Source organism: Ensifer adhaerens, from assembly GCF_002940685.1.
GTDB lineage: Bacteria > Pseudomonadota > Alphaproteobacteria > Rhizobiales > Rhizobiaceae > Ensifer > Ensifer adhaerens_E.
On the sequence record NZ_PNFP01000011.1, the window covers coordinates 1 to 57,671 of the forward strand.

General features: G+C 61.6%; 44 protein-coding genes. 18 read left to right on the forward strand and 26 right to left on the reverse strand.

Annotated features, from left to right (window positions below):
• Positions 1-528 precede the first annotated feature (528 nt).
• Positions 529-1,794, reverse strand: coding sequence for an MFS transporter (locus C1A35_RS20945; protein WP_104666195.1), 1,266 nt, complete (start codon positions 1,792-1,794; stop codon positions 529-531).
• Positions 1,795-1,898: 104 nt separating this feature from the next.
• Here C1A35_RS20945 and C1A35_RS20950 point away from each other — a divergent pair, with 104 nt between their 5' ends.
• A complete protein-coding gene (locus C1A35_RS20950; RefSeq protein ID WP_104666196.1) occupies positions 1,899-2,348 on the forward strand; it encodes a winged helix-turn-helix transcriptional regulator in 450 nt (149 codons plus the stop codon).
• Between the two features lie 116 nt (positions 2,349-2,464).
• Positions 2,465-3,649, forward strand: a complete 1,185-nt coding sequence (locus C1A35_RS20955) for a GGDEF domain-containing protein (protein WP_104666197.1) — start codon at positions 2,465-2,467, stop codon at positions 3,647-3,649.
• A 72-nt stretch (positions 3,650-3,721) separates the two neighbouring features.
• Here C1A35_RS20955 and C1A35_RS20960 read toward each other — a convergent pair whose 3' ends face one another.
• The 6 genes from C1A35_RS20960 to C1A35_RS20985 all read right to left on the reverse strand — a co-directional run bounded on the left by C1A35_RS20960 (position 3,722) and on the right by C1A35_RS20985 (position 11,545).
• Positions 3,722-4,507 carry an ATP-binding cassette domain-containing protein gene (locus C1A35_RS20960; protein ID WP_104666198.1) on the reverse strand — a complete coding sequence of 262 codons (786 nt, stop codon included), beginning with the start codon at positions 4,505-4,507 and terminating at the stop codon, positions 3,722-3,724.
• Between the two features lie 82 nt (positions 4,508-4,589).
• The gene (gene fhuB, locus C1A35_RS20965; RefSeq protein WP_104666199.1) at positions 4,590-6,596 is read right to left on the reverse strand and encodes a Fe(3+)-hydroxamate ABC transporter permease FhuB; all 2,007 of its coding nucleotides are present in this window, start codon (positions 6,594-6,596) and stop codon (positions 4,590-4,592) included.
• Complete coding sequence (locus C1A35_RS20970; protein ID WP_104666200.1) at positions 6,593-7,480, reverse strand: ABC transporter substrate-binding protein; 888 nt, start codon at positions 7,478-7,480, stop codon at positions 6,593-6,595. The genes fhuB and C1A35_RS20970 overlap by 4 nt, the downstream gene beginning before the upstream one ends.
• An 11-nt stretch (positions 7,481-7,491) precedes the next feature.
• Entirely contained in the window at positions 7,492-9,882 is a 2,391-nt protein-coding gene (locus tag C1A35_RS20975; RefSeq protein WP_104666201.1) for a TonB-dependent siderophore receptor, read from the reverse strand.
• A 121-nt stretch (positions 9,883-10,003) separates the two neighbouring features.
• Positions 10,004-10,948, reverse strand: a complete 945-nt coding sequence (locus tag C1A35_RS20980; protein WP_104666202.1) for a FecR family protein — start codon at positions 10,946-10,948, stop codon at positions 10,004-10,006.
• Between the two features lie 66 nt (positions 10,949-11,014).
• Complete coding sequence (locus C1A35_RS20985; protein WP_104666434.1) at positions 11,015-11,545, reverse strand: RNA polymerase sigma factor; 531 nt, start codon at positions 11,543-11,545, stop codon at positions 11,015-11,017.
• 396 nt (positions 11,546-11,941) lie between these two features.
• Between C1A35_RS20985 and C1A35_RS20990 the strand changes: the two genes are divergently transcribed.
• On the forward strand, positions 11,942-13,126 hold the full coding sequence (locus tag C1A35_RS20990; protein ID WP_104666435.1) for a TCR/Tet family MFS transporter: 1,185 nt from the start codon (positions 11,942-11,944) through the stop codon (positions 13,124-13,126).
• A 7-nt stretch (positions 13,127-13,133) separates the two neighbouring features.
• Here C1A35_RS20990 and C1A35_RS20995 read toward each other — a convergent pair whose 3' ends face one another.
• The gene (locus tag C1A35_RS20995) at positions 13,134-13,979 is read right to left on the reverse strand and encodes a sulfotransferase family protein (protein ID WP_234822933.1); all 846 of its coding nucleotides are present in this window, start codon (positions 13,977-13,979) and stop codon (positions 13,134-13,136) included.
• A gap of 19 nt (positions 13,980-13,998) precedes the next feature.
• Entirely contained in the window at positions 13,999-15,201 is a 1,203-nt protein-coding gene (locus tag C1A35_RS21000; protein WP_158665113.1) for a glycosyltransferase family 4 protein, read from the reverse strand.
• Between the two features lie 259 nt (positions 15,202-15,460).
• Here C1A35_RS21000 and C1A35_RS21005 point away from each other — a divergent pair, with 259 nt between their 5' ends.
• Positions 15,461-16,921, forward strand: coding sequence for a pectate lyase family protein (locus tag C1A35_RS21005; RefSeq protein ID WP_158665114.1), 1,461 nt, complete (start codon positions 15,461-15,463; stop codon positions 16,919-16,921).
• Between the two features lie 294 nt (positions 16,922-17,215).
• Positions 17,216-19,396 carry a GumC family protein gene (locus tag C1A35_RS21010; protein WP_104666206.1) on the forward strand — a complete coding sequence of 727 codons (2,181 nt, stop codon included), beginning with the start codon at positions 17,216-17,218 and terminating at the stop codon, positions 19,394-19,396.
• 660 nt (positions 19,397-20,056) lie between these two features.
• On the opposite strand, the gene C1A35_RS21020 is transcribed toward C1A35_RS21010, so the two are convergent.
• Entirely contained in the window at positions 20,057-21,001 is a 945-nt protein-coding gene (locus tag C1A35_RS21020) for a class I SAM-dependent methyltransferase (RefSeq protein WP_104666207.1), read from the reverse strand.
• Positions 21,002-21,280: 279 nt separating this feature from the next.
• Positions 21,281-22,630, reverse strand: coding sequence for a lipopolysaccharide biosynthesis protein (locus C1A35_RS21025; RefSeq protein WP_234822935.1), 1,350 nt, complete (start codon positions 22,628-22,630; stop codon positions 21,281-21,283).
• Positions 22,631-22,931: 301 nt separating this feature from the next.
• On the opposite strand from C1A35_RS21025, the gene C1A35_RS21030 reads away from it, so the two are divergent.
• From C1A35_RS21030 to C1A35_RS21045, 4 genes are all read left to right on the forward strand, one after another.
• Positions 22,932-24,251, forward strand: coding sequence for a polysaccharide biosynthesis/export family protein (locus tag C1A35_RS21030; protein ID WP_104666208.1), 1,320 nt, complete (start codon positions 22,932-22,934; stop codon positions 24,249-24,251).
• Positions 24,252-24,406: 155 nt separating this feature from the next.
• Entirely contained in the window at positions 24,407-25,090 is a 684-nt protein-coding gene (locus C1A35_RS21035) for a PIG-L deacetylase family protein (RefSeq protein ID WP_234822936.1), read from the forward strand.
• A gap of 37 nt (positions 25,091-25,127) precedes the next feature.
• Entirely contained in the window at positions 25,128-26,336 is a 1,209-nt protein-coding gene (locus C1A35_RS21040) for a DegT/DnrJ/EryC1/StrS family aminotransferase (RefSeq protein WP_104666210.1), read from the forward strand.
• Positions 26,337-26,375: 39 nt separating this feature from the next.
• The gene (locus tag C1A35_RS21045; RefSeq protein WP_199772990.1) at positions 26,376-27,005 is read left to right on the forward strand and encodes a sugar transferase; all 630 of its coding nucleotides are present in this window, start codon (positions 26,376-26,378) and stop codon (positions 27,003-27,005) included.
• 3 nt (positions 27,006-27,008) lie between these two features.
• Here C1A35_RS21045 and C1A35_RS21050 read toward each other — a convergent pair whose 3' ends face one another.
• The 11 genes from C1A35_RS21050 to rfbF all read right to left on the reverse strand — a co-directional run bounded on the left by C1A35_RS21050 (position 27,009) and on the right by rfbF (position 39,279).
• Positions 27,009-28,343 (reverse strand): O-antigen ligase family protein, encoded by a 1,335-nt coding sequence (locus C1A35_RS21050; protein ID WP_104666211.1) that lies wholly within the window; start codon positions 28,341-28,343, stop codon positions 27,009-27,011.
• 198 nt (positions 28,344-28,541) lie between these two features.
• Positions 28,542-29,366, reverse strand: a complete 825-nt coding sequence (gene cysQ / locus C1A35_RS21055) for a 3'(2'),5'-bisphosphate nucleotidase CysQ (protein WP_104666212.1) — start codon at positions 29,364-29,366, stop codon at positions 28,542-28,544.
• Positions 29,367-29,420: 54 nt separating this feature from the next.
• Positions 29,421-31,310: a sulfate adenylyltransferase subunit CysN gene (gene cysN / locus C1A35_RS21060; protein WP_104666213.1), complete on the reverse strand. Its 1,890-nt coding sequence runs from the start codon at positions 31,308-31,310 to the stop codon at positions 29,421-29,423.
• Entirely contained in the window at positions 31,310-32,209 is a 900-nt protein-coding gene (gene cysD, locus C1A35_RS21065; protein WP_104666214.1) for a sulfate adenylyltransferase subunit CysD, read from the reverse strand. The genes cysN and cysD overlap by 1 nt, the downstream gene beginning before the upstream one ends.
• A gap of 102 nt (positions 32,210-32,311) precedes the next feature.
• Positions 32,312-32,749, reverse strand: a complete 438-nt coding sequence (locus C1A35_RS21070; protein ID WP_158665115.1) for a GtrA family protein — start codon at positions 32,747-32,749, stop codon at positions 32,312-32,314.
• A complete protein-coding gene (locus C1A35_RS21075) occupies positions 32,721-33,734 on the reverse strand; it encodes a glycosyltransferase family 2 protein (protein ID WP_104666216.1) in 1,014 nt (337 codons plus the stop codon). The genes C1A35_RS21070 and C1A35_RS21075 overlap by 29 nt, the downstream gene beginning before the upstream one ends.
• 19 nt (positions 33,735-33,753) lie before the next feature.
• Positions 33,754-34,734 carry an NAD-dependent epimerase/dehydratase family protein gene (locus C1A35_RS21080; RefSeq protein WP_104666217.1) on the reverse strand — a complete coding sequence of 327 codons (981 nt, stop codon included), beginning with the start codon at positions 34,732-34,734 and terminating at the stop codon, positions 33,754-33,756.
• 93 nt (positions 34,735-34,827) lie between these two features.
• Positions 34,828-36,051, reverse strand: coding sequence for a class I SAM-dependent methyltransferase (locus C1A35_RS21085; protein WP_104666218.1), 1,224 nt, complete (start codon positions 36,049-36,051; stop codon positions 34,828-34,830).
• A 2-nt stretch (positions 36,052-36,053) separates the two neighbouring features.
• Positions 36,054-37,304, reverse strand: coding sequence for a DegT/DnrJ/EryC1/StrS family aminotransferase (locus C1A35_RS21090; protein WP_104666219.1), 1,251 nt, complete (start codon positions 37,302-37,304; stop codon positions 36,054-36,056).
• Complete coding sequence (gene rfbG / locus C1A35_RS21095) at positions 37,294-38,451, reverse strand: CDP-glucose 4,6-dehydratase (RefSeq protein ID WP_104666220.1); 1,158 nt, start codon at positions 38,449-38,451, stop codon at positions 37,294-37,296. The genes C1A35_RS21090 and rfbG overlap by 11 nt, the downstream gene beginning before the upstream one ends.
• Positions 38,452-38,454: 3 nt before the next feature.
• Positions 38,455-39,279 carry a glucose-1-phosphate cytidylyltransferase gene (gene rfbF, locus C1A35_RS21100; protein WP_104666221.1) on the reverse strand — a complete coding sequence of 275 codons (825 nt, stop codon included), beginning with the start codon at positions 39,277-39,279 and terminating at the stop codon, positions 38,455-38,457.
• Positions 39,280-39,824: 545 nt separating this feature from the next.
• Between rfbF and C1A35_RS21105 the strand changes: the two genes are divergently transcribed.
• Positions 39,825-41,321, forward strand: coding sequence for a glycosyltransferase family 39 protein (locus C1A35_RS21105; protein ID WP_158665116.1), 1,497 nt, complete (start codon positions 39,825-39,827; stop codon positions 41,319-41,321).
• Between the two features lie 137 nt (positions 41,322-41,458).
• On the opposite strand, the gene C1A35_RS21110 is transcribed toward C1A35_RS21105, so the two are convergent.
• From C1A35_RS21110 to C1A35_RS21120, 3 genes are all read right to left on the reverse strand, one after another.
• A complete protein-coding gene (locus C1A35_RS21110) occupies positions 41,459-42,562 on the reverse strand; it encodes a glycosyltransferase family 4 protein (protein WP_234822946.1) in 1,104 nt (367 codons plus the stop codon).
• A 72-nt stretch (positions 42,563-42,634) separates the two neighbouring features.
• On the reverse strand, positions 42,635-43,294 hold the full coding sequence (locus C1A35_RS21115) for a response regulator transcription factor (protein ID WP_104666224.1): 660 nt from the start codon (positions 43,292-43,294) through the stop codon (positions 42,635-42,637).
• Positions 43,295-43,418: 124 nt separating this feature from the next.
• Positions 43,419-44,504 (reverse strand): glycosyltransferase, encoded by a 1,086-nt coding sequence (locus tag C1A35_RS21120; RefSeq protein ID WP_104666225.1) that lies wholly within the window; start codon positions 44,502-44,504, stop codon positions 43,419-43,421.
• Between the two features lie 427 nt (positions 44,505-44,931).
• Here C1A35_RS21120 and C1A35_RS21125 point away from each other — a divergent pair, with 427 nt between their 5' ends.
• The 3 genes from C1A35_RS21125 (at position 44,932) to C1A35_RS21135 (ending at position 47,599) form a co-directional block, all read left to right on the forward strand.
• Positions 44,932-45,837, forward strand: coding sequence for a methionyl-tRNA formyltransferase (locus C1A35_RS21125; RefSeq protein ID WP_104666226.1), 906 nt, complete (start codon positions 44,932-44,934; stop codon positions 45,835-45,837).
• 87 nt (positions 45,838-45,924) lie between these two features.
• Positions 45,925-46,896: an ATP-grasp domain-containing protein gene (locus tag C1A35_RS21130; RefSeq protein ID WP_104666227.1), complete on the forward strand. Its 972-nt coding sequence runs from the start codon at positions 45,925-45,927 to the stop codon at positions 46,894-46,896.
• A gap of 4 nt (positions 46,897-46,900) precedes the next feature.
• On the forward strand, positions 46,901-47,599 hold the full coding sequence (locus C1A35_RS21135; RefSeq protein WP_158665118.1) for an HAD family hydrolase: 699 nt from the start codon (positions 46,901-46,903) through the stop codon (positions 47,597-47,599).
• Positions 47,600-47,680: 81 nt separating this feature from the next.
• Here the strand turns inward: C1A35_RS21135 and C1A35_RS21140 are convergent, their stop codons facing one another.
• Positions 47,681-48,874, reverse strand: a complete 1,194-nt coding sequence (locus C1A35_RS21140; protein ID WP_104666229.1) for a calcium-binding protein — start codon at positions 48,872-48,874, stop codon at positions 47,681-47,683.
• A gap of 250 nt (positions 48,875-49,124) precedes the next feature.
• Between C1A35_RS21140 and C1A35_RS21145 the strand changes: the two genes are divergently transcribed.
• The 5 genes from C1A35_RS21145 (at position 49,125) to C1A35_RS21165 (ending at position 57,647) form a co-directional block, all read left to right on the forward strand.
• On the forward strand, positions 49,125-50,906 hold the full coding sequence (locus C1A35_RS21145) for a type I secretion system permease/ATPase (protein WP_104666230.1): 1,782 nt from the start codon (positions 49,125-49,127) through the stop codon (positions 50,904-50,906).
• Complete coding sequence (locus C1A35_RS21150; protein ID WP_104666231.1) at positions 50,903-52,225, forward strand: HlyD family type I secretion periplasmic adaptor subunit; 1,323 nt, start codon at positions 50,903-50,905, stop codon at positions 52,223-52,225. The genes C1A35_RS21145 and C1A35_RS21150 overlap by 4 nt, the downstream gene beginning before the upstream one ends.
• A 662-nt stretch (positions 52,226-52,887) precedes the next feature.
• Positions 52,888-55,041, forward strand: a complete 2,154-nt coding sequence (locus C1A35_RS21155; protein ID WP_104666438.1) for a nucleoside-diphosphate sugar epimerase/dehydratase — start codon at positions 52,888-52,890, stop codon at positions 55,039-55,041.
• Between the two features lie 39 nt (positions 55,042-55,080).
• Entirely contained in the window at positions 55,081-56,304 is a 1,224-nt protein-coding gene (locus C1A35_RS21160) for a glycosyltransferase family 4 protein (RefSeq protein WP_104666232.1), read from the forward strand.
• A gap of 431 nt (positions 56,305-56,735) precedes the next feature.
• Entirely contained in the window at positions 56,736-57,647 is a 912-nt protein-coding gene (locus C1A35_RS21165) for an NAD-dependent epimerase/dehydratase family protein (protein WP_158665119.1), read from the forward strand.
• Positions 57,648-57,671 lie beyond the last annotated feature (24 nt).

Consider the following 57,671-nt stretch of genomic DNA (forward strand, 5'->3'; position numbering starts at 1 on the left):
GGGGTGGAGCAGCCCGGTAGCTCGTCAGGCTCATAACCTGAAGGCCGCAGGTTCAAATCCTGCCCCCGCAACCAAATCAAAAAAAAGCCCGCCGAGAGAAATCCGGCGGGCTTTTGACGTTCCAGGGCAACAAGGCAAAGGCCTAAAGCTGTCTCTATTACCGAAATTCCCGGGATGAACGCCGCGTTAGTGGCGCGCGACGCGGCCTAGCGCACAGGCCCCGGGCCCGATGTTCCCACTGGGGACGGCGCCGATCCAGCGGCAGGATCGCAGTTACCGAAGACACGACAATCGCCGCCATTTGTGGAGCGGCACGTTCCGCCGCTACATTGTTGTCTGACATGTTTTCGGCGTCTGACGTGGCCTCGATCCACGATAGATGACGCTCAGGCACCGTAACGCCCGGTTTCGGGGATGCTTCCGCAGAGCGGAGGCCTATGATGCCCGGCGGTTGGGGGCCGGCGCGCTGGCTGCCTGAAGCGCGGCCGCCCTTTGGGAGGGCGGCCAGCGCAAAGCAGGCCCCATCAGCTAGCCGTTCAACATTGTGCCGTCTTGCGAACCCGAGGGCCTTGTCGCCAGCCAGAAGAGCAGGGTTGCAAGGCTAAGTGAGGCGCCCATCAGGCAGACGCCTTGCCATCCCGCATAGGCGTAGGCGACGGTGGAAAACGACGATCCGATCGCGCTGCCGAGCGAATAAAAGAGCATGTAGGCGGCGGTGAGCCGGTTCTGCGCTTCCGGGCGAATACGATAGATCAGGGCCTGGTTGGTCACGTGCACGGCCTGGAGCCCAAAGTCGAGGACGAGCACGCCGGCGACAAGCCACAGCAGCGAGTGGTCCAGCAGGGAGATTGGGAGCCAGGCGGCGAGCATCAGCGCCAGCGATATCCCCGTCGTCCTCTGGCCAAAGCCAAGATCGGCCCAGCGCCCGGCGCGCGACGCGGCGAGTGCACCGGCGATGCCCGCCAGCCCAAAGAGGCCGACCTCCGTATGCGACAGGAAAAAGGGCGGCGCGCTCAGCGGCAGGACGAGCGGGGTCAATAGCGTCGTCACGTTGGCGAAGATCAGCATGGCGATCACACCGCGGATACGCAGGACCGGCTCTTGGCCGATCAGCGTGAAGGTGGAGGCGACGAGGCGGGAATAGCTGAGCCTGCTCGTTTCGCGCCGCTGATGCGGCAGCAGCCTGTAAAGCAACAGCGCGATCAGCAGTGTAAGACCAGCCGACACGAGATAGACGGACCGCCAGCCGGCCAAATCTGTCAGAAGACCGGCAACGGCGCGCGCGGAGAGTATGCCGATGACGATGCCGCTGGTGACGAATCCCACCACCCTTCCCCTTTCCGCCTGATGAGAGAGGCTGGCCGCATAGGCCACCAGCGCCTGCGTGAGGACTGCCAGCAGGCCGACGGCGGCGATTGAAACCATCAGCATCTCGACATTGGCCGAAAGTGCGACGAGGCCGAGGGCCCCGACCGACAGCAGCGACTGGACGATGATGATCTGGCGGCGATCGAAAAGGTCGCCGAGGGGAACAAGCAGGATCAGGCCGAGCGCATAGCCGAACTGGGTCGCGCCGACGATCAGGCCGGCGCTGGTCTCCGACAGATCGAGATCGGCGGCCATGACGTCGAGCAGGGGGTGGGCGAAGTAGGCATTGGCGACCGCAAGGCCGGCGGCGAAGGCAAAGAGCGTCATCATCGGGCGCGTCAGCGGCGAAGTCGGGTCAGCGCCTTCAATCGGGCACGCGGCGTCGTTTGCGGCACCCGCCGGGGCCGCAGCAATTCTACCATCCATTGGACTTGCTCCTTATTTCGGTTTAATAATGAAACCAAACAATGCGTATCATTTTGGTTTCATAATGCAACCAAAATTCCGTTGGACGCGAGAGGAGAGCATGCATGGTGGCCCGCAGACGGCTGAAGGGAGACTATTGCCCGAGTGCCCGGTCACTGGATGCCATCGGGGACTGGTGGTCGCTATTGATCGTGCGCGATGCCTTCGATGACATCCGGCGCTTCAGCGATTTTCAGAAGAGCCTCGGCATTGCCAAGAATATCCTGACGGATCGCCTGAGAACGCTCGTCGATCGCGGCATTCTCGAAACGGTTCCGGTCGGCGAGGCGAAGGCGCGGGTCGAGTATCAGTTGACGCCGATGGGCCGCGACCTGTTTCCGGTCATGGTCGCCCTGCGACAGTTCGGCGAAAGGCACCTGTTTGAGCCCGGAGAGGAGCATTCGCTGCTGGTGGAGAAGGAAACGGGGCTGCCCGTGAGGCTCGATATCCGCACGCAGGATGGCAGGCCGATCGATGCCGCCGAGACTGTGCTGATCAAGGTTCCCGAGGATTGATGTCCCCTGCGGTCGCGCCCGTGCAAGGCAGCGCCGCAAACCGATCTAACTTTAGACGAATATTCAGTTTTCTCTGCCAGCCTGCTTCAGTCTTTCCGCAGCTCGGGAAATTGGCGATGGGCGTTGTGACGCTAGACCAGGTAGAAAGCCAGATCGCGCGCGGCTTCCGCTACCTGCATTTTTCGCCTGAAATCGAAGAACTCTTCTGCAAGGATTATGCGGCGGAGCGGGTTCGGCTTGCCGCAATCTGGGGCGTGATCGGCATCTTCATCTACGATCTCGTCTATTTCGGCGATCACACGATGCTGCCGGATGTCTTCTCAGCGCTGTTTACCGTGCGTTTCCTGGTGTTCACGCCCTTCGTCATCGTGTGCATCCTGGCGGTACGCCGCTGGCCGAATGCCCGCCTCTACGACGGTCTGGCGGTGGCGATTGCCGTGCTCGGCGTGACCCTGCCGATGGCGGTCGCCACGCAGAGCACCAGCCCCTATCTCTTCGTCTACCAGAACGGCAATTCTGCCGCCTTTCTGTTCTTCGTCATAGCGTTGCGCCCCCGTTTCGTTGCCGTCGTTTCCGGGCTTGCGCTGATGTGCGCGTCGCATTTCACCACGACGCATCTGACCGGCGCCTTTGACGACGTCACCTATTCCGGCATCATCACCTTCTATCTGACGCTGTCGATCTTCCTGGCGGTGAGCGCCTATTTTCTGGAGCAGAAGGACCGGCAGAATTTTCTCAATCAGCTGAGAGGCAGCCTCCTTTGCCAGCAGCTCGAACGCAACGCCGAACGGGATGAACTGACGGGTCTATTGAACCGCCGCTCGCTGGTGCGGATCGGCGGCATGCTTTGGAACGATGCGCCCGGGCAGACCGCGATTTCAGCGATCCTGCTCGATATCGATCACTTCAAGCGGTTCAACGACGTTCACGGCCATATCGAAGGCGACGCCTGCATCCGCGCGGTCTCGCAGTGTATCCGTGCAACGGTCGACGAGGCCGCCTTCGTCTTCCGTTTCGGCGGAGAGGAACTCCTGGTGCTGGCCGTCGGCCGTGAACCGCTGCAGGCTTTGGCGATGGCAGAGCGGATCCGGACGGCGATCGAGGGGCTGCGGATCACGCATCGGGGTCTGGGCGACGGCTGCGTGACCGCCAGCCTCGGGGCCGCGTCGGCAATCGCTGCCGAGACGACGCTCGAGCGACTGCTGCAGAAGGCGGACGACGCGTTGTATGAAGCCAAGCGCCTGGGCAGAAATACGGTTGTTCTGGCCAAGGACCCGGGGCCAGACGCCCAGGTCGCTTGAAGGGCAGCCGAGCCAAGCCAGGAAAGCGCTACGTTCAGGCCCCTAAAATCGGAACCGAGCGCCTGCCTTCCATCAACATGGCACGGCAATGACACGATCGGCCGAGGGGTGAGGAATGATGTCCATCTGCACCCCGTAGATATGTTCGAGCGTCGTCTTTTCCATGATCCGGCTTGGCCGGCCGTTGGCGATAAGGCGGCCGGAATGAAGCGCAACGATCTGGTCTGAGAAGCGGCTGGCCATGTTGATGTCGTGCAGCACGAGAATGACCGTCAGTCCGTTCGCGCGTGACAGCGTTCGCACCAGCGAAAGCACCTCGATCTGGTGTGCGATGTCGAGGGCGGCCGTGGGTTCGTCGAGCAGGAGGCATGCCGCATTCTGCGCGAGCAGCATGGCGAGCCAGGCGCGCTGGCGTTCGCCGCCGGACAGCGTGTCCACCAGCCGGTCGGCAAGCGGCAGCATGTTCGTGCGATCCAGGGCGCGTTCAACGCTCTCCCGGTCGTCGCGCCCGAACCGGCCTAGCGCGCCGTGCCAGGGGTAGCGCCCCATGGCCGCCAATTCCCGCACCGTCATGGCCGGAGCCGCCGGGATCTGCTGCGGCAGATAGGCAAGACGACGGGCAAAGTCGCGGCTGGACCAGGCGTCGAGCGGTTTGCCGTCGAACGCGATCGTGCCGGATGACGGCGCCTGCTGCCGGGCCAGCATCTTCAGCAGCGTCGACTTGCCCGAGCCGTTGTGTCCGACGAGCGCCAGCATTTCGCCCCTGGCGATCTCCAGGTTCGTCGGTTGCACGAGCAGCCGGTCGCCGACGGCAAAACTGGCGTCACGCAGCGAAAAGAGAGGTCTGGCGTCCGTCATCGGGGCTCCTGCAATGTCTGCTGACGGGCCACGATCGGGCCGTACTCGTTCGATTGATCGGATAAAGTGTTCGAGCCGGGCTTCATAGGGCGCGACCTCGCCAGATCAGCCAGAGGAAGATCGGTCCGCCGAGCAGCGCGGAGATCAGTCCCGGCGCCATCGGCCACGGCCACGCGAGGTTGCGCCCGATCCAGTCCGCTCCGACGAGGAAGGAAGCCCCAACCAAAGCGCAGGCGAGCACGAGATCGCGTTCTCGACGGAACCCGACCTGGGCGACGAGGTGGGGAACCATGAGGCCGACGAAGCTGACCGGACCGACGATCATCGTTGCCGCGGCGACGGCGATGGCGGCGACGAAGAACAAGGTGGTTCGTGCAGCACGGACCGGTATCCCGATCGCCGAGACCGTTGTATCGCCAAGCGGTAGTGCGGCGAGCCAGCGGCCCAGAACGAAAGCAGCCGCCGTCGCGAAAAGAGCGACGATGCAGACCATGGCCGCGTCGCCAAGACGGACTGCGCCGATCGATCCGGAGAACCAGCTGAGGAGGGCTGCGCCGTTCGGGCCGCCGCTTGCGAGAAACAGGACCAGCAGCGCGTGGACCATGCTGCCGAGCCCGACGCCGACGAGCAACGTTCTTTCCGGCTGGAACGATGCGCGCCGCGCGAGCACTGCGACAAGCGCAAGCACCACGGCGGCGCCGATCGCCGAAACCGCAAGCTTGGACCAGACCGCGCCCGCCGGCACGATCATGAAGGCTATGATCAATCCAAGACCGGCGCCGTGGCCGATCCCGAGTAGATCGGGGCTGGCGAGAGGATTGCGCAAGGCACGCTGCAGAAGCAGGCCGGCGACGGCAAGGCATGTGCCTGCGCCCGCCGCGCCGAGCAGTCGCGGAAGCCGCCAATGCCACGGTACGGCAGGGTCCGCAGGCGAAAGCACCTGCCATCCGTGGTCGCTGACGCCGGTCAGGACCGAAAGCGCCGCGGCGAGCAGCAGGAGGACGAGAAGCAAGGCCAGGCCGAGCTTTGGCCGGTTCAGCCGGCGCGCGGGCAGCGGTGTGCGGTCCGTTCGCGGACGTTCCGCCTGACGCCCGGTCACGGCGAGCAGCGCAAGCAGCGGACCGGTAAAGAGACCGGCGGCGGCGCCGGCCGGAATGTCACCGGCATAGGGTGCGAGACGAGCGAGCGTCTGGTCGATGAAGAGCAGCAGGATCGCGCCGACGAAGGCGGCCGGAAGTGGATTGTGGGACCGCCGCGGCCACAGACGGCGTGCCAGCGCTGGTGCTGCAAGGCCGATGAAGCCGACGATCCCGATTTCGGCCGTCACGATCGCGGCGAGCGCGGACGCGAGCCCGAGCAGCGACACCTTGACGAAGGCCGGGGAGAGCCCAAGGCTGCGGGCCGGCCCGTCGCCGAGCGACAGGAGGCGCAGGGGCCGCAGCAGCAGGAGCATGAGCAACCCGACAGTGCCGACTTGAGCCGTCAGCCTGGCTATCGATTGCCAGCCGCTCTGTTGCAGCGATCCCGCCTGCCAGCTCAACAGATCGCTCAGGAAGTCATGATGGAAGAGGATGAGCAGGCCGTAGACGGCGTTGCAGTAGAGGCTGATCACGACGCCGGTCAGGACGAAGGCGGGCGCGGACGCGCCACGACCGGCCGCGGCGAGCGCGACGATGGCGAAGACGGCGATGCCGCCGCCAAGAGCCATCAGCTCGTAGCCGTTGATCCAAAGCGCCGGTGCATAGAGCAGCGATGCGGCGAGCGCGAGTTGCGCGCCCGAGGTCACTCCAAGCAAGCCGGGTTCGGCAAGCGGATTGCGCAGCACCGTCTGGAAGACCGAGCCGGCGAAGCCAAGCGCCAGGCCGGCGACGAGGGCAAGGAGGACCCGTGGCAGCACGCTGAGATAGGCGACCGCCTGGCGGGGATCGGCAAGATCGGGCGCCAGGAGAATTTGAAGCCAACCGGGCGGCCCGGCAGCCGCCTGCAGATTGGCAAGGGCGAGCCCGAACGCAGCGATTGCCAGCGCGGCAACGCAGATGCTGGCGCCGGAAAAGGCGGCGCGCGTCGGGATCGTGGATGCATGCGTCATGCCGGCAACCCCTCAAGGGCAGGAACGAGCGTTTCGGCGAAATGGATGACCGAGGGCAATCCGCCAAAGGGATGGAACTGCGGTATGGTCACGCTTCGCGCGGCGCGGATTGGTTCCAGCCTCTGCCAGAGGGCGCTTCGTGCCAGCGATCGGGCCGTTCGTACCTTAAGCGTCGGGATCTCGACCTGAACGAAGGTCGCGCCGTCAAGCGGCATCAGCGCGTCGAGGCCGACCTGCGCAAGACCATTGGCGTTGACCGGGCCGGTCCATGCGTTGGCGAGCCCCAGTTTCTTCAGGACCGCGTCGGGCAGGCTGCCGTCGCCATAGACCATGGTGCGACGTCCATTCTGGTCCGGCAACAGGACGAGGATCGGCCGGCGCGTGTCGCCAAGCCGCTGGCGCTGCACGGCAAGCCGCGCCTCGACATCGGCAAGACAGGCGTCGACATCGGCTTGTGGCACGCCGGCAACCCCGGCTGCGTGCGTTATGATCGCAACGGCCAGCTCGAAGCGCCTGCCCTCCTCGGCCCGGTCGGGAACCTGCTCCACCGGCGCGATCTCGCCGATCGCAGGTGTCATGGTCAGGCTCGAGCTGTTTGCGAGGATCGCGTCGGGTGCGATCGCTGCGAGGCGTTCGAGGTTGATCTCCCAGAATGGACCGATATCGGCGACGCTCTCCGGCAAGGAAACCGGCATGCGTTGGCGAAAGTATTGCGTGTCCGATACGGCGACCGGTGTTGCGCCGAGCGCCACCAGCGCCTCCGCGGCCGCCCAGTCGATGGCCGCGATGCGTCTGGGATTGCCGCTCGCCGACGCCCGGAAGGGAGCGGCGAAGGCGGCAAGCGCCAACGGTGTTGCGGCGAGAAGGCGACGACGGGTGAGCATTTTCTCTCGTCCTAGAAGCCGATCTTCAACCGGCCGATGACGCTGCGTCGGTCACCCTCGTAGCAGGAGGTGGCGGGGTTGCAGGTCGTGTAGTACTTCTTGTCGAAGACGTTGGTGGCGTTGAGGGAGACGGTGGCGTTTTCGGTCACCTTGTAGCTCGCGCCGAGGTCGAAGACCGTACGGCCGTCGACGGCAAGCGTATTGGCGTTGTTGCCGAAGCTCGATCCGACGAAACGTGCGCCGCCGCCGAGCGAAAGCCCTTCGAGCGTGCCGCCGGTGACCGTGTAGTTGATCCAGGCAGAGGCCTGGTGTTCGGGCACAAGCGCCGGGCGGCGGCCGATGTTGCCGCTGTTGTCCTTCGTGATTTCCGCATCCGTCCAGGTGTAGGAACCGGTGAAATCCCAGCCGCTGGCGATGCTGAACTTGCCCTCGAGCTCTATGCCGCGCGACTGCACTTCGCCGGTTGCGACGAACGAGCCAGTGTGGCCCGGCTGCGTGTCGGGCGTGAGCACATTGGATTTGACGATATCGAAGTAGGCGAGCGTGAACAGGCCGTCAAACGCGGTCGGTTCATACTTGACGCCGATCTCCCATTGGCGCCCTTCGGACGGGTCGAAGGTGTTGCCCTCGAAAGAGACACCCGAGTTCGGCACGAAGGATTGGGAGAAGCTGACATAGGGTGCCACGCCCCACTCGGTCAGGTAGGTCAGGCCGGCACGACCGGAGAAATGCCCGACGTCGATCTCCGTCCTCTTCCCCGAGATCCGGTTCGAATTGTCGAGGTCCAGCCAGTCGTAGCGGCCGCCAAGGGTCGCGATCAGGCTGTCGGTCAGGCTGATCTGGTCCTGTGCATAGACGCCGATCTGCTGGTAGCGTTCCTTGTAGCTCTGGAGCGGAGTGCCGGGCGGCGTAACGGGAACGCCATAGACCGGATTTTGCGGGTCCAGCGCCGGAGCCGGTCCGGTGTAGTGCCGCACGTCGGACCTCGACCAGGCATAGTCGAGGCCGAGGAGCAGGTCATGGCCGATCGAACCGGTATCGAACTCGGCTTGCGCCTGGTTGTCGATCGCCAGGCCGTCGAAGCTCTCGTCGAAACGACGCGCCACGCGGGCGATCCCACCGCCCGGGGCCGGGCCGGAAATCAGCAGGTTATCGAGCAGGAAGTTGACGTGGCCGTAGCGCAGGTTCTGTCTGACCGTCCAGGTCTCGTTCAGCCGATGTTCGAATTCGTAGCCGATCGTCTTCTGGATCTGTTCGCTTCGGTTGAAGGTCGGCTCTCCGATCAGAACGCCCGTCGGCGTATAGCGGATGGCGCTGCCGCCGCTCTTGTCCTGAAGCAGATCGCCGCTGATGGTCAGGGACGTTTCGGCATCCGGCGCGAAGGTCAGCGATGGCGCAAGCAACAGCCGGTCGTCGCCGATATCGGTGCCGTTGCCGTAAGTGAATTGCGTGTCGCTGTTGCGGGCGACGCCGATCACCCGATAGAGCAGCGACGGATCCTCTCCGATCGGTCCGGACAGGTCGAAGGCGCCCTGCAGGCGGCTGAAGCTGCCATACTCGACCTCGACCTCGTTGCGTCGGTCCGCCGTCGGCTTCTTCGAGACGCGGTTGACGATGCCGCCCGCGTCGCTCTGCCCGTAGAGTGAGGAGGAGGGGCCGCGCAGCACCTCGACGGTTTCAAGCTGGTAGGGATCCGTGCGGAAGAAGGTATAGCCACTCGACAGCTGCCGCAGGCCATCCTTGTAGGAACTGGTCGATTGGGCGTTGAAGCCACGCATCATGATCCAGTCGTATCCCTTCGGATCAGGCCCATAGGTCTCGATCGTCACGCCGGGCACGTAGCGGAGAATTTCAGTGACCGATTGCGCATTCTGCGCTTCGATCTGCTTGCGGCCGATGACGGAGATCGACTGCGGGATCTCGATCAACGGCGCATCGGTCTTGGTTCCCGTGCTGCTGTCGGCAACGACATAGCTGTTTTCGCCGGCCTCGCCGGTTGCGACGATGGTCTGCAGCTTGGTGGCGCCATTGGCGTCGACTTCCGTGCCGGCAGGGGTAGCCGGATCGGAGATCGTCACCGATTTCGGACCGGTGAAGCGGTAGGTGAGCCCGGTGCCCGCGAGGATCCGGGCGAGGGCCGCATCCGGCGACAGGGCGCCGCTTGCGCCGCTTGATGTTCTGCCCTTGGTGATCGCCGCGCTGTAGAGCACCTGAACGCCGCTGGTCGCGCCAAAGCGCGAAAGGGCAGTATCGAGGGAGCCACTGCCGATGGAGTAAGAAGGGTTCGGTTGCTGCGCCGCTGCCGGGGCCGTCACGCTTGCCAGCGCGAGGAATGCTGTCGTTGCCAGCATTCTCTTGATTGCAGCCTTCGCCGAGCGCTGCTGCCCAATTCCGTTCATCATGTCCCCGAACCCTGTCTCAGATCGCCACGCCAATTGCGTGCCTTCGATGACAAGAACGACTCCGCTTCGCGGGACCGAAATGATTTTCCAGATTTTTTTAGTGCCGTTGCGGCGTGCGGGTTCAGTAGAGCAGCACGACGCCGCCGCCGACCGGGCGCGCGGAGAGCTGCAGCGTCGCTTCGAGATGGGCCAGGATTTCGTCGGGCCGATCGAGGTGAAACACGCCGGAAACGCGTCGGGCGCCGAGATGGTTGCGGGCGATGACGACACGCCCCTTGCGGTGGCGGTTGATGTCGAGCACGACGTCGTTGAGCGACCGATCGCGGAAGACCAGAAGCCCGCGCCTCCAGGCTGCCATTTCATCGGGGCTTCCGGGGGAGATCGCGCCGAGGCCTTGGCCCGAATAGAATACGCTGTCGCCGGCCGAGAGCCGGGCTTCGTTGACGCACGCTACCTTGATCTTGCCTTCAAGACATTCGACTTCGACGTCGCCAGCGCCATGGCGAACGGCGAAGGTGGTGCCGAGCGCCACCGTCCGCCCCTGCGCGGCTGCGACAGCAAACGGGCGCGACGGGTCATGCGCAACGGTGAAGAGAGCTGCCCCTTCGTGAAGGGTTGCCGACCGGGCATTGGCGGAAAAGGCGACGGAAAGGCTCGATCCCCCGTCGAGGTCGACCGTGGATCCGTCTTCGAGTTTGACCTGGCGTTGCTGGCCCCTTGCGGTCGCGTAGTCCGCGAGCACCGCGTTCATCGACGGAAGCAGGCCGAGATAGGAGGCAAACGAGGCGCCGGCGGCGACGGAAGCGCCGGCCGCGGTGGCACCGAGAAAGCGGCGGCGAGAGATTGCCGAGTGTGACCGGGCCTGACCAGCGTGAAGCGCCGGGCCGCTGATCTTCCAGAGGCGGACCGCTTCGCGATAGGCGTCTTCATGGGCTGCGCATTCGGCACGCCAGAGCGCCAGGCGCGCGGCATCTTCCTCGGTGGCGGTGCCGGACGTGATGCGCACGACCCACGCGATCGCCTCGCGCTTCAGTCTTTCCGCTTCTTGCGAATCCTCAATGTGCATGGATCAGGCTTCCGGTGACGCCGACATATAGGACAATAAACGATTGAAGACGTCTAAGACCGAAATTCACCGTCTATTTTTGTCGGTAGCCGGTCCGATTTCGCTCAACCTGCGGGAGCAGTATTCGATTGCCGCGCGAATTTCCAGCTCCACCGTGCGCGTGGAAACGCCATGCGCGTCGGCGATTTCGCGATGCGGCTTCTCGTCCAGCCGGGCCGCGACCAGGATTGCCCGACGACGCTCCGGCAGCTCCGCAAGGATCTCGGCCAACCGCAGAAGTTCGCTTCTGGCGTTGTGCGCCTGCTCGGGACCGGGCTTCTCGTCCGGCAGCGCCAGCAGCTCCTCGATCTCCAGCGACGTCAGCCGCCGGCGTGCGGACGCGCGGCTGTGGTCGATCGCAAGATTGCGCACGATGCGGCGCAGATAGGGGACGGGTGCTTTCAATGCGGCGGCACCATTGCGCGAAAAGCGGATCCAGGCCTCCTGCGCCAGGTCCTCGCCATCTTCGGCCGAGCCGGCGCGCGACGACAGGTAGCGTGAAAGACCCGCACGCTCGCGCATGAAGATCAAAGCCAGCTTGTCATCACGGCTTTTCATCGGATTGAAGTCGCCCCTGCCATCCCCGCGCCGGTATCCGACGCCGGGCAAGGGATAGCGGGCCACAAAGCCAAGCGCAATAGTGGAGTTTAAATCTCATGTTATTGATTCACGCGGGAGCAGGGATTGCGGCGCGCGGCCATCTGACGTAAATATTGCGCGTCGCGAAAAGCGGCCGCTTCCCTTGATCCGCTCAGTGGCGGAGTAAACAGGTGGACGAATTGGCGTCCAGGCGGTCGAGCACATGCCATCTTCGCCTATTTGGGCGCGGATCGGCCAGCGTCTCCCAGAAACCAGATATCTGACACTTCGTCAGCCCCTGCTCGCGAGCCATTGGCGCCTGGCGGTGCCGCACGCTCGCGTCTACCGGAGCGTGCCATGACCACACCCTTCACCATGAACAGACCACTTATCGTCATTTTTGCCGCCATTATTCTCGATGCCGTCGGCATCGGGTTGATCTTTCCCATCCTGCCGTCGCTGCTGAAGGAGGTCACGCAGACGCAGGATGTCGCGCCGCTGATTGGCACGATGACCGCCCTCTATGCGGTGATGCAGTTCCTGTTTGCACCGGTGCTCGGCGCACTCAGCGACCGCCTCGGCCGACGGCCCGTCTTGCTGCTTTCTCTTGGCGGAGCCGCCGTCAACTACCTGTTTCTGGCCTTTGCCTCCAACCTCTGGATGCTTCTTGCGGGTCGCGCGGTCGCCGGCCTGACGAGCGCCAATCTGGCCGTCGCGACCGCCTACATCACCGACATCTCGCCCGAGGATAAGCGCGCGCGCCGCTTCGGCCTGTTCAACGCCATGTTCGGCATCGGCTTCATCGTCGGTCCCGTGCTCGGGGGCGTGCTTGGCGATCATGGCCTGCGGCTGCCTTTCATCGCGGCCGCCGTTCTGAACGCCTGCAATCTGCTGCTGGCGTTCTTCGTCCTGCCGGAACCACGCGTTCCCGGCGAAAAGAGGATCGACCTGGCTGCGCTCAATCCGCTCCGCCCGCTCGGTTGGGCCTTCTCCTCGAAGGGCTTGATGCCGATCGTCGTTTTGTTCATCACCTTCAGCGCGACCGGGGAGGCCTACAGCACCTGCTGGGCGCTGTGGGGCAGCGACGCCTTTCACTGGAACGGGTTCTGGATCGGTCTTTCGCTCGGCGCCTTCGGCGTTTGCCAGGCCCTTGCCCAGGCCTTCCTTCCCGGCCCGGCGGTCAAAAGGCTCGGCGAGCGTGCGACGATCCTGACCGGCGTCGCCGGCGCGTGCATCGGATTGGTCGTCATGGCATTTGCGACGGAAGGCTGGATGATCTTCGCCATCATGCCGGTTTTCGTTCTTGGTGGCATTGGCGCGCCGGCCTTGCAGTCGCTGGCGACCCGGCAGGTCGATGAGACCCAGCAAGGCCAGTTTCAGGGCGTGCTGGCCTCGGCGGTGAGCCTGGCATCGATCGCCAGCCCGCTCGCGTTTTCGAGCTTCTATTTCGTCTTCAGGCAGGAATGGCCAGGCGCTATCTGGCTGTCGGTCGTCGCCGTCTATCTGGTCGCGGTGCCGCTCGTTCTCGGCCTGCGATTTGAGCGGCCGGCCGCGAACTAAGCCAGCATCAGGCCGCTGGCCGCGCGCCGCCGGCGGCCTGATGCAGCCAGCCCGAAAGGTCCTGCTTCAAAAGCGCGCCCAGCCTTTCGGTTTCCGGCGCGTAGAATTCGATCATCCGGTTGCGCAGGTCCGTCGACAGCGGCACGTAGTCGAGTTCGCGGGCGACCAAGGAGCGCAGGCCCTTGACGATGGGATTGCCGCGGAACGGTGCGGCGATGGGCTTCAACGGCTGAAGAAGCTTGCGCAGGGTCGGCGGCACCACCGGCACGGTCTTGTCCTTGACCTTGTTGACCACCGGCTTCAGCGGTGAGGGCAGTTGCAGGAAGTCTCTGACCGCATCGAGATGCGCCTGCGGGTTCTGGCGCATGTGCTCATAGAGCAGAACCTGCAGGTTCTCGGCCGGAAACAGATCGAGATAGGCTTCGAGTTGGCTACAGTAGAGCCCGCCGACCAGGAAACGACCGCCTTTGGCCAGGCGCGGATCGAGATATCTGGTGATGTCGGTGCCGACTTCCCCGCGGCGATAAAGCATGCAGTAGTCGGAATAGGCGCGGTCGACCGGATTTCGAAGCTGCGCGATCAGCCGCGCCCGCGGCAACGCCTTCTTGATGCGGGCGGCCGCTTCCGGCGCGTCGAGGTAGGAATTGGATTTTTCGCCGACGATGGTCTGTTCGGCCTTCGGTGCGAACTGCTCCAGATACCAGCCGTCGCCTTTTTCGAAGTTGCGGCTGAAGAAGTGAAGTTCGGGGTCCGGCATATAGACGGAAGGGTTCTGCTGCAACGACTGCTGCAGCCATGTGGTCGCGCTCTTGGCGGCGCCGATGATCAGGAAATCGATATCGGGGAACTTCACGCTGTGCTTCCTTTCCTGGTCAGTCCACGCAATCTTGCTCGTTGCCTGGCGCCTCTCTTCCGAGAATACGTTGATAGATGCTGACGATGCCGTCGACATGCGGCTTGATGCCGTAGGCCGCCAACGCCGAAACTCGAGCTCGCTCCCCAATGCGCTGCCATTCGCTTTGGTCTTTGAGCAGGAGCTCCATGGGAGCGACAAAGGCTTGAGGACTTTCCGGTTCGACGAGGAATCCGGTCACCTCATTCTCTATCGCTTCCGGATTGCCGCCGTGGTTCGTCGCGATGACAGGGGTCCCGTGCATCATCGCTTCTATGAGGGTCCGCCCGAATGGTTCGTCTAGGGCCGGAACAAGCAGGATATCGACCCCGGCCATGCAGGGCGCCACGGGCTGCCGGAATCCCATGAGGCGGATCTTGTCGGTGATGCCCAATGTGCGAGCGAGTTCGATAGCCTCAAGGTCCAGTCTCGACCCCGTTTGATCCGGCGCTCCGAATAGGAGGCCGGCGATCGGAAAGTCGGGGTTGTTGCGATGGAAGGCGTGTACGGCTTCGACAAAGCGAAGAGGCTTCTTGCGCTCGGTGAAAGTGCCGAAATATCCCACGAGGCGTGTTTCCTCGGGCAACCCGATCTCGCGAACCAGCGCAAGCCGACATTCCTCGCGATCGAGCGTGCGCTCCGGATGCTTGAATGGGCTGTGCAGAACGGACATGCGCCCTTTGAGTGGCAGGAGTGGTTTCGCCGGCTGTGAAAAGCTGGAGACCGTTACGACGTAGGTGGCGAGAAAGGGAGCGAGTATATTGACCGCCTTACCGGTCGGAACACCGCGGTGGTGCCATAAGAGCTTCGCACCGGCCAGCCATGTCGGAAGCGCCCAAGTGGCGTGGATAGCGCCATCGTTGGTATGCACGATGTCGATGCGATGGCGCCGGAGAAGCTTGACGATCTTCAGTATCGAAATCGAATACCGCAGAGCAGAAATGAAGCGTTTTCCAAATCCGGCGCCGTGCGGGTTCAGAACCTCGATGTCCTCTATCGCTACGTAATCAATCTTGTTTTCGTCCAGATATCTGGAGAGAGCCTGATCGGGATGATGTACGAAAACGACCGGCTTGATGCTCTTCCTGTCAAAAGATGAGACAAGATTGAGAGCTGAGATATGACTTCCTCCGATGGAGTCTCCGGAGAATGGAAATCCAACCGCTATTTCTCTTTGAAACACGAAAATAAGTCCTGAAAAAATATAAATATGGCGGCACTGTAGCATGTCCTGGAAATATTTCGATGGTCCTGGCTTTTTTCATGTGTAATCATTTTGGATTATAAAAAATATTAGAATTGACGGTGAGTAATAAAGGTGAATATGTTTGTATTGATTGTTCGATAAGAGATTTTTTTGACGAACCGAGAAAATTTGGTGAAAGTCTGACGAGGATCGCAAGCTTTTGTTGCGCAGCCGGCAAAAGTTTTGGGAGAGGCGCATGCCAATCACGAGTTTCATTTTGAGCCTGCGCAATCGCACGGCGCGGAAAAACTATTCTTCAGGTTTCTGGCATTTCGTACGCGCTGCGAGGCGCATGGTCGATCCATCCCGTGGATTGCGGATGGTCGTTTTTCTCTCGAGCCTCGCGGCCGGCGCGGCTTTGGCGGAAGGGGGGCCACCTGTGGCGTTTCCGGGCGCCGAAGGGCATGGCAAGATGGCGCAGGGAGGACGTGGTGGCCGCATCATCCCTGTGACAAGCCTTGAAGACACTGGTGCTGGCACATTGCGCGCGTGCGTCGATGCGGTTGGGCCGAGAAACTGCGTGTTTCGAGTGTCAGGCGTGGTGCACCTGAAGTCCTCGCTCGTGGTCAGGGGAGGAAGTCACTCGCTTTCGATCCTGGGGCAAACGTCTCCAGGTGGCGGAATATCGCTCACGATCAATCAGGAGAACGCTGAAAAGAAGCATACACCCCTGGTCGTACGCAAAACCCAAGACGTGATCGTCCGGCATCTGCGCATTCGGCCTGCCCTGGCCAATGTCGTCAGGGGTGTCGATGGAGTGACGATAGAAGATAGCAAGCGCATCTACTTCGATCACAACTCCGTATCATGGGCCACGGACGAAAACATCAACACCTATTCGAACACGACGGACGTCACCATCGCAAACTCGATATTTGCCGAAGGGCTGAACAAGCACAGTAAGTGCGCATTGCTTGGCTCTGATCCGCGGATTCCGCAGAACATCACCTTCTGGCGAAATGCCTGCATTTCCAACAACGACCGAAACCCGGACAACAACCACTATGGACGCTCCTGCATTGAGATCATAAACAACGTGTTCTTCAATGCGCGATCCGAATGGGGTGAGGTGTTCTCACAATATCCGGGAGGCACGCCGATCTCCTTTGTCGGGAATTATTTCAAGGCGGGGCCGAGCACCCAAGAAACGACCTACGCGATCAATTGGAAGAATGTCGAAAGCGCCGGCGAGCCGCAGATCTACGAGAGCGGCAACGAGGTATGGGCGCCGCCGCCCAAATCGCTTCAGATGCTGGCGCCGGGGACCGACCAATTCGTCGTGTCCCGCCCGCCTTGCCCATTGGCGGTCGATACGCTTCTGGCAGCCGGAGAGGCCTACGATCATGTGCGCAGCCAGTCCGGGGCGTTTCCCCGCGATGAGCTCGATAGCCGCTGGATCAGCGACATGGGAGCTCAAGGCAAGGGTGGCGAAGGGCGAATGGTGGTCGCGCCGGGCGAGATCCCGGCGATAGAAGAGGCGCATGCCTATGTCGACAAGGATGGCGATGGCATGGCCGACAGCGTGGAGGAAAAATTTGGCGGCGTTGTGGGTGTGAACGATGCCTGGGAGCCGGCCTCGACGGGCGGAGGCACGCGGTTCGATCAGTTCATGGAGTGGTTGTCGCAGGAGCGGGTTGCCGGTCGCTATCCGAATTAGGCTTGGCCGCTGGCTCCGTTTCTGCAAAGTCGCCCAATCGCCGGAAGTCCTCGACAATGTTTGCCGTAGCCATGGAGGTCAGGTGTTCTGTGGTTCGCGGCAAGCAACTATTGCTCTTCCGGAGGCGGTATAATATAGTTTTCTAAATTTTAATGTTATTTCTGTGCCAGTATTTTGTCTGCGCGGTGCTGCCTGTCGCCGCGAGTTCTCTCTGTGTGTATGCCCTTCGTTCTTTGAGTTCAGACATTTCTATCAAATCACGTTTTTCTATCATATGTATATGTTAGGGGCCTCATGCTGACGATCGATCGCAAAGTCGAAGCGCCTCCGGGTCGGGGCCAAATGCCTACGGTTCAGTATCGGGAGGCGCGCGTGGCGCCGCGCGGCTATGGCATCCGCGATCTGTTCGAGCTGTTCCGGCGGTATAGAATTGTCTTCTGCTCGCTGCTGGGATTGGCGTTGCTTGCGACACTTCTCACGGCCGCGCTGCTGTCACGCTCCTATACAGCGACGTCCGCCATTGTCTTCGACCGTAATGATGTTCGGCCATACGAGGCGCAGATCGAGTTGCGCAAGCTCGAGCGCGACCGGTCGGTCATGGAAACGGAGCTGGACATGATCCGCTCGCGCGTCTTCGTCGGCGTCGTCGTCGATGCGCTCAATCTCGTCAATGATGCCGATTTCAACACCTATCTGCCCAAGACCCGCAGCGAGCACGAGACGTTCCTGCAGTCGTTCCTCGCCAATATTTATGAGTTCGTTTTCGGCGCCCCGGATCAGGCCGCCCAGAAGAAACGGATCATTTCGGAGAACGTGCAGCGCAACCGGGCCATATCGACACTGCTGAACTCCTATATCGTCACCCGTACCGGCGAAAGCCTGGCATTGACGATCCGCGTGGTGCAATCCAATCCCTTGAAAGCGGCCACGATCGCCGACGCCATCGCGGAGCAGTACCTTTCCTGGACGGCGCGAAAGACCGAAGAGGCGACGAACAACACAGTCGCGTATCTGCGCGGCGAGATGGCCAACAGTGCCGCCAGGATCGCCGGCATGGAGCGGGATATCGCCGCCTTTGCCCGCGACAGCGACCTTACTTTCGATCCCCAGGACGACGTCCTGAGGGCGCGCATGCTGCAGCTCAACGAGCAATATGTCGGGCTGCGCGTCGAGGAGGCAGGCGCGGCAGCGAAGTATAACGAAGCCAAGCAACTCCTATCCTCGGACGGCAGGGAAATTGCTGGCGGTGCAATGACCTCGACACAGCTTGACCGGCTGCGCAATGAAGAGGCGCGGCTGGAGCGCACGCGCGCGCAGCTCGGCGCCAAATTCGGCAAGAACCATCCGCTGGTTCTTGATGCTACGAACGAATTAGGGTCCGTGCGCGCCATGATCGGAACCGAGGCGCAGCGTCTCGTGCAGGAACTGGCGAATAATGCCAAGGTCGCAGGCGTACGTGCCCAGCAGTTTCAGGCCGAGTTGGGTCTGCTGCAAGACAAGGTCCAGGGGCGGAACCTCGCCGAAATTCGCCGGCGTGAGCTTGATCGCGATCTTCAGTCGGAACAGGCAGTTTACGATCAGATCGTGCTACGGCTCGGTGCTCTTAATCCCGAGAGGGGGGAGTACAAGCCGACGGCAAGGATTGCGTCTTACGCGGAAGTACCGACGAAGCCTTCGTTCCCCAACACCACGCTGGTGGTTGTCGCTGGCAGCATCGGGTCGATATTGTTGGCGGTCGTCGGTGTGATCATCTCGGATGCGCTTGAAAACAGGCTGTATTTGCCGCGCGATGCCGAGCACCTGCTCAACCGTCCGAACCTTGCCAGCGTACCCGACATGCGCAAGCGCTTGCGGAATTCGTCGGCCTTCTATCACTATATGATGAACAATCCGGAGTCGGCGGCTGCTACCGCCATGCGAACACTGTGCATGGCTTGGCTCACGATCGACCACGAGGCAGGGGGCAAGGCGGTGATGCTGTGTTCGCCGGCGCGTGGCGACGGCAAGACCACAGTTGCCCTTGGAATGGCCATGATGGCCAAAATCGATGGTTTGCGGCCGATCGTGATCGATCTCGACATGTCGGCGCAAAGCGCGCCAATCGTGGCCGGTGCCAACACCAAAGAGACTGCGATTACGACGCCGCTCGAAGGCACGGTCGATATCAAGAGCCGGATTTCCTCGTCGCCGGCCTATCCTTTCCTCGAATTCATCTCGGTGCGACCGGGCCTCATGAATCTCGATGTTCTCTGTGCCGAATTGCGCGATAGCTATGACCTCGTCATCGTCGACGCCCCGGCGGTCGAGGAATATGAAGGCGTGATCTGGCTGGCTTCACATGTCGACTCCGTTATTCTTGTCTGTCGCTCGGGCGTCACGACCGACGGCCAGCTCTCCAGTGTTCAGCAAAGATTGTCACTGAACCATGCCGTCGTCCTCGGTAGCGTGATGAACTACTGCGACCAGTCGGCGTAACGAGCGAGCGGGCTGAGGAACTGGTCAAGGCGCGCGGCGCATGGCTGTCGTTCGTGCCGCCCTATTCGCCCGATCTTCGATGGAAGCCGACATTGTCGAGAATGACGACATCGCCCTGTGACAGGGCCGGAGCAAGTTGGGTCTCGATCCAGGTCTCGAAGATACGGTGGTCCATGGGGCGTTGATAATCATCCGATGCGGTCTCAGTCCTGCGATGAAGGTCTGGGTTCTCCACGCGCCGAATGGGGCTTGGCTGCAGTAGTGTCGGCCCCTGGGTGACCATCCCGAGCGATTGGTCAGCTTCGTGTTGGTTGACGTCTCGACGATAAAGATCAGCCTTGCCAATGCCTTGTTGAAGAAGCGCCGGTGCCGCCTGGTCCACAACTCACGGGCTCGCGCGATCTCCGGGCGGCGATGTTCGCTCGCCCGCAAGCTTTTTATGGCCCAGCCCGAGAGGCGCCCGACATTGGAGCGGTGCACGATGACGCCCCGGTCAGCCAGCTCCACGCACAGGTCGTCCAGCGTCAACTCGCCGTTCGGCGCCAGGCGCTCGGGCACCCATGCGCATTCAGCTTGCCGCCGCCCATGATCTCCCTCGTCATGAAGGAATCACAAGCCCGGTGATTTGAGAATCCTGAACCTCAAAAAACGCGACACGCTTTAGCGTTGCGCGCCTTGATAGTAGTTTATGATGTCTCTCGGGCTGATTGCTGTTTGTGATTTGCGCCCATAAAAATACACGCCGCTTGCGCCGTCGGCTCCGTAGGGAGCTGGTATTAGCGCATCAAGATACTGGGTCCAAAAAAAGGCGAGCTTTGCGATCTTGCCGGCGGTGGCTGAACGTAAAACACTCCGTGCCAAATAATCGGCGGCCCACATGAATTGAATCCCTGGACCGCCCGAGGCCCCGGATGCTACATGCGCGAAGTGCCGGAACAGATAGCGATGTCCACTTTCGGTAAACCGCGTGAAATCGTATGGCCCCTCGTGAACCTGTTGCATGAAGGGTGTTTCCGCATAGACGAGACCGGCAGGACGCAGTACGCGCCATATTTCAGAGACGACTTGAGCCGGTTGCAGCACATGCTCCAGAACCGCCTGTATGACGACCGCGTCGAAGAAATCGTCCGGCAAGGGCATATGGTGGGCGTCAGCCACAAACTGCGTCAACTCCGTACCGTACACATCGAAACTATAAAGTTGGACTCGTGGATGCTCGTACAAGGGGGCCATCCCTTGACCGATGGTGCCGCCTCCCACGATTAGAACGCGCGCCGGTTCGGGAAGCTGTTGCAGATCGGCGACCAAACGGCGCACGTTATTGCGGGTGGTACTTTTTTGCGGCGACAGCAGCCGTTTTATCGGTGTCATCAGGCCGCTTGCTTTTTTCCGCTCAATCGGACTGCCTGCGGCACTGGCAAAAACCGAATCCTCAGAAAGCACGGAATCCGAGAAATCGATTAGGATAGGCTGGCCGTTCAAGAATCGATATTGCAGAGTCGGGCTTTCAAGAAAATCTTCTGTATCCGAAGAGGTTCTCTTAAGCGTTTCTTTGGTTCGCGGGCAGAGAAGAATCGGAATGCATGCTTCGGTACTGACGAGCATAGAGTTTCCTCCGAAGGATAATCATAGGCCACCGCCAGGTGGTAAATATTCTAGTAATTCATCGTGGCGCTATCGTGGAAATTGTTCGGGCAAAAGAAAGAAATTAAGTAGGGTACGCTCGATCATTAATATTACGTCCGGGCAGACGAGTTCGTCAATGTTTTCTCAGAGTTATAAAATTGTTGGCATGCGCGGAAGCGTTGCGACGAAAGCCCTGAACGCGTCTCGTTATTTACGGTGCGATAGGCCGGTAATGCAGGGCCGACCTGCGCTACATTATTACTCCCTGCTGGCTAGTTTCCTGCGGTAGGCGATGCCCATCTGGAGGAGCCAGACCCCCGACATCACGATATGAGCGACATTCGCACCCACCGCGCCGAAGCGCGGGATGAGGGCGATCGCCGTGAAGAAGAAGAGAAGGCCCCCAAGGAGCGCGCTTCGTAGCAGGACCTTTTCGTGCCCCATGGCGAGCAACGCCGAATAGAGTGTTCTGCCGCAGAGAAAGAGGATGACGGCGACGAATTGGACCATGACGAGCGGGGCTGCCGCCTCGAAGCCCGCACCTGCTGTCACGCGCAGTACCCATTCGATCGTCAGATGCGCACCGATGAGGGCGCAGACGCCGAAGCCAAACAGCAGCCATCCGGTCTGGCTAACGGTCTTTCTGAATTCGGCGACCCCCTTGGTCGCCCATACGCGTGAAAGATCCGGGTAGAGTACCGCCTGAACCTGCTCGCCGGCCTGCTGTGCGATTTTGGCCACCCGCTTGGCGATATGGTAGAGGCCGGCCGACCCCGGGTCGGCGAGATAGCCGACGAGAAGCGTGTCGAATTCGAAGGCGCAGGCCTGAATGATGAGCGCCATGTTGCTCCATAGCGAGAAACTCCAGAAGCCGGGGAAACGGGTTCGGATATCGCCGAGCGGCGTCCACATCACGCCACTCAGTCCCTGCTTGCGTAGCTCCCGGAAGGCCCAGGCGGTTCTGTTTATGCTGCTGCAGATTTGGGAAGCCATCCAAAGCAGCATGAACTCGAACAGCCCCCAGCCAAGATGGACACCGGCAAGGCACAGGACCACTCGGAGGCTGCTGGCGGCGACCTGGCCATAGGCGACAATCTTGAAGCGGCCGTACAAGCGCATTACCGCCGTCGGCATGCCGGTCACCTGGAAGGGCAGGACGGCGCAGTAGATCAGCACGAAGCGGCTCATTTCTTCGGAGATGCCGAAAAACGGTCCGGCAAGCAGCACGATCAGCACCGCGAGGCCCCATCCCGCAAGCGCAGTGGTAAGATCGATCAGCAGTCCGAACTTGAACAATGCCTTGAGGTCGTCGGTCTCGCCGGCTTGAAGCGCCTTCGCTCCATATTTGATGAGCGGCTGCCAGGAGCGGAAGCTCACGAAGCGTTCTATGCCGCGCGTATAGGCGAAGGACAGGGCGAGGAGGCCGTAGTCGGCGGGGCCGAGCGCGCGCGCCGTCAGCGCGAAACCGGCCAGCCCGATGAAGGCGCTCGCGAAGTTGCCGGTTAGCAGGTGCGCTATGTTCTTGAGCCGTCCGTGGAGGTCCGCTTCAGCTTGCCACGCCAGACGATACTTTCTTGTCTTTTTTCGTAGTGATTCCAATAATATCACAAAATTACATCCTGCTTCGAGGTTGCAATCGCGTCTGTTTCATGGAAGAATGCTAATATGTTTTTAGTGTTCTCGCTCTGCGAGGATTGTTTGTTTCCCCTTATCTGGGGAAATTTAATTACTAATCCAAATGCAATTAAGAATTGCGCGTTGGAACCTATTTTTGAAGCATATCATAGTGACTGAAAGAATTTACAGAGGTCTCGCAAAATAAATTCATTCATTGGTGGAGTTTAAATTCCGCTTCTTTTGGTGCGGTTGGACCATCGTGAAGATCGGACTTTATTCGTTAGAGGGAAGCATGAAGTTTCCGGCTCAGACAATCTATCGTTTCCTCGGCCAAATCGCTTTTGTCGCGACGGCGACGTTGGCACTGACGGTTCCCGTCCATGCCGCCGGCGCGCCGAATGCCGGCACGCCCGGCGCCGCCACAACGGGCGCTGCAACAGCGAGCATGCCGACACCGACACAGGTGGCGCCGGCTGCCTATCGGGTTTCGGTCGGAGACATTCTGTCCTTCGACATTCTGGATGATGCCGACCTGCCGGTCTCCCTGACAATTGGCACCGATGGAACGGCATCCTTTCCCCTGTTCGGCGGGTTCAAGATCGAAGGGCTAACCATTCCCGAAGCGATCGACGCCCTGCGTGGCGAATACCTGTCCCGCCAGTTGCTGACAGACCCGAAGCTGTCGCTGTCGATTGTAACGGTTCGCCCCGTGCTGATCCTTGGCGAGGTCAGGACGCCCGGTTCCTTCGCGTACTATCCGGGACTGACGGTCGAGCAGGCCGTTGGTCTGGCGGGTGGACCGCAGTCGGCGATGAGCAATCCGGCCGACCGCATCATTGCCCGGGCGAAGCTGCGCGGAACGATCGAGGAGACGGATGTCGAGATTGTGCGGGAGGCGATCTACACCGCCCGCCTTTATGCGCAATATCGCGGTTCCGACAAGGTCGACCTCAAGGATGTTCCACAAAGCGCCAAGAAGTATGTCGATGAAGCAGCCGTCGGTCCCGTCATTGCCATCGAGGAAAAAATCCTGAAGTCGGACCTGCTGTCCACAAAGAACCAGAAGGAGATCCTCCAGCAGAGCATCATGCAGACGCAGGCGAGCCTGGTCATCCTCGAAAAACTCAGGGTGCAGCAGGAAGAAGTGGTCGCGCTCAACGAACAGATTGAGGAGAGAACGCTCGCGCTCAGAAAAAGGGAGCTGAATACGGAATCCGAGCTTTCACGGGTGAAGATGGCGACATCGGGCGAAAAAGCGCGCTTGTGGCAGCTCGTTTCCGAGATCGGGCGCTCCAACCGCGAGTTCGCCAGCCTCCAGCTGCAGCTCGAAACCTTGCAGGCAAACCGCGAGAAGGAGATCCTGACCTTGCTCCAGGAGCGGGAGGCCACGCTCAAGAAGCTCGAAACGCAGCGCCGAACGACCGAGCAGCAGATGCTCCTGATGGCTGCGGCCGATAACGATGCGAGCAAGCACGAGCAGGTCTCGTTTCTCTACAAGATCGACCGCGAGACCGGTCGCGGCGGGGCCAGGACCAGGCAGAGCATTGAGGCCACGAAACTGACAGCGGTTCTGCCTGGTGATGTCATCTTCGTATCGATCGCCGGCCTCTAGCGCCGGAACATTGGGAGCTTCGGCCGTGGATAAAGGGAGCGTTGCGTGAGAGGCGAGTTGGCGTGGGGGCCGATGCCGGCGTTGGACGGCAAACATAATCGTCTCTGCCGGGCGAAGGTCCCGTCGGCGAGCGGCATGTTGGTGGGGGCGGCAAGATGAGCCTGATGGAAACGCTCGGGCGAACGCTTGTTATCGCGCCACATCCCGACGATGAGGTTTTGGGCGCCGGCGGCACGATGGCACGGCTGGCGGCGCAAGGAAGCGACGTCTTCGTGGCGGTGGTCACGGAAGGAAAACCGCCGGCCTATGATCGCGCGACGGTGACGGCCGTTCAGGCCGAAGCGCACGAGGCGCATCGAATACTCGGTGTCAAGGAAACGCGTTGGCTTGGCTTTCCCGCTGCGGCGCTTTCCGAAACCTCCCATTCGGCGCTCAACGCCGCCCTGTTCGAACTGGTGCGTTCCGTCGCGCCGCAAACGCTGCTCATCCCCTTCATCGGCGACATGCATGTCGACCATCAATTGATCTTCCTGTCGTCACTGGTCGCCGCAAGGCCGCACCAGCCCGGTTATCCCAAGGTGATCCTGGCCTACGAGACGCTTTCGGAGACAAACTGGAACGCTCCTTATGTGACGCCCGGCTTCGCGCCGAATGTGTTTGTCGACATCACCGATCATATCGATCGAAAGCTTGCGGCGATGAAGGCGTTCAAATCCCAGGTTCGGGCGGCACCCCATGAGCGCAGCCTCGAGACCTTGAGCGCGCTCGCCACGTTGCGCGGCGCAACCGTACTCAAATCGGCCGCCGAAGCCTTCGTGATGGTGCGGCAGGTCATCTGATATTTCCGGAGTTTTCAGTCGAGCGAGGGAGCAAGCTGTGGCGACGTGGCCGGTATATGACGAGGAGCAGATTGCGGATGTCGCGGCGGTCTTGAGGTCGGGCAAGGTGAATGCCTGGACAGGACCGCACGTCGCGTCCTTCGAGGAAGCCTATGCCCGTGCGCTCGGGCGCACGCACGCCATCGCGCTTGCCAACGGGACGCTGGCGCTGGAGCTGGCGCTTTTCGCGCTCGGTCTTGAAGCCGGCGACGAGGTGATCGTCACGCCGCGCAGTTTCGTCGCCTCGGCGTCCTGCGTTTCCTTCTGCGGCGGCATCCCCGTCTTCGCCGATGTCGACGAGAACAGCCAGAACATCAGCGCCGCAACGATCGCACCGAAGATCACCAGCCGGACAAAAGGCATCATCGCCGTCCACCTTGCCGGCTTTCCCTGCGACATGCCTGAAATCATGGCCCTTGCCCGAAAGGCGGGGTTGTGGGTGATCGAGGATTGCGCACAGGCTCACGGCGCGGAGATCAACGGCAGGCCGGTTGGAAGCTTCGGCGATATTGCCGCATTCTCCTTCTGCCAGGACAAGATCATCACGACCGGCGGCGAAGGCGGCCTGATTGCTCTTGACGACGAAGCGCTGTGGAAAAAGGCATGGGGCCGAAAGGACCACGGCAAATCCTATGACGCGGCGTTCCTGAGAGAGCATCCGCCGGGTTTTCGCTGGCTGCATGAAACGATCGGCACGAACTGGCGGATGACATCGCTCGCGGCCGTCCTGGGATTGCGGCAACTGGAGCGCTTGACGGCGTGGCATGCGACGAGGACCCGCAATGCCGCGATCCTAGATCAGGCAGTTGGCGACCTTGCCGCGCTGCGGGTGCCGACGCTGCCGAAGGGCTTTCGTCACGCCTATTACCGCTATTATGTTTTCGTTCGGCCGGAAGCATTGAAGCCCGGACACGACCGGGACTCGATCGTTGCCGCCATGAATGCGGCAGGCGTGCCGTGCTTTACCGGGAGCTGCTCTGAGGTCTATCTCGAAAAGTGCTTTGCCGACCTTGGTCTCTCGCCTTCCGAGCGACTTCCCGTCGCGCGCCGGCTGGGTGAAACCAGCATCGCGCTTCTCGTCGATCCGGCGCAGAGTGAAGAGGCGATGACCAGGGTTGCCCGCCGTCTGCATGCGGTCGTCACCGGGGCGTCTCTTCCCGGTCTCGGCCAGCGCGCGCCCGTGCCTGAAATGGAAGCGCGAGCATAGGGCGGCTTTTTCGGAGGTGATTATGCAGCCGTGACGGGGTTGCCCGACCGCGCGGCGACCGATGCATGGGAGTTGAATATGAAGCGGTGCTTTGACATCGTCTTTGCGTTGCTTGCAGGCATCGTGAGCCTGCCGATCATGCTGGTGGTCGGGATCGCCGTGGCCATCTGGCTCGGGCGGCCGGTGCTGTTTCACCAGTCCCGGGCGGGGCTCGACCGGCGCCCATTCCGCATGATGAAATTTCGATCGATGTCGGATGCGCGGGACGCCGAAGGGCGTCTCCTCGGCGATGCCGAGCGCACAGGCCGGTTCGGGCTTCTGCTCCGGCGGACGCGCCTGGACGAATTGCCCGAGCTCTGGAACATCCTGATCGGCGACATGAGCCTGATCGGCCCCCGACCGATCCTTCCGGAAACGATCGACGCGCTCGGCGAGCGCGGTATTTGGCGATGCAGCGTGCGGCCCGGTCTTACCGGCTGGGCCCAGATCAGCGGCAACGCCATTCTGTCGAACGACGACAAGCTAGACCTCGATCTCTGGTACATTGCCAACCGGTCGGCCTGGGTAGACCTCAAAATCGTTGCCGAAACCGTTCTGGTGATGGTTCTCGGCGACCGCATCAACGAGCGGCGGCTGAGCGCCGCACGTCAGAGCATGCCTGAGCCATAGGCGCTATGGCCGCGGATCGGTTCGCAGCACCGGTTCGACCTGGGCAATGACATCCGGTTCCGGTCTGGCTGAACGCGCGAGGGCAATGTGGGCGCAGGCAAGCGCCACGGGCAACAGAAGCGGAAACGGCCAGAACCGGCTATAGGCGTGCGGGACTGCATTGGTGACCAGGAGCAGAATGGAGATATTTGCTGCGACGCAGCCGGCAAATGGCCGGCCACCCGGAACTCGCGCGACCACAAGTGCCGGGCCGAGGGCGGAGAGCAGCATTACCAGAAGGCCGACCGCCGAGATCAGGCCGCCCTCCATCCATAGAAGCAGATAGAGGTTGTGCACCGGTTTCTTGAACGCGCTTAATATCCGGTATTGGTCCGCCCCAACGCCGATCAGCAAGGTGCTGTCGACCTTGCTGATCGCTTCATGGATGAGTTCCACACGAAATTCGAATGTGCCGGCCTGGCCGATGTCACCGGTTTCGAGTGCCCCCAGCACCCGTTTCTGGAATGTGTCTGGCAGATAGTCCCGCGCCGATGTGCCGACGGCGAGGATCAGGCCGGCAATCACGGCGGCGTAGACAACCAGTCGCTTCCAATTGACACCGAGAACGGTGAACACGGTCATTCCCAAGGCGAGCGCAATGAGGCCGGTATTGGAACCGGTCAGCAGGATCCCGTAGATCAGGATCAGCAAGGCGAAAATGGCGAAGACGCGGTTGATGCGCTTCGTCGTGATCAGCAGAAGCAGGATAGGGACAGCGAGCGCGATCACCGCCGCGCACTCGTTTTCGCGCTCCATCAAGCCGCTGAAGCGCCCGCTGCCGCTGACAAAGTTCGTGTTCTTGCGGCCGTCTATATGGATGAGGTAGATGCCCTGGATGCATAGCACGAGTATTGAGAACACATAGGTCTTCGCGAGCAGGAAGAGTTGGTCCAGCGTACGACCGCCGTATAACAACGCTACGAAGAGATAGGCGTAGAGATACTGCGCGACTACGACGACGCCGCGCATGGGATCCGGGGCCGCGATGCTGCTCACGAGCAGACCAGAGGCCAGCATTGTCAGCCCCAGCCACCATAGTCCGCTGCTCAGTCGCCCGAATAGCTGAAAATCGAGGTTTCCGTTGAATAACGCAAAGCAGAAGCAGAACAAGGCAAGGATGTCGGCCACTGTGTAATTCGTGTCGCCATAGCGAAAATAGTTCATGGTGCAGAAGAAGACGGCGCCAATCAGCAGCAGGAATTCGATCCTCCTGGTGAGCACGGTGCCCCGCGTATCGCGGTGCGTGGCTTTCCGGCTGGGACCCAGCCCGGCCGAAAGGGTATGGTTGAACATGTTCATGGCATGCGGTCACCTTCACCCTACATTACAGCACCGCGCGTCTTATCAGACGCGCAAAGATTGCTGTAGAACTTTGAATTCCTGCATGTTTTTGTCTTTTAATCGGCTACGATTAGAGGAGATATCCTGCAGGCCGCGCATCCTTTCGGCACACCGAACCCAACCAGCCTTTGCGCTTATTCCTCGCCTTCGGGCACTCTACCCGCTTTCCCTTCCATCCGCTTCCTTTTCGCGCCCCTCCGGGCCGCAATCGCGCCCCCAGCCGATGAAGCCGGGATTGGCGAAATCGCAGTCGTTTGCCTGGCGTCGCTTTCCGTAGCGAAAAGGCTGCCCGTCGAGCGTCGTGACGCGGCCACCGGCCGCACGCAATACCGCATCGCCGGCGGCCGTATCCCATTCCATCGTGCGCCCGAAACGCGGATAGACATCGGCAAGGCCTTCGGCGAGCAGGCAGAACTTCAGCGAGGAGCCAATCGACGTGCAGTCGCGGATCGCGTTCCTCGCAAGAAAGTCCGCCGTTTCCGCATCGCTGTGCGAACGGCTGGCGACCGCCGTCAGGCTCGCAGGTCGCGTCCGGCAGCGTATTTCCGTCGTTTCGATGACGGCAAAGTCGGCGGCCACCTGAAACTTCGCGGCCCGCCCCCCTTCGGCAACATAGCCCACTTGCCGGGCAGGTGCGAAGACGACGCCGGCCACCGGCTCGCCATCGCTGATCAGCGCGATGTTGACGGTGAAATCGCTGCGCCGGTTGATGAATTCCTTGGTACCGTCGAGCGGATCGACGAGAAAGAAGCGTTGACCTTCGATTTCGGGCACGGCGCCGGCCGCGACGGACTCCTCGGCCACCACCGGAATATCGGGGAAGCTTCGCGCCAGAATGGCAAGGATGATCTCTTCAGCACAGCGATCGGCTTCGGTGACTGGCGAACAATCGGCCTTTTCATCGACCGCGATGTCACGCGCGTAGACGTCGAGAATAGCCTTGCCGGCCTCTATCGCTGCGGCCGTGAGCGTATCGATCATCGTCTCTCTCCGTAGTGCCGCTGGCGTCGTCGTCCTTGCTCGCCGAACTTGGCGTCATTGATTGTCCAGGTAGGCCTCGATCTCGCCCGCAAGCGTCGTGACCTCACGGCCGACGGTATGGAGGTGGATTTCGGGCGTCTCGGGGCGCTCGTAAGGCGAACTGATGCCGGTGAAATTGCGGATCTCGCCGGCAAGCGCCTTCTTGTAGAGACCCTTGGGATCGCGACGTGCGCATTCCTCGATCGGTGTGTCGACGAAGATCTCGATGAATTCGCCGGGACCGAACAGCTCGCGGGCCATGCGGCGCTCCGAGCGGAAGGGCGAGATGAACGACACGAGCACGATCAGGCCCGCCTCGGTCATGAGCTTCGCGACCTCGGCCACGCGCCTGATGTTTTCGACCCGGTCTTCTTCGGTAAAGCCGAGATCCCGGTTGAGGCCATGCCGGACGTTGTCGCCATCGAGCAGGAACGTGTGTTTGCCCCGGGCGTGCAGCATTTTCTCCACGGTATTGGCAATCGTCGATTTCCCGGAGCCCGAGAAACCGGTGAACCACAGCACGCGTGGTGTCTGATGATTGAGCGCGGCTCGCGCCTTCTTGTTGATGTCGAGTGCCTGCCAATGAACGTTGAGCGCGCGACGCAGCGGAAAGTCGATCATGCCGGCGCCGACTGTCGCGTTGCTGAACCGATCGATCAGCACAAAGTTGCCGGTGATACGATTGTCCTTGTAGCTGTCGAAGACGATGGGCGCCTGGGTGGAAAGATTGCAGACGCCGATCTCGTTCATGCGCAGTGACTTTGCCGCTTCCTCGGCAAAGCTGTTGACGTCGATCTGGTGTTTGAGGCTGGTGATCGTCGCGCTGACGCTGTCGACTTCCGTGCGCAGGATGTAGCTACGCCCTGGAAGCATCGGATCCGGGTGAAGCCAGATCACGTGCGCCATGAACTGATCGGCGACATGCGGCCGGTCCTCTGGCGGTACGAGCATGTTGCCGCGCGAGATGTCGAGTTCGTCCTCAAGCACCAGCGTGACCGACTGGCCCTCGACCGCGCGCGAAATATTGCCGTCGTAGGTGACGATTTCCTTGATCCTGGAAAGCTGGCCGGATTTCGCCACCGCGATCGGATCGCCGACAGCGACGCTGCCCGACGCCACCTGGCCGGCAAAGCCGCGGAAGTCGAGATTTGGGCGAAGGACAAGCTGGACCGGGAAGCGGAAGGCCGCTTCGGCAGCCTCTTCCTCGATCGGAACCGTCTCGAGATGCTCCAATAGCGTCGGTCCGCCGTACCAGGGCATGTTCGGCGAGCGGCTCGTCATGTTGTCGCCGAAGCGCGCCGAGATCGGTATCGGCGTGATCGTCGTGAAGCCGAGATTCTCGGCGAACTCTCTGTAGTCGGCCACGATCGTGTCGAAGACCCGGCGGTCAAAACCAACGAGATCGATCTTGTTGACGGCAAGAACGACATGGCGCACCCCAAGCAGAGACGCGATGAAGGAATGCCGCCGCGTCTGACGAAGAATGCCTTTGCGGCTGTCGACAAGCACGACCGCGAGAGCGGCCGTCGACGCCGCGGTGACCATGTTGCGGGTGTATTCCTCGTGCCCCGGCGCATCGGCCACGATGAACTTGCGGCGCGACGTGGCGAAGAAGCGATAGGCAACGTCGATGGTGATGCCCTGCTCCCTCTCGGCCTCCAGGCCGTCGATCAGAAGCGCAAAATCAATGTCGCCGTGGTTGGCGCTGTTTCGTTTGGTCTCGCGCTTGAGCGCTGCGAGCTGGTCGTCGAACAACAGCTTGCTGTCATAGAGCAGCCGGCCGATCAGTGTCGACTTGCCGTCGTCGACCGAACCACAGGTCATGAACCGCAGAAGCGACTTCTTCTCCTGCTTGGCGAGATACTCGAGCACGCTGCCCGGTGTTGCGGGGATGCTGGCAGTCATCAAAAGTACCCCTCCCGCTTTTTCTTCTCCATCGATGCGGCCTCGTCCGCATCGATCAGGCGGCCGTGCCTTTCAGACGTGCGGGCGGTCAGCATTTCTCGGACGATGTCCTGGAGCGTCGTGGCTTTGGATTCGATCGCAGCGGTGAGCGGGTAGCAGCCAAGGGTGCGAAACCGCACCAGCCGCTGTTCGACCTTCTCGTCTTCGTGGAGCGGCATTCGCTCGTCATCCACCATGATCAGCATGCCGTTCCGTTCGACGACCGGGCGGCGTGCGGCGAAGTAGAGCGGCACGATCGGGATGTTTTCCTTGAGGATGTATTGCCAGATGTCGAGTTCCGTCCAGTTGGACAGGGGAAAGACGCGAATGGACTCGGATGGACCGACACGGGTGTTGTAGCTCTTCCACATTTCCGGCCGCTGGTTCTTCGGATCCCAGGCGTGCTGGACGTTGCGGAAGGAGAAGATGCGCTCCTTTGCCCTGCTCTTTTCCTCGTCCCGCCGCGCGCCTCCGAACGCGGCATCGAAGCCGTATTTGTCGAGCGCCTGGCGCAGGGCGATGGTCTTCATCACATGCGTGTGGACGTTGGAGCCATGGGTGAAGGGGTTGATTTTCTGCTCGACGCCGTCGCGGTTGATATGGACGAGCAGGTCGATGCCGAGTTCGGCGGCCGTGCGGTCGCGAAACTCAATCATCTCGCGGAACTTCCAAGTGGTGTCGACATGGAGGAACGGGAAAGGCGGCTTGCCGGGATAAAACGCCTTCATCGCCAGATGCAGCATGACGGAGGAATCCTTGCCCACCGAATAGAGCATGACCGGCTTCGCAAAGGTTGCGGCGACCTCTCTGAATATGTGGATCGCCTCGGCTTCGAGGCGCTGTAAATGAGTTAAGGGCATCGGTGCGAATACTCCAAAACTGCAAAATATAAAATTATAAAAACTTCAACTATATATTTGTTTCAGCTGGTGTAGTTTGACAACGTAACTATATTTATTGTTTTAGGCGTTATTTCTTGTGGGCGTACTTGTCGCGCCTGAGCCGCGAAAGACCCAAAGTCGCGACGCCAGATAATTCCAGACAAAGACGATCGGAACGCTGATCACCTTGGCGACCGGTGCCGGGATCAGGAGGGCAAGGCCCGCGACGATCGCCGTCGATATGAAGAGGCCCGTCAGGGTGGCGGCAACGAACTTCACGGCCTGCACATGGCTGCGGGCGGCACGGAAGGTCCAGGCGCGATTGAGCATGTAGCTGACCGCGATGCCGCAGGAATAGGAAACGAGGTTGGACGGCGTTGGCGGCGCCCCTGCAAGATAGAACGTGTTGAACAACGCCATGTCGAGCAAGGTCGTCACGGCGCCAACGGCCGCAAACCGGGCAAGCGTTTCGCCGGCGCGTTGCCGGGGGCTAGCGTCTTTTGTTGTCGGCAGCGACATCGCCGCGCCTCCAATCCGGCATCGCCGGCGTCGGGCGCCGGTGTTCGTCATTGTTGATTGAAGCTTCGATGATCGGGGCCGGCCTGTGCTTCGACTGCATGAAGATGCGGCCGACATATTCGCCCATGATCCCGAGAAAGATCGCGTTCAGGGTGATGGAGAGCAACAGCAGCATCGTGGTCGTGGCAAAGCCGGCGGGCCAGTCCTGCCCGAACAGAAGCTTGCCGACGAGGTAGGCGAACAGAAGCAGGAGCGTGGCGGTGCCCATGACGAGGCTCGCCATCGAGGCGAGCCTGAGGGGTGTCAGCGAATGGTTGAGAATGCCGTCGACGGCAAGCGAGAGCATCGCTTTGAACGGGAACTTGCTTTCGCCGGCGACACGGGCCTGACGGTCATATTCGAAGCCGACCTGGGAAAACCCCATGGCGCTGATGAGGCCACGCAGATAGGGAGACGTGTCGTCGACCTTGCGCAGTTCGTCGAGGATGCACCTGTCGACGAGCCTGAATTCGCCGGCGTTGAGCGGCAGATCGTCCTCGCTGAGCGCGTTGATGCACCAGTAGAAGGCGCGACGGATGTGCGTCGTCAGCCATCCGTCGGTGAGCGTCCGGCGAATGCCGTAGACCACCTGGTGCCCCTTCAGCCAGAGATCGATCATGCCGGGTATGAGGTGCGGCGGATCCTGCAGGTCGCAGTCGATCTGCACCGAGCAATCTCCGGTCGCCGCCTTGTAGGCCACGAGCAGCGAGCGCTGATAGCCGATGTTGCGGCTGAAGCGGATCACCCGAACGCTCGGATCCTCGCTCGCGATCTCCGTCAGGATCTCGAAGGTTCTGTCGGTGGAGTGGTTGTCCGTGAAGATGATTTCGCGGTCGTATTCGGGCAAGCTGCCGAACATGTCGACGATCGCCTCGTGGGCGCGCCGGACATTGGCCTCTTCGTTGTAGGCCGGAACCAGGATCGAGATTTTCTGCCTCTTTTTCATCTCGTCGTCACCACCATCTTCACGCCGTTTCTCGCGACAAACGGCCGTCGTTCGAACCGGGCAGCGCGGGCGCCTGCCGGTGCCACTCGACCGTACGGGTTATTCCTTCGCGCAAGGGGATGCGCGCACTCCAACCGAAGAGGTCCTTGGCGCGCGCCGTAGATGCGCGCAACTCGCGCGCACCCGCGGACATTCCTCCCAGACGATATTCGATGAGATCAGGGTTGGCGCCCGTCCGCTCGACGATGAGTTCGGCGACCTCCCGCATAGTTGGTGCGACGCCGCTTGCGACATTGACGAGCCGCGTGCTGACCGGGGCGTCGGCGATGCGAAGCAGCGCGTCGACAACGTCGCTCACATGAAGCAGGTCGCGACGATCACCGGGATGGTGGACGATGCAGGGCTGACCGGCAAGGCAACGTTCGATGAACAGCGGGATCATGAATTCGGTCGACTGCGTTGGACCGTAGACCAGAGCCAGTCGGGCGGTGATCACGGGGAAGGGCAAGCGCCTCTGCAATCCGCCGATGAGGTGGGTTGCAGCCGCGAGTTCGGCACCATAGGCGGTGACGGGCATTTCCCGGCTATCTTCCTCATAGGGTCTAGGCGCGGTGCCGTATTCGGCAATCGATCCGGATCTGATGATTTTCAGGGGCGGATGGCGAACGCTGCTCGCGGCGCCGAGAAGGTTCAACAAAGCGGTGAGGTGTTCCTTGATGCCTGCCTTGGCGTCGCCCAACTCCGCTTCCTCGCGTCTTCTCGGGCGCGCGGCGAGATGGAAGACGAATTCCGGTGAGACCTCCGACAGGCAACGCTTCATGGCGTCTTCCGACTGGAGGTCGAAGTTGTGCCGTTTAATTGACTGATCGAACGCATCGAGCCGGCTGTCGTCGGAGCCGGGCCGAACCACGACGTGGATTTCGTGGCCGACATCAAGGCAGGCCCGCGTCACATGCGAACCAATGAAGCCAGCCGCGCCGGTAATCAGAACCCTCGACATTGCCTATTCCCACTTGAGCCGGACAGCCGGACCGAAGCCCCAACCAAGTGCGTTTCCACCGCGACGGGTGGAAACGCATCACCCCCGTCGTGTTCAGTTGACCATGGTGGGGTAGGGCAACGGTACGAGGAAGCGGCCGCCTTGCGCGGCGAAGTCCGTCTGCTGCGCGCGGATCTCATCGAAGAAATTCCACGCCAGCACCAGGAGCACGCCGGGCGCATCCTTCCTCAACACGTCCGGGGAGCGGATCGGTATCTTCATGCCCGGCGAATACAGGCCCTGCTTCAGGGCGTTCCGGTCAACCAGGTAATCGAGCCTGTCCGGGCCGATCCCAAAGTAGTTGAGGAGGGTGTTGCCCTTGGCCGGCGCCCCATAGCCCGCGACGGTGACGCCGTCTTTCTTGAGCTGGTCCAGCATGGCGATCAGATCGACGCCGATCTTCCGGATGCGCTCGGCAAAGGCAAGATAGGTATCCGCCTCGAGCATCCCTGCATCCAGCTCCTCCGCAAGCATCTCGCTGACGATCGCCGTCGGGGGCGTCGCCGTTGCGGCGTGCTTGAGGAAAACTCGCATCGAACCTCCATGCACGCCGAGACGATGAACATCGACGACGTCGAGGTCGAAGTATCCGCCGAGCTTGACGAGCGAGAGCAGGCTGAACTCGGATACATGCTCGTGATAGATCGTGTCGAACTCGTTGTTTTCGAGAAGATTCTTCGCCCAGGGCACTTCGATGACGAAGACGCCATCATCGGCCAACCAGTCCTTGATGCCGGCCATGAAGTCATGAAGATCGCCGATGTGGTTGAACGTGTTCGTCGTAACGATCGCCTTTGCCGGACCGTACTCGCTGACCAGCCGAGCCGAGCCGCTGTGGGTGAAGTAGCCGACGTCCACGTTCACCCCGCGCGAGCGGGCGATCTCGGCCAGGTTTGCCGCAGGATCGACGCCGAGCGTCTTGCCGCCGACCTTGTTGCACGCCGAAAGCAGAAGGCCGTCATTGCAGCCGATGTCGACGATCAGTCCGCCGCCGGCGACCTTCTTCAAGACGCCGGCCAGCCCTGCAAAATGGTCGTGCATGGATGTGGCGCTCGATGGGACGTAGAGATAGTGCTCGAAGAAGCCGTCGGGAACCTGGTCGGAAACCTGGATCAATCCGCAGGTCAGGCAGGCCTGCGAGTCCAGCGGATACATGGGCTGGTCCTCGGGCACATCTTCCGGACGCACGAAGCTGTTTGCCGGCGGGTGATCGCCCATGCATAGAAACGTCAGCGGGTCGGCTGCAAGGCAAGCGCGGCATCTCGTAAGGCGTGTCATCTTCAAGCTCCAGGTTGTTCGAAGGAAGCTGCTTTCGGCTGGCGGCGCTTGCTAGCGCCGGAGCTCGTGAACCGCGCGGCGAAATCGCGGAACGACTGATGGATATGGTCGAGATGCGCCTGTGTCAGGCCGTGGTGGCAGGCGAGCAGGATACCGCCACGCATCACGTCGTCCGCAACCGGATAGCCGCGTGGCTCGACCTTGCTATGAACGCCGCTCATCGCCGGCTGGCGCAGGATGTTTCCGGTAAACACCGGACGGGTCTGGATATCGCGCTGTTCCAGGAAGATCTGCATCTCCCGCCGGGTGAACGGCGCATCGGCACGCACGGTCATCGGGAAGGCCAGCCACCCGGTTCGCGAAAGCGGCAGTTGCTCCGGCAAGACGAACCAGTCCTCGTAGGTCTCGAAGAAGGCGCGCTGCTTGGCGAAGTTGCGCTCGCGCGCGTCGATGTTCTGCTGCAGCCGATCGAGCTGGACAAGCCCGAATGCTGCGCCCATTTCGGATGGTTCGATGTTGAAACCCAGCACTTCGAACACGAACTTGGCGTCGTAATCGAAGCCGTCGAGATCGATGTTGAAACGGTTCTCGATGGTCTCCGACTCGACAAAGAGCGAGGATGTACGGCCCCAGGAGCGATAGAGTATCGCCTTGCGGGCGAGTTCATCGTCGTTGACGCAGACCATGCCGCCATTGCCCGCCGCGGTGATGACATGCGAGCCGTAGAAGCTGGTCGTGCTGATATCGGACCGCGCGCCGGTGCTGGTGTCCCTGATCGTCGCGCCCAGTGTGTCGGCGCTGTCTTCGATCACCAGCAGCTTGTGGGCGTCGGCGATGGCACGGATGCGGTCCCAATCGGGCAGGTTGCCGATCAGCGACGGGATCATCACCGCCTTCGTCTTCTTGGTAATCATCCGCTCGATCGCGTCGGCGTCGATGTTGTAGGTTCCCTCGACGACGTCGACGAAGGCCGGGACAAGACCGGCGCGCACGATCGGGGCGACGGTCGTTGCAAAGGTCAATGCGGGCGTGATGACCTCGGATCCCTTCGCAAGGTTGGCGATTTCGATGGCGAGATGGTTCGCGGACGAACCGGAGTTCACCATGATGCCATGCCGTTTCGCAAAGAGGGTCGCGACACGTTCCTGCATCGTCCTGACGGCCTTGCCCATCTGCGTCGATGAGCGCAGGACTGCCACAACGGCATCAATCTCTTCCTGACCGTAAACGGACTGTCCGTAATTAACTCGCATCTTTCCAATCTCCGATGTCGCGCAATGGCAATGGTCTTGCTTCGTGTTCGACTTCCTGTTTCCAGGCGGCGGCGTATTGCTCGATCTGATGCTCCGAGAACGAGCGGATGTTCCCAGGGTCGTCCCGGTACTTCCGGTACCAGGCGACGGTCATGGCCACGGTGTCGCGCAGGCGCAGCACCGGCTTCCAGCCGAGCTCCGTGCGCGCCTTGGTGCTGTCGAGGCGCAGGATGGTCGACTCCACCGGCGCATTCGCCTGCGGCTCGACGATGTATTTTGGCGCTGCTTCACCCCACTGGGCGACGACCATGTCCGCAAGCGTTCCGACATTCACGGTCGCTTCCTGGTCGGGACCGAAGTTCCAGCCGCCGGCAAAGCGCGTTCTGCCGTGAAGCAGGTGCGCCGCCAGCATCATGTAGCCGCGAAGCGGCTCGAAGACGTGCTGCCACGGCCGGATGCTCGACGGATTGCGCAGCCGTGCGGGGTTGCCGCCTTCCACCGACCGGACCAGATCGGGCACGAGCCTGTCGGCACCCCAGTCGCCGCCGCCGATGACGTTGCCGGCGCGCACGCTGACGAGCTGTGGCCCATTCGGGTCATTGAAGAACGAGGATCGATAGGCCGCGGCGACCAGTTCGGCACAGCCTTTCGACGAGCTGTAGGGGTCGCGTCCGCCCATCGGGTCGTTTTCCCGATAGCCCCAGACCCATTCGCGGTTCTCGTAGCACTTGTCGCTCGTGACGACGATGACGCCCTTCAAGGACTTCATGCGCCTCGCCGCGTCGAGTACGATGGCGGTGCCGACGACATTGGTCGCATAGGTGTCGACAGGGCTCTCGAACGAAGCGCGCACCACCGCTTGGGCTGCCATGTGGATGACGAGATCGAAATCCTGGCCGTCGGTCACCCGCGCCACGTCGGCGGCGGACCGAATGTCGCCTTCATGGCCGTTGACGACCTCGCCGAGGCCGGTCGCCGTGAAGAAGGACGGCTTGGACGGTGGCAGCGAAAGGCCGATCACCGACGCACCCAGCCGCCTCAGCCATAGCGAGAGCCAGCCTCCCTTGAAGCCGGTGTGTCCCGTGACCAGTATCTTGCGGCCACGGAACGCATCGGAAAGGTCCGCCTCGCTGGTGATCACAGCCATGTCCTACATCCGTACGTGATGGGTGGAAGGTGCTGCTGTCGCGGCGGAGAGGTGATCGCGGTCAAAATGCAGCCACGGCGGATCGTCGCTTTCGCACAGGCCGTTCAGGTAATCCCGATCGCGGATCGTATCCATCGGATGCCAGAAGCCGTGATGCTTGTAGGCAAACAGCTGACCGTCTCTCGCGAGGTTGGTCAGCGGCGACATCTCGAGAGGCTCGGAAAGGCTCGGGATGTAATCGAGGACGCCGGGTTCAAAGACGAAGAAACCGCCGTTGATCCAGGTTTCCTTCTTCTGCACCTTCTCGGTGAACTCGACGACCTGGTCACCTTCAATTTCAAGGTTACCGAAGCGGGCCGGCGGCTGCACCGCGGTCACCGTCGCAAGGCGGCCGTGCGAGCGGTGGAAGGCGAGCAACGCCGCGATGTCGATGTTTCCGACGCCGTCCGAATAGGTGACCATGAAGGTCTCGTTGTCGAGCCATTCGCGCAGGCGCAGAAGCCGCCCGCCGGTCATCGTCGAGAGGCCGGTGTCGACCACCGAGACATTCCAATCGAGCGGATGGTTGGGATGCAGCACCATCGAGCCGCTTCCAAGTGCCACGGTAAAGTCTGCGGTCGAGAGGTGGAAATTATGGAAGAAGCTCTTGATCGACATGCATTTGTAACCGCCGGCGACCACGAAGTCGCGGTGGCCCCAGTGGCTGTAGATGTCCATGACGTGAAGAATGATGGGCTTGCCACCAACCTCGACCATCGGCTTGGGTATACGCGTGGTTTCCTCGGCAAGGCGCGAGCCAAGCCCTCCCGCAAAGAGAACGACTTTCATAGCGGTCTCCAAGAAGATATGTTTGGGATACTGTTGACGTCTCAGGTTTTATTCATGAGCAATCGCGATCCAATGCGCGATTTGGGCGTTTTCAATAACTGATTAAAATGCACGTCAATAAATGCAGGTGATTACCTGCGCGCAACGGAATATGTCTGGATAAGTCCCAGGGTTTCCGTTATGTTAATTAACTAATATACAAGGAATACCTTATATTCTGCTTGGCCGCAAGCCTTTTTACATGTCAGGTTTATCCCCGCGCGCTTGTCGGGATTATCCCGTTACGCCATGCGCCGGGGCGCATTACAATCCCTTTGCGATCCATTTGAAGCCGTGTGCGACCGCATCGTTTCCCGTTGCCCGAGCGTGTTTTTACTTCGTCTATTTTTGTTCGGAGTTTTCGTATGGCCTATCCAGAAAGTGTTTCGTCGGAGAGACATGAATCCGTCCAAGGAAAATCATCGGGAATTTTCTATCAGATTGCAGCTGCCCTGTTCTCCCTGTTCTTTTTTTATTTCCTGTTTCTGAGAATTATGAATTTTGATATGCGGCGAGACGAGCAGCTGTATGTCCCGCCGATCAGGTTGCTGAACGATCAGGCGCTCTATGGCGACTTCTTCTACAATCATCCGCCGGCCTCCGCCTGGTACTTCTACGGCATCGGCAAGCTGACAGGATCGAGCGACCTGCTTTTGAGCGGCCGCCTCGGCATTTTCCTGGCCTGGATCCTTTTCGCGGTCGCGGTTGGCGGCGTGGTTTACGCGTTGACGCGTTCGGGTTGGGCAACCCTCTGCGTCGCCATCCTGTCGCTGGTAAACGAGTTGTTCCTGACCCAGACTGGTGTCAGCGCCACCAACAATTTCCTGCCATGGCCGTTCGCCTTTCTCGGCCTCAGTCTTTTCCTTTTCTCCTTGCGCAGCGAGCAGCAGCGTTCGTTGCAGGTGGCGCTGGCCGGGTTCCTGCTGGCGCTTGCCGTGTGCTTCAAGTTGAGCGCGGTCGCCTTCATCCCGGCCGTGGCCGTTGCCGCATTCCTCTTGCCGCGATCGCTGGCGCTGAAGGATCGCATCGTTCAGGTCGCGGGGCCGCTCCTGGTCGGTGGCCTTGTCGGTGGCGCGCCGATCCTCTTCTACCTCTTCAGGGATCCGCAGCTCTTCCTTGCCCACGTGGTGCGCTACCATACCGGTCCGCACCCGCAATTTTGGCGGCTGATGAGTGGCGACGGGGAGGGTGGCGCGATGTCGCTCGCCCAGAAAGTGGTGCTTGCGCAGGAAATATGGCTCGCGCCGGCCGTTGCCGTGGCGCTCGCGGCCCTGCTTGCGACCGCGCTCACCCTGCTAACCCGGCGCGCCGACAATACGGAAGCCGCGCCCCGGATGCGAATGGAAGAGCTCCTGGTTCTTGCAGGCGTGTTGCTCTGCAGCTTCGCCTTGAGCTTCGTGCCGACGCCTGGGTTCCCGCAATATTTTGCGCCGCCGCTCGTCTGCCTTCCGCTGGCTTTCGGCCTGTTGCTTGAGGCGCTAGGACCGCGCGCGCTTCCGATGATGCGGCCGATCCTTCTGTCGGCAACGCTTGTGGTGCTCGCGATCAACGCGCCGCGTCTTGGTCAATACCTCGGCAAAGCGACCCACCCGCAACAATGGACGGCGATGCGCGTGCATGCGGAGGGGGTGGCGATCGCGGAGAGAATGCGGGCTGCTGGCGTCAGCGGCAAGGTGGCGACGCTTGCGCCCATCTATCCGCTGGAAGGCGGTCTCGATGTCTACGCCGAGCTGGCGACGGGGCCATTTGTCTACCGCACCGCCGACATGACCAGCCCTGAATTGGCGAAATACTACAAGATGACATCGCCATCGACGATCGAGGCGCTGTTTGAGAAAGACCCGCCGGCGGCATTCCTGCTTGGCTTCGAAGAGGAGCTGGAAAAGCCGATGCGCGCTTATGCGGAGAGCCACGGTTACGTGCAGTCCGCGTCTCTCGGCTTCAGGGACAGATACGGGGTCCCCATCCTCTACCTGAAATCCGCAACACCTTCTGGATCCTGACGGCTGCTGTTTTCTTTGGCCGATTAAAGGACAAAAACATGCAGAAATTCAGAACTCTGCAGCGACCTTTGCGCGTCTGACAGGACGCGCAAAGGTCGGTCGATGCGGCCGCCTCGCCACTTGGCGGCCGTGCCGCATCAGGTCGATAGGCGTGCCGCCGGGTAAAGGACCCCCGAATCCTCAGGCGTCGCGATGACGTCGTCCCATTGCTGGAGCACGGACTGGATCGCGTAGCGCGCGGCAACCGCGCGCGCACCCGCGGCGCCGATCTGCTGCTGGAGCACTGTATCGCCGGCCAGGCGCCCGATGGCATCTGCGAGCTGGCGGACGTTCTCCCTCGGTATGAGCACGCCGACCGCGGGCGTATCGATGATTTCCGAGGGACCCCAGGGACAATCGAATGCGATACTGGCCAGGCCCGCAGACATCGCCTCCAGCAGCACGTTCGGAAAACCTTCGAAGCGGGAGCTGAGGACGAAGATATCGCCGGCATCGACCCATTCGACGGGTGATTTCGTCGTGCCGGGAAGGCGGACGCGGTCTGAGAGGCCGAGATGCCGGACCTGTTCCTCCAGGGCACGGCGCTCGGGACCTTCGCCGAAGATGGTCAGCGTCATGCTAGGAGTGTGCCTGGCAATATCGGCAAAGGCGTTGATCAGCAGATCGAAGCCTTTCTGCCTGTCGAGGCGACCCACGGCAACCACTCGGCTGCCCGCGCCGGTCGCCCGATCGCGCACATGCTGAAGGGTGATCGGATTGGGAATGATCACGGCTCTGGCCTGCAGGGCTGGCGGCAACGAATTGGCGGCCTCCGTCGTCTGCATCACCAGCCGCTCTGCCAGGCGCGCCGCCAGCGGCCGGGCCAGCCGCCAAATCGGGCTCATGTCTTGCGTGTTGAAGTTGTTTCGCTCGGAAAGCACGAGCCGCATGCCGAGACCCCGGCTGGCAAGGACGACCATGATGTTGACCTTCGTCAGAAAGGAAATGACGAGGTCCGGCGACAGGGCACGCAGCCGTCCACGCAGCCGGGCGATACGTGCGGCCGTCCGGAAAACAGGGGCCGACGGGCCACCGCCGAGCGCTTCCACGCCGACGGACCTGTCGTAGGCAAAGTAGCTTTCCGGGGTTTCTGCACTGAGCGCAAGCACGTGAACGTCGTCGCCGCAGGTCGAGCGATGGCGCGCGAGGATGTTGACGATCTTTTCCGCGCCGCCGGCACCAAGCCCCGAAAGCACAAACACAATTCGCAATGGCGGCTCCTCTTGAAGGGGCAGGTGCAAAATCTCGCCTGCGCTCGACGGTCCGACCCTCGTCTAGACGGCGCTCATCCAGCCGTGGGTCAAGGCAAAATGGACAATCTGCGCTCGCGTGTGGAGTTGCAGCTTCTCCGTCGCGCGGGCCTTGTAGGTTTCGATCGATTTGACGCTGACATTTGCGCGCGCGCCGATTTCCTTGTTGGAGTATCCAAGCGCGACGAGGCGCAGGACGTCCTGCTCGCGACGCGTCAGTCCCGGAGCGCCGGCTATCTTCATCGCTCGTGAACCGGTACTTGGCGCCGCGCGCGTCAGTTCCTGCGCCGTCGGCGGATCGAGATACAGCCCTCCGAGCGTGACGGAGCGAACCGCGAGCAGCAGGTGCTCGGGCGCGGAGCTTTTCTGGATGAACCCTTTGACGCCGATCTGCAACGCCTGCTGTGCATAGGTTCTTTCAGGATAAACCGTCATCACAACCACATAGGCCGAAAGCTGCTGCTCAAGGATTTGCTGGGCGAGCGAAAGGCCGCTCATATCGGGAAGGGCGATATCGACGACCGAGACGTCCGGCCCGGTTTCCTTGATCAGCGCCAGCGCGTCCGCGCCAGTTCCGGCGGAGCCGACGCAGACGATATCGTTGGTCGTCTCGATCGTCGAGCGAGCACCGACGATGACGAGCGGATGATCGTCGATGATGACCGTGCGTATTGGCGCCGTCATGATGCCCGCCTGTCTGCCGGCGCCAAGCCCGCCGGCGTTCGAGTAGATAGTGCCCCCTGATCGTCGTTCATGTATCGGTCCCCCTCCGAATTTTCTTTTGCAGCTCGAGGCGTGCGACGGCCCCCTAGAAATTCCTCAAGTAGCTGGAATATCGCCTCTCGATCTTGTGCAGCGTGTACTCGTTTTCGATACGATCGCGGGCGAGGTGCGCGTAGCGGGCATACTCCTCCGGCGAAAGGTCGAGCGCCTTGCGCATGGCGTCGGCAAAGGCCTCGGGATTGCGGGCCGGCACGACGATGCCGGCCTTGCCGGCGACCTCTGCCGCGTCGCCCACATCGGTTGCCACCACCATCTTTGCATAGCTCATCGCCTCGGCAAGGACGTTCGGAAACCCCTCGGTCCTGGAGGACAGGGCGAGAATGTCGATGTTGCGGTAGAACTCCTCCATGTCCGCGACCTCGCCCCTGAGGTCGATGGCCTCGCTCGGCAATCCGGCATCGGCGATCAGCCGGACGACCTCCGGATTGTCCCAGGCCAAGCCTCGGCCAGCGGCCAAAAAGCGGGTTTCGGGATGCGTGCGCAGCACCGAGGCGGCAGCGCGAAAGAAAGTGGCGTGATCCTTCTGCGGATGGAAGCGCGCGACGATGCCGATCCGTCGGGGTGGAGCCTCGTGGCCGGCGGCAACCGTCGGAATTTCGAAGCCGTTCGGGATGACGACCGAATTCAGGTTGCGGTAGCCATAGGCGCGGTGCATCTCCCGGGCGCGCGACGAGTTGTAGATGATGCCAGAGGCGGAACCGGAGAGCACCCGGGCAGCGGCGATCGCCAGATGCGAGCTTCGCGACAGCGAGGCAACATCGTCCAGCGACTGTCGAACATTCCAGATGACCGGCGTCGCGCGGCGCGCGAGCTTTGCTGCGACCGTTCCGACGACCATCGCATGGTACATCCAGCATAACATGACGCTCGGCTTTTCCCGGCGAATGATACTGGCAAGGCGCATCGTGCCCTGGAGAATGGCCGGGAGCGAGTGCGCGCCAAGCGCCACATACTCGACACGCGGATTGTCCGCGAGGTCACGATTTCGCGCCGAGACATCGCGCAGCGAGACGACCATGACGCGTTCGTCAGATGAAGCCTTGAGCAGGCGCGCGAGCATCGTCTCAGCTCCGGCGCTTGCGCTGAAATTGGTGATCAAATGCAATATCATACCGTGGATCCGAAGTTGCGCCGCGGTTTGGGCATTCCTCCGCATTCCCTGATCACGGCGACAGGTCACACGCGTGTGTATCCCTGCGCCTGTCACAAGCATTAAATTCCTGGGCGTGCATTGCGCGCCAGGACATCAACTTCCTATTGCCCCGATTTTGGAGGACACATCGGACGCGATGATTTCTGAAATAGTTTCGTACTCTAAATTGGTCGTCCAGGGCGAACCCTAGAAAGGCAGTGGTTTCAAGATACAACGGCAGACACTGTCATGCAATTATTCTCTTGCAGTATAGTCCGTCTCTGAAATAGCATCCTGTCATATCATACTTGAAATACATTAATATCGCCCGGATGGGTTATTTCTTCCCTTGGTTGTGGTCGAGTTGTATATTGCGCTCTGACACATTGTGCATTTGAGAACCAAAATGCGTTTTGCTCTGGTTGGTGCCGTCGAAGGATCCCGAATAGCGCTCGATGCCCTTTTGTCGAAGGGGATGCTGCCGTCGCTGGTCGTCACGCTGCCGCCTGATGCCGCGGATCGTCATTCGGACTTCGCGGACTTGACGACGCCGGCGCGTGCGGTGGGCATCACGGTCTGCCATACGACCAACGTGAACGCTGAAGATACGCTTGCAGCCGTTCGCGCCAGCGCGCCGGATCTCATTCTGGTCCTCGGCTGGTCGCAGATCTGCCGCCAGTCGTTTCGGGCCATCCCGCGGCTGGGCGTGATCGGCTTTCACCCGTCGGCACTGCCGCGCCTGCGGGGCAGAGGGGTCATCCCCTGGACCATTCTGCTCGACGAAAAGACAACCGGCTCGTCGCTGTTCTGGATCGACGAGGGAACGGATTCCGGCCCCATCATCCTGCAGCGTCTGTTCCCCGTCGCCCCGGACGAAACGGCACGCAGCCTCTACGGCAAACATGTGCGCAATCTTGCGGAAATGGTGCCCGAGGCTGTCGAACTGGCGGCTGCGGGGAAGGCGCCGAGGATCGAGCAGGATCACAGCCTGGCCAGCTATTGCGCAAAACGCATCGCCGAGGATGGCCTGATCGATTGGCAGCGCCCGGCGGCAGAGGTCCTGCGACTGATCAGGGCGGTCGGTGAGCCCTATCCGGGCGCCTTCTCGCGGCAGAACGGAAACGTCGTGCATATCGATCAGGCGCGGAGCTTCGCCGAATCTTCTCGCTACATTGGTCTGCCGGCACAGATCCAGACACATACGCCTGACGGTTTTACCGTCATGTGCGGCGACGGGCAGTGCATTGAAGTGATCGCCTGGCGCACGGCGGTTGAGCGGCGCCCCTCCATCCACAGCCGGTTGGGGGCATAAAGACGGGGCAGGTCGATATTTGCCGGGTTCGGTCAGACGAGATCAGGGACAGGCCGGTTCCCTCGTCACATCAAGGAGAAGGCGTGTATGGCGTATCGGTCGTTCAAGATCCTCGTCTCTTCGGCGGGAAGACGCGTCGGCCTGATCGAGTGCTTCCGTCGCGCCGCTCGGGCGCTGGACCTCGACGTCCAGATCCTGGCCTGCGACCTTGATCCGGACTTGAGCGCGGGCTGCGCGGTGGCCGACCGGGCCTTCGCGGTGCCGGCTTACGATCACCCGGAGTTCACGGCCAACCTGACCGAGATCGCGCGCGCATATGATGTGCGCCTGCTCGTGCCAACGATCGATCCGGAACTGGTGCCGCTGGCAGCAGCAGCGGGCGATTTCGCGCGCTTTGATTGCCGCGTGCATGTCAGCCCGCCGCCTGTCATCGATGTCGTGCGCGACAAGCTCGAAACCATGCGCGTGCTCGATGCGGCGGGGGTCCCGGTCCCGCGCACGGGACGGCTGGAGGAGGTTCGCGGCGAGCTTTCCCATTGGGATTGGCCGCTGTTCCTCAAGCCCAACGCCGGAAGCGCGAGCCGCTCAATCAGCATGGTCCGCTCAACGGCCGATCTGCCCGAGACGACATCGGAGCCGATGATCCTGCAGCAATATCTCGATGGCCCGGAACATACGGTCAACGCTTTCGTCGATGATCGCGGCGAACTGCTGTCGGTCATTTCGCATCGGCGTTTGCGCATCCGGGCAGGCGAGGTCGAAAAAGGCATCACTGAGCGCCATCCGGGCCATCGTGCCATGGCCGAGGGCATCGTGCGGGCCTTGCCGGCCCTGCGCGGTGCGTTCTGCTTCCAGGTCATGGACGATCGGCTGACCGGTCCGCGGGTGATTGAAATCAACGCCCGCTTCGGCGGAGGCTATCCGCTCGTGGACCATGCCGGCGCGACTTTTGCCCAATGGCTCCTGGAGGAAGTGGCGGAGTTGCCGAGAACGGTCCACGACGATTGGCGCGAAGGTGTTTTGATGCTGCGATACGATGCGGCGATCTTCAGAGGATAGACGGATGGACGAGCAGGTGCTTGTCTTCGATCTCGACGACACGCTCTATCTGGAGCGGGATTTTGCTGCGAGCGGCTTCAAGGCCGTCGGTGCCTGGCTTTCCGCGCATGCTGGCGTCGACGGTTTCGCCGCGCAGTGCGAAGCGGCCTTTTCTGCCGGACACCGCGGGCGGGTCTTCGACGAGGCACTGGCGGCAATGGGCGTCGCGTTCGATCCGGCGCTGGTCGCCAAGCTGGTCGCCGTCTATCGCGGCCACGCGCCGACAATCGCGCTTGCGGCCGATGCCCGGGTTTACCTGGAGCGGCCTCGGACCAGTCGACGAGCGATTATCACCGACGGACCGGCGGCAACGCAACGGGCCAAGGTTCAAGCGCTCGGGCTCGAAACCCTGGTCGATTTCGTGATCTTTACCGATAGCTGGGGACGGGAATTCTGGAAGCCGCATGCCAGGGCCTTCGAAACGATCGAAACCTGGGCTGAGGTTGGTCCGGCAAACCTGGTCTATATCGCCGACAATCCGGTGAAGGACTTCGTGACGCCACGCCAGCGCGGGTGGCACACAGTGATGGTGGCGCGCGAGGGGCGGGTCCACGACATGCCGGCGCCGGATGTGGCACACCAAGCCGCTGCGCGGATCACCGAATTCGCAGAGTTGGATGATGCGCTGCGATCGCTCAATGCCGGTAAGGCGCTTTCCGGATAGGCTCCAGCATTGCCTGCATATGGCAGCAAAACCGAATGGCGCAGTGGCCGCGGACGCCTGACACGTCCGCGGCCACTGTCTTTATGCGAAGTGAAAGTCTGCTGAACTGAAGTTGGCGGCCGACAACGTTCCGTTCGGATCGTCGACGACGATCGAGAAGGCATGGCCGGCCGAATCCTGTGCCTTCAGGATCACGTCGCCGCTCGCGTCGTCGTAGGCAAACACCGTGCCGGGGCCACCCGTGTTGGCGTAACGGGTGATACCGAGCTTCTCCAGAACGATGCGATCGAGGCCATCCTGGTAGTCCATTATGGTGTCACGACCGCCGTCGATCGCGCCTGCGCCTTTGAAGACGAACCGGTCGGCATCAGCACCGCCCCAAAGCTTGTCAGAGCCGGATTCTCCGATAAGCGTGTCCTTGCCGGCGTCGCCGCGGACCGTATCGTTGCCGGAGCCGGCATAGAAGAAGTCGTCGCCGTCACCGCCGTTGAGAACGTCGGAGCCGTCCTCGCCGCTGATGCTGTCGTTGCCACCGTCGCCGTAGACGAGGTCATCGCCCGCGCCGACAGCGATTCTGTCAGCGCCGCTCCCGCCATGCGCCTCGTCTCGGCCGTTCTCGGAATCGAGAATGTCGTTGCCGTCGCCGCCGTCGAGGTAGTTATCGCCATCGCCGCCGTCGACCCGGTCATCGCCGATACCGCCATAGACGTGGTCGTTGCCGGACTGGCCCTTCAGTGCATCGTTGCCGCCTTCACCGTAGACGTAGTCGTCGCCGGCGCCACCGCTGACTGCTTGTGTTGTCACCTTGCCGGTTGCAGGGTCGACGCGATTGACGAAACCATCGTTGCCGTCGCCGGCATAGATGATGTCGTTTCCATATCCGCCGTCGATGTATTCCTCACCGGCGCCGCCATAGAAAGTGTCGTTGCCGCCACCGCCGATCATGTGGTCATGGCCGTCGCCGCCGTCGAGGATGTCGTTACCATCCTCCCCGTCGAAAATATCGTTGCCGGCTCCGCCTAGGAAGCGATCGTTGCCGATTCCACCGTCGAAGGAATCGTTGCCGATCCCGCCCTCGGCGTAGTCGTCACCTGGTCCGGCCTTGAAGAAGTCGTCGCCGTCGCCACCGTACATCCGGTCGTTTCCATCTCCACCTTCGAGATAGTCGTTGCCAGCATAACCCCAAAGGCTATCGTCGCCGCCGTAACCGTAAATGGTATCCGCTGCGCTCGTTCCGTAAAGCGTGTCAGCCACGGCTCTTCCCTTAACGATCATGTTTCCATCCTTAATTAGTTCGGTAGAATACGCGCCGATGCTTTTACCGGCCGCCGCGTAAGGACAGCAAGCGACCGGAGCGTGTGAAAAATGTGACCTGTCGCGTTGTTTGGGAAAGTCTAAAATAGCATCTACAAGCAACCGCTACAACAGGTATATAGTATCTACTCAACCCCCGGCATGTTGACATCGGGGAGCGCTTCCATCGATACGGCCCCACTCAAATCCCTGGAACCGGTGTCGTTGCAGCATGGCAGACAAGAGAATCAGAAGCGGCAGTTTACGCGCTGCGTTCCGACGCAGCGTGATCGATCTCGGCTTGTTCTCAACGGTCGTGAACGTCTTGGCGCTGACCTCGCCCCTTTTCCTGATCCAGGTTTATGATCGGGTTTTGCCCTCTTCGAGCATCGAAACGCTCGTCTATCTCACGATTATCGCGTTCCTTGCCTTCGCATTCCTCGGTCTGCTCGATGTCATCAGGGCGATCTATGCGGTCCGGATGGCGGCCAAGCTCGACTGCGAACTCGGGGCGGCAGCCTTTGCAAACGTGGTCACGGCAACCGGACGGGAGCCGGGCGACATCCAGCCTCTGCGGGATCTTGCGACCATCAGGGGCTTCGTCGCTTCGCGCGGCACGCCGACCCTCTTCGATCTGCCGTTCTCGCCGGTGTTCGCAGCGCTCCTTTATCTGCTGCATCCACTGCTTTTCCTGATGACCACGGTCGGCGCGATCGCGATCCTGTTGCTGGTTTTCCTCAATCAATCCATGAACAAGAAGGCATCGCAGTTCGCGCAGGAGCGGATCACCAGCGCCAATCTCACGGCGCAGATGTTCAGCCGCAATGCCGAGACGGTGCGCGCGATGGGCATGTCGGGCAATGTCGGCGAGGTCTGGGGCCGCCAGTTTGCGGCCGCAACTACGGCGGCGGACGGAAGCCTCGTCGTCAACGCCATCTTCGGCGGCATATCACGATCTGTCAGAATGATCCTGCAGATGGCAATCCTCGCCGTCGGTGCGGCGCTTGTCCTGAAAGGAGAGATGACCGCCGGCATGATCTTTGCCTCGTCGATCCTGTCGGGCCGTGCGCTTCAGCCGCTCGATCAACTGGTCGGGATCTGGAAGCAGGCGATGGAGGCGCGCAGCGCCTGGGGACGGCTCGAAAAGGTGATCGAGGCCGGCAACACCAGCGGCCGCAAGCTCCTCCTTCCGAACCCCGCCGGCGATATTGCCGTGCGCGACCTGCTTTACGTCTCGCCGGACGCCGGAGCCGATCCCGAGCCGATCCTGAAGCGGCTGAATTTCACCATCGCTGCGGGCGAAAGCATCGCAGTGGTCGGGCCGAGCCGGGCGGGCAAGTCGACGCTTGCAAGGCTTCTCACCGGAGCGGTTGCGCCGACCGCGGGCTCGATCAGCATCGACGGCGCAGATCTGAGGACCTGGGACGCGGCGCAACTCGGCAGTCTCATCGGTTATCTGGCGCAGGACGTGCAGCTGATGCCGGGCACGATCGCCACCAATATTTCCCGCTTCGAGCTTGATGCGCCGGACGAGGCGGTGGTCGCAGCCGCGCGCGCGGCCCATGCCAATGATCTGATCCTGTCGCAGCCGAAGGGCTACCAGACCCTGATCGGGCCCGGTTCCAACAATCTCTCCGGCGGCGAGCGGCAGCGCATTGGGCTCGCACGCGCGTTCTATGGCGCTCCGCGCCTGCTCGTCCTTGACGAGCCGAATGCCAACCTCGACAGCGAAGGGGAGGCTGCACTCGGGCGGGCGCTGAAAGACGCGAAGGCGCGCGGCGTCACGGTTGTCCTCGTTACGCACCGCATTTCGATCGCAACCACCTGCGACCGGATCCTGGTGATGAAGAATGGCCGGATCGACGACTTTGGTCCGACGGAGGAGGTGGCGCGTCGGGCGCAGTCCGACAGGGCGGAACGGGCCGCAAGGGCAGCCGCCGCCAAGCGACCGCCGAACCTGCCGCCGGCAAAGCTCTCCGCTTTCCTGCCCGGCAGAACCGGTGAGCGGCCATGACGACGGTTGACACACGGAGGTCCTGGCGGGAGTCGATTGCGACCGGTACCGGGCGGATCGCCCGGCTCGGCTATGGAACGCTTGCCCTGATCCTTGTGGGTTTCGGCTATTGGGCGGCAACGGCGCCGCTCTCCGGGGCAGCGGTCGCTGCCGGCACAATTGCCGCCACCGGCCGAAATGTCCTGGTGCAGCATCTCGAAGGTGGGATCGTCAGCGAGATCGCGGTTCGCGAGGGGGATGCGGTCGCAAGGGGTCAGACGCTCGTCGTTCTCGACGACACCGTGGCCCGCACCCAGCTCAACCGTCTCGCCAAGCAATGGGTGGCGCTGAAGGCGCGGGAGGCGCGTCTTGCCGCCGAACGGGACGGACGGCGGGATCTGACGATTGCAATCGGCAATGCGCCGGCCACGATGTCGGCGGCGAGCCGCGACCTGACCGAGGAGCAGGTCAAGGAGTTCCAAAGCCGGCTTGCTCGCTTCACCTCCGAGACCGTCATCCTGCAGCAGCGGGTCGAGAGCCTGAACGATGCGCTTGACGGCTTGGCGGCTCAAAAGGCGGCGGTCGAAAAGCAGACGCAGATCGTGCGCAGCGAAGCGGAACGGAAGTTCAGCCTTCTCGAAAAGGGGCTGACGAACCGTACGGAATATACCCAGCTCCTTCGGGTCGAAGCCGACCTGCTCGGCCAGGTCGGAATGCTGCAGGCGGAAGCCTCGTCGAGCCGCACGCAGGTCGCCGAAGCGCGTGAACAGATCGAACGGCTGAAGACCCAGCGCGTCGAGCAGGCGGTGACCGCAATGAACGAGGTGAAGACCGGACTTGCGGACGTGGAAGAACAGGTGGAGGCGGCACGCCGGGTGCTCGATCGCACCGTGGTCAAGGCGCCGGTCGAGGGGGTTGTCGTCGCCTCGGTCTACAATGCCGTCGGCAGCGTCGTCGGCCCCGGCGAGAAGATCATGGAGATCCTGCCGACAGGGGATCTGGTCGTCGATGCCCGTCTCAGCCCGCGCGACATCGACGTCGTCCATGTCGGGCAGGCGGCCAGGGTTCGCCTCTCGGCGCTCAACGCCAGCCTGACGCCGGAGGTATCGGCGACGGTTGCGCATGTTTCGGCCGACCGTCTGACCGATCCGGCCACCCGCGAACCCTACTATCGCGCCGTGCTGCGCCTGGACATGCCGCTGCCGGCGGGCGTGCGCATGGAACAGCTGCATCCCGGCATGCCGATCGATGCGTTCATTGAACTCGGCGACCGAACCTTCCTCGAATACCTGGTGCGTCCGATCTCGGATTCCTATCAGCGCGCCTTCGCCGGGGAATGATCGGCGGGAAACTGTCCGCGACATCTGCAATCGACGGGTCCAGCGGACAGGGATGAGTACCGCGAGCATTGGAGCGCGCGTCCGAAACGGTCAAGATTTTCTAGAAGTAATATTGCAAAGATTTCTTTGTAATCTCTCGATTATCCTAATGGATATCTAATTGTATGATCATAATATTGAAATTATACTCATTCTCGCGTGTTTCAATTGTGGCTTACACTCCGTCCGCAAAGGTGTCGTTCGCTGCATAGGATGGTCGGGTGGCTTCTAATTAATCCTTATGGGTTATAGATAAATAAGCAATAATACTATTGAGTTCTAAGTTAATTAGGTAAATTGCTCGCGATAGAACAAAAAGATAATTTACACGTTGATTCTGGCGTGCGAGAGTTTTGGGGAAAGTGGCGTATATCATTGCGAGTACCAAAGCGTATATCAGTGGATAAATGAAATTAATTTCAGGTAACGTAGTGTGATCTAACGAGTATTAGAAGTTTATTCCAAAACAAATTCAACGAGACATGACGTCTCAAGGAGCATCATTCGTCCGTCCGTTCTCGGTGCGGCGGTTGAATGGCGTTCTATGGATCGAAGGGTGTCGCATGCATCGCAACGAGGCCGCTGCCCAGCCCACGCAAGCCGTCGCCCCGTCTCCGCCGTCAATGGCGAGATATTGGGCAAGGTTTCTCACCATCTTCACCTGGTTTGCCGCCGTCGGACGTGCGCTTTTGCGCTTGGCGGCAAAAACGGCCGTGTCCTCGGTCAAGCAGGTTCGTCGTTCTCGCGCGCTCTACGCCATGGACCTGGCGTCGGCAGGCCTGGCGCTCGTGGCCGCCTTTTTCCTGCGTTACGGCTTCGACGGCATGTCGTCGCGACCGGAGCTCTTCTGGGCGCTTGCCGCCACCGGGCCGCGATACCTTCTGGCGTGTGCGATCGCCTTTCCGATTGCGGGATTGTACGCCCGCGACTGGCGTTACTGCTCCGTCTCGGACCTGCGCTCGATCCTCCAGGCCGTATTGATCAGTTCGGCGGCCCTGGTGTTGATGTCCTTTTTCGCCAACCGTCTCCAGGATATGCCGCGCAGCGTCGTGCCGCTCGAGGCGCTTCTCCTGACCGCGTTTCTTTCCGCCTCGCGGTTGAGTTTCCGGCTCGATGAGTTGGTGCTGCGCCCGGCACGGCGGCGGCCGGTCGCCGAGGACAATGCCGACCAGATCCCGACCTTGCTCGTCGGCAGTGGCCATGCGGCCGATCTCTATCTGCGAGCGCTTCGTCGCGATCCACATTGCAACCACAGGCCGGTCGGCTGCCTGGAGGCGACGCCGGAGCATACGGACATGACGCTACGCGGGATTCCGATCCTCGGTGCGCTCAGCGATTTCGACCGTGTGGTCTGCGAGCTCGCCGAAAGCGGACAGATGCCGCGCCATGTGGTCTTCACCGAAGCGCTTTCGGCGTTCGGCGAGGGCGCGGAAGATGTCGTGCGGCGCGCTGAAGCGCGCGGCATGACCGTATCGCGCTTGACGCAGATCACGGAACTCAAGAGCGCCAAACAGGAAAGCCGTTTCGAGTTGCGCTCCATCGAACTGACGGACCTTCTGGAACGGCCGCAGGCTGCCCTCGACAACGAGGCTATTCTTCGTCTGATCCGCGGCCGGCGCGTCTTGATCACCGGCGCTGGTGGTTCCATCGGCAGCGAGTTGACCTTGCAGGTAGCCGCGCGTGAACCGGCGGAGCTCATTCTGGTCGAGAACTGCGAATACAATCTCTATGCAATCGACATGGAGCTTGGCGAGCGCTATCCGCGCGTCAAGCGGACGGCGAACTTGTGCAATGTGCGCCGGGCCAACCGGGTCAACGGCGTCTTTGCACGATATCGGCCGGAGCTGGTCTTCCATGCCGCCGCGCTCAAGCATGTGCCGATGGTGGAGCTCAACCCATGCGAGGGCGTGCTCACCAACGTCATCGGCACGATGAACGTCGCCAACGCTGCCCGTCGCTACAAGGTGCAGGCGATGGTGCAGGTCTCGACCGACAAGGTCGTCAATCCGACCAGCGTGATGGGCGGGACCAAGCGACTGGCGGAGCTCTATTGCCAGGCGCTCGACCTTCATTGCCTCAAGAAGGGCTCCGGCCCGCGATTCATGACCGTTCGGTTCGGCAACGTGCTCGGGTCCAGCGGCTCGCTGATCCCGCTCTTCAAGCGGCAAATTGCAAGGGGCGGGCCGCTCACCGTTACCGATCCCCGCATGACGCGCTTCTTCATGACCATTCGAGAAGCTGTCGAACTGACGCTGCAGGCATCGGCCTATGGGTTGGAAGGTGAAATCGGCAAAGGCGAGATTTTCGTGCTGGACATGAATGAGCCGATCAAGATCATCGACATCGCCAGGCGCATGATCCGGCTTGCCGGGCTTACGCCGGGCAAGGACATCGATATCGAAATCATCGGTCTCAGGCCCGGCGAGAAGCTCTACGAGGAGCTGTTCGACAGCGGCGAGCAGCGCATAAGCTCACCCATTCCGGGCGTGCTCGGCGCGATCCCGAACGCCGTGCCCCTGGCGACGCTCAAGGAGATGTTCGCGCGGCTGAAGCTTTTTGGCGAGCTCGGCGACCAGGCGATGGTCTTTGCGATCATGAACAGCCTCATTCCCGGCTTCGACAAGCACCCGGCCGAAGGTGCGGCCGGAGGGCTGTCCTCGGACGAAGGCGAGGACGGTGCCGCCGACTCCGATGTCGCGCATCTCTCCGACGATGTGCTGCAGGCAGCGCTGACGGGTATCAGGCGGGGGCCGCCCTCGACGCCGATGCCGATATGATCAGTGCGATCGTTCGAACGCTCGTATGGAGTTCCCCGTATGTTGATTGACGCGAGCGAATTTTCTCCGGTCAAGTTGCCGCCACAGCGGGCGGCGGCCGAGGCGGGGGCGGTGGTTGCCGGAACAGTTCCCAAGCAGCGTATCGCCGTGCTTTCGAGCTACAGCCGTTCGCTGACCAATTTCCGCCTGGAGCTGCTGCGGCGCCTCGTGGAGGCCGGTCATTCGGTCGTGGCCGTTGGGCCGGAGCAGGACGACGACGTCGTCCGCCAGCTTGCCGCGATCGGCGTCGAGTTCGTTTGCTTGCCAATGGCGCGTACCGGCCTCAACCCCCTGACCGATCTCGCGACGCTTTGGTCCTACTGGCGGCTGTTTCGTTTGCGGCAGGTCGATGTCGTGATCCCCTATACGATGAAGCCGATTGTCTATGGCGGCATTGCCGCCCGCCTTGCCGGCGTCAAGCGGCGGTATTTTCTCGTTACCGGTCTCGGCCACGTCTATTCGGACGCAGCGAGCAAGCGTTGGCTCGGGCGCCGCATCAAACAGCTGAGCGTCCTGCTCTACCGCTTGGCGCTCAAGGGGGCAGGCGGGGTCTTTGCCTATAACCGTGCGGATTCGGCCGACATCGCCGATTGCAGGCTGATGTCCGATCAACGGGAGCTGACGCTGGTGCCGGGCTCCGGCGTCGATCTCGATCACTATGCCTTTTCGAACCCGCCCGCCGGGCGCCCGGTCTTTCTGCTTGTTGCCCGTCTGTTGAAGGACAAGGGGATCGGCGAATATGTCGAGGCCGCGCGCCTCGTCCGCCAGCAGTTCCCCGAAGCCGAGTTTCGGCTCTTGGGACAGTTCGATCCGAGCCCGGCGGCGATCTCCGCCGAGACCATCGACGCATGGGTCAGCGACGGGAGCCTGACCTATCTCGGAGAAACCAAGGACGTGCGCCCGCATCTTAGAGATTGCAGCGTCTTCGTCCTGCCCTCCTACTATCGCGAGGGCATTCCGCGCAGCATTCTCGAGGCGATGTCGACAGGCCGCGCGGTCGTCACCACGGACCTGCCGGGCTGCGACGAGACGGTGGTCGACGGGCTCAACGGCTACCTTGTCGAACCGCGCAATGCCAAGCAACTGGCAGAGGCGATGTGCCGCTTTCTGAGAGCGCCTTCGCTCATCACGGAGATGGGGTTCAGGTCGCGTGAACTGGCCCAGTCGAAATTCGATGTGCACGCCGTGAACAAGTTGCTGCTTGAGCACATGGCTTTGCTTTGACGGCAAGTCGCGCTTACAGCAGGGCGCAATACAAAATGACGACGGGCGACTGCCAAGGTTTCCGGAGTCATACAGGTCGACACCGACGATTTGGCGGCTTGTTTGATGTCGTGCTGACGGTTTGCCGCCGACGTAGATCCCCATCGGTGGCCAATCAGAGGTCGATCACCTCGTCCGCGGCCATCGGAGGGCATGGAGGCTCTCTGCGCCTCATGTCACTTTTCCATTTGAGATCGTCGAATCCATTATTTGCAGGCGCTAAGGTCGACGCGCAACGGTAAACCGCGCCGCCTGCGTCTTGACGGCAGTGCGGCCGCAAGCGAGGATTGCGACCGAGACGAAAGCGAGGTTGCGTTTGTACCTCGGCGCTGACCCCGACAACATCGCGGATCCAGGTGCTTCCCATCGGAAGCGTCGAGAGGGAAAATCACTTGAAACGCATCTTGGTTACCGGTGGGGCCGGCTTCATCGGCGCGAATCTGACGCGAAAATTGCTGCATCTCGGATATGATGTCGTTGTTCTCGACGACCTGAGTTCCGGAAAAATCGAGAACCTTCCCAAAACCGCTGCCTTCATCGAGGGCTCCGTTCTCGACCGCGATGCCGTGCGTCGCGCGCTCGCCGATGTCGACGCATGCGTTCATCTGGCGGCGATCTCCTCGGTGGAGCGATGCAAGCGGCAACTGACGTCGTCGCATGCCATCAATATAACGGGGTTCCTGACGATCATCGAAGAGCTTGCCCGTTCCCGCGCGCATCTTCCGCTTGTTTACGCCTCGTCGGCGGCGGTCTACGGGGCGAGCCAGGAGTTGCCGCTTTCCGAAACCGGCAATTGTATTCCGCTCTCGCCTTACGGGGCGGACAAGCTTTCCTGCGAACTCCATGCGCGGGCAGCCTACGAGGTCTACGGCATTTCGAGCCTGGGCCTGCGGTTTTTCAACGTGTACGGGCCGGGGCAGGACCCGGCGTCTCCCTATTCCGGCGTGATCGCGAAGTTCGCCGAACGCTTGGCGCGCGGCGAGAACATCACGATTCATGGGGATGGCCGCCAGACCCGCGATTTCGTGCATGTCGACGACGTTGTGGAGGCGTTGCTGCACGCGATCGGCCACTGGGACACCGGCGCGCGCATCGTCAATGTTTGCAGCGGTGTCGAGACCTCGATCAGCGATCTCGCACGGATCATGATCGAGGAAACCGACAGCGGCTCGGATATCACCTATGTGGACGGCCTGCTTGGTGAGGTCAGGCGCTCGCGGGGTTGCGTGCAGGCGCTCCACGCAAAACTCGACTATCGCTGCGCAACCGACCTTCGAGCTGGGCTTGCGCGACTGTTGCGCTAATTTTGACGGCGAGGCGACGTCCGG

Coding starts and splice junctions, on each gene's coding strand:
- C1A35_RS21070 (WP_158665115.1), bottom strand. CDS start 32,749: ATGTCGCTGCCGACAACAAAAGACGCTAGCCCCCGGCAACGCGCCGGC.
- C1A35_RS20975 (WP_104666201.1), bottom strand. CDS start 9,882: ATGATGAACGGAATTGGGCAGCAGCGCTCGGCGAAGGCTGCAATCAAG.
- rfbG (WP_104666220.1), bottom strand. CDS start 38,451: ATGGCTGTGATCACCAGCGAGGCGGACCTTTCCGATGCGTTCCGTGGC.
- rfbF (WP_104666221.1), bottom strand. CDS start 39,279: ATGAAAGTCGTTCTCTTTGCGGGAGGGCTTGGCTCGCGCCTTGCCGAG.
- C1A35_RS21145 (WP_104666230.1), top strand. CDS start 49,125: ATGGCAGACAAGAGAATCAGAAGCGGCAGTTTACGCGCTGCGTTCCGA.
- C1A35_RS20945 (WP_104666195.1), bottom strand. CDS start 1,794: ATGGATGGTAGAATTGCTGCGGCCCCGGCGGGTGCCGCAAACGACGCC.
- C1A35_RS21150 (WP_104666231.1), top strand. CDS start 50,903: ATGACGACGGTTGACACACGGAGGTCCTGGCGGGAGTCGATTGCGACC.
- C1A35_RS21130 (WP_104666227.1), top strand. CDS start 45,925: ATGGCGTATCGGTCGTTCAAGATCCTCGTCTCTTCGGCGGGAAGACGC.
- C1A35_RS21155 (WP_104666438.1), top strand. CDS start 52,888: ATGGCGAGATATTGGGCAAGGTTTCTCACCATCTTCACCTGGTTTGCC.
- C1A35_RS20985 (WP_104666434.1), bottom strand. CDS start 11,545: ATGAAAAGCCGTGATGACAAGCTGGCTTTGATCTTCATGCGCGAGCGT.
- C1A35_RS21140 (WP_104666229.1), bottom strand. CDS start 48,874: ATGATCGTTAAGGGAAGAGCCGTGGCTGACACGCTTTACGGAACGAGC.
- C1A35_RS21135 (WP_158665118.1), top strand. CDS start 46,901: ATGGACGAGCAGGTGCTTGTCTTCGATCTCGACGACACGCTCTATCTG.
- C1A35_RS21035 (WP_234822936.1), top strand. CDS start 24,407: ATGAGCCTGATGGAAACGCTCGGGCGAACGCTTGTTATCGCGCCACAT.
- C1A35_RS21005 (WP_158665114.1), top strand. CDS start 15,461: ATGCCAATCACGAGTTTCATTTTGAGCCTGCGCAATCGCACGGCGCGG.
- C1A35_RS21125 (WP_104666226.1), top strand. CDS start 44,932: ATGCGTTTTGCTCTGGTTGGTGCCGTCGAAGGATCCCGAATAGCGCTC.
- C1A35_RS21105 (WP_158665116.1), top strand. CDS start 39,825: ATGCGGCGAGACGAGCAGCTGTATGTCCCGCCGATCAGGTTGCTGAAC.
- C1A35_RS21050 (WP_104666211.1), bottom strand. CDS start 28,343: ATGAACATGTTCAACCATACCCTTTCGGCCGGGCTGGGTCCCAGCCGG.
- C1A35_RS21030 (WP_104666208.1), top strand. CDS start 22,932: ATGAAGTTTCCGGCTCAGACAATCTATCGTTTCCTCGGCCAAATCGCT.
- C1A35_RS21090 (WP_104666219.1), bottom strand. CDS start 37,304: ATGCGAGTTAATTACGGACAGTCCGTTTACGGTCAGGAAGAGATTGAT.
- cysD (WP_104666214.1), bottom strand. CDS start 32,209: ATGCCCTTAACTCATTTACAGCGCCTCGAAGCCGAGGCGATCCACATA.
- C1A35_RS21010 (WP_104666206.1), top strand. CDS start 17,216: ATGCTGACGATCGATCGCAAAGTCGAAGCGCCTCCGGGTCGGGGCCAA.
- cysN (WP_104666213.1), bottom strand. CDS start 31,310: ATGACTGCCAGCATCCCCGCAACACCGGGCAGCGTGCTCGAGTATCTC.
- C1A35_RS21160 (WP_104666232.1), top strand. CDS start 55,081: ATGTTGATTGACGCGAGCGAATTTTCTCCGGTCAAGTTGCCGCCACAG.
- C1A35_RS21075 (WP_104666216.1), bottom strand. CDS start 33,734: ATGAAAAAGAGGCAGAAAATCTCGATCCTGGTTCCGGCCTACAACGAA.
- C1A35_RS20950 (WP_104666196.1), top strand. CDS start 1,899: ATGGTGGCCCGCAGACGGCTGAAGGGAGACTATTGCCCGAGTGCCCGG.
- C1A35_RS21080 (WP_104666217.1), bottom strand. CDS start 34,734: ATGTCGAGGGTTCTGATTACCGGCGCGGCTGGCTTCATTGGTTCGCAT.
- C1A35_RS20990 (WP_104666435.1), top strand. CDS start 11,942: ATGAACAGACCACTTATCGTCATTTTTGCCGCCATTATTCTCGATGCC.
- C1A35_RS20960 (WP_104666198.1), bottom strand. CDS start 4,507: ATGACGGACGCCAGACCTCTCTTTTCGCTGCGTGACGCCAGTTTTGCC.
- C1A35_RS20955 (WP_104666197.1), top strand. CDS start 2,465: ATGGGCGTTGTGACGCTAGACCAGGTAGAAAGCCAGATCGCGCGCGGC.
- C1A35_RS21120 (WP_104666225.1), bottom strand. CDS start 44,504: ATGATATTGCATTTGATCACCAATTTCAGCGCAAGCGCCGGAGCTGAG.
- C1A35_RS21020 (WP_104666207.1), bottom strand. CDS start 21,001: ATGCTCGTCAGTACCGAAGCATGCATTCCGATTCTTCTCTGCCCGCGA.
- fhuB (WP_104666199.1), bottom strand. CDS start 6,596: ATGACGCATGCATCCACGATCCCGACGCGCGCCGCCTTTTCCGGCGCC.
- C1A35_RS20980 (WP_104666202.1), bottom strand. CDS start 10,948: ATGCACATTGAGGATTCGCAAGAAGCGGAAAGACTGAAGCGCGAGGCG.
- cysQ (WP_104666212.1), bottom strand. CDS start 29,366: ATGATCGATACGCTCACGGCCGCAGCGATAGAGGCCGGCAAGGCTATT.
- C1A35_RS21085 (WP_104666218.1), bottom strand. CDS start 36,051: ATGACACGCCTTACGAGATGCCGCGCTTGCCTTGCAGCCGACCCGCTG.
- C1A35_RS20970 (WP_104666200.1), bottom strand. CDS start 7,480: ATGCTCACCCGTCGTCGCCTTCTCGCCGCAACACCGTTGGCGCTTGCC.
- C1A35_RS21115 (WP_104666224.1), bottom strand. CDS start 43,294: ATGACGGCGCCAATACGCACGGTCATCATCGACGATCATCCGCTCGTC.